Source organism: Fibrisoma montanum (assembly GCF_003583365.1).
In the GTDB taxonomy this organism is placed as follows: Bacteria; Bacteroidota; Bacteroidia; order Cytophagales; family Spirosomataceae; genus Fibrisoma; species Fibrisoma montanum.
This window is the reverse complement of the sequence record NZ_QXED01000010.1, coordinates 173,015-230,685: the sequence shown is the minus strand read 5'-3', so window position 1 is coordinate 230,685 and position 57,671 is coordinate 173,015. Positions and strand designations below refer to the sequence as shown.

Below are 57,671 nucleotides of genomic sequence, written 5' to 3'. Positions count from 1 at the left end.
CATGCTCGACGAAACCATGACCAATGTCCGGCGGATCAGCCGCGACCTGGTGCCGACTACCCTCGAACGGTTCGGATTTCTGGCCGCTCTGGAAGAACTGGCCGAGCGGGCTACCGATAGCGACCTGCAGGTACATCTGGATTGTCCCGAATCGGTGGCGCAACTGACGGCCCCGCTGGAGCTGATGCTGTACCGTATTGCCCAGGAACTGCTCAACAATGCCATTCGTCATGCCCGGGCTCACCATATTACGATTCAGTTGTATTGCCAGGCCGACGAAATCCGGCTGTCGGTTCTGGACGATGGCGTCGGCTTCGATTTCGATGCCATCATGGAAGATAAACAGCGTGGTTTAGGACTGCGCAACATTGAGAGTCGCCTGAGCGTGGTCAACGGCCACGTAACCTTCGACGTGGCACCCGGCCGCGGTTCGCAAATTCACGTACAGATTCCGCTCAGCGACCCTAAACCCGTCGCGTTAATGTCCTGACCAACCGCTCTTCAACCGAACCAATGAGTATGCGTAAAATTAAACTGGCGCTTTGCGACGACCATACCCTGTTTCGGGTTGGGATGTCTACAATTCTTGGCCAGATTCATGATTTTGAACTGATTCTGGAAGCTGCCAACGGGCAGGAACTGATCGATAAAATACCCCGCAAAACCCCGGATGTCGTGCTGCTGGACCTGCAGATGCCGGTTATGGACGGAACGGCCACGGCCGATTACCTGCGTGAACATTATCCACTGATCAAAATCGTCGTTCTGACCATGCACGATGAGGATCGGATGGTGCTGCACCTGCTCGAAAAGGGCGTGAGCGGCTACCTGCTGAAAGACGCCGAAGCCGGCGAAGTTGAGAAAGCCGTGCGCAAGGTCATGGACGAGGGGGTGTACCTCAACGAGTTTGTCTCGAAGGCAATGCTCCGGAAGATGACCAACAAAACAACCGTGGCTAAACCGGCCAACCCGTTTTATAACAGCAAGGTGCTGCTGTCGGAGCGTGAAAAAGAAGTACTGCGGCTGATCTGCGAAGGCCTGTCAACGAACGAAATCAGCGAGCGCGTTTTTCTGAGCCCACGTACCGTAGAGGGCCACCGCCTGCGTATTCTCGAAAAAACCGGTACCAAAAACACCGCCGGCATGGTGGCCTACGCGTTTAAGAATAGTTTAGTGTAAAGAGGGAGAAAAGGAGGAAGGGGAGGAGAGGAGGAAAGGAAAAAATGGATTTTCATTGTGGAATCCTCTTCTCCTTTTCTCCCTCCTCCCCTTCCTCCTTTTTTTTAAAGACTCCCCGTTTTGCCGCCGTCTACCGGGACGTTGATGCCACTGATCGCTGCGGCTGCGGGTGTGCATAGAAACGCGGCTGCCGCGGCTACTTCCTCGGCCGTAGCAAAGCGGCCAATCGGAATCTCACTTTCCATCTGGGCGGCTACTTCGTCTTCGGTTTTGCCCGACGAACTGGCCCGCATGGCCAGTACTGCATCCAGCCGCGCCGTACGGGTGTAGCCGGGCAGTACATTGTTGACCGTAATGCCGAACTTGCCCAGTTCGAGCGACAGCGTTTTGGCCCACTGCGCCACTGCCCCCCGGATGGTGTTTGATACGCCCAGCCCGACGATCGGTTGCTTGACCGACGTGCTGATGATGTTGACAATACGGCCGTAGCCTGCCTGCTTCATCGCCGGAACGACGGCCTGCACCAGCGTCTGGTTGTTCAGCAGGTGGTTGTGAAACGTTTGAATAAACTCTTCAGGTTTGGCGTCAAGCAATGGGCCGCCGGCTGGTCCGCCCGTGTTGTTGATCAGGATATGAACGTCAGGATACTGCTGTACATGCTGCGTAATGGCCTCCTGCACAGCGCCCGGTTCACTGAAGTCAGCAACGAGGTAGCGGTGCGTTTGCCCATGCCGGGTGCTTAGTTCGTTCAGGGTTGCGTTGAGCGCATCTTCATTGCGGGCGATCAGCACTACGTTGGCACCCAGCAGGGCCAGTTCCATAGCCGTTGCCCGACCGATCCCCTGAGTGCTGCCACCCACCAGGGCGGTTTTTCCGGTTAAATCAAGATTCATGCGATTGCTGAAGGATAGCGGTTGATCCGTTTAGGATCAAACCTTTTGTAAAGGACTGGCGTATGTATCTAAAAAGTAGATTACTCATGATTAGGACACGAAACCTCACGCGGGTCGGTTTGTTAGCCGGCCTGATTCTCCTGCTGTCAATGGCTTTTATAAACCCACGTACTGCTTTGGCAGCGACCACGGGGACTGCGCCTGTTGATCACAGTATCTTCGATCAACTGCTTAAAAAGTACGTTGATGAGCGTGGGCAAGTTAACTACAAAGGATTCAGGAAAGACCAGGCTGAGTTTAAAAAATACCTTGAACTGCTTAGCAGGAACCCGCCGGCAGCCTCGTGGAGCAAAAATGAGCAGATGGCCTACTGGATCAATGCCTACAACGCCTTCACAATTCAGTTGATTCTGGATCACTACCCCGTTCAGAGCATCAAGGACATTGGCAGTAAGATTCAGATTCCGTTCGTGACAACGCCCTGGGCCATTAAGTTTATTCCTGTCGGAAAGGAAAAGATCAGCCTCGATAACATTGAGCACGGTACACTCCGCAAGAAGTTTGATGACCCCCGCATTCACTTCGCGCTGGTGTGCGCGTCGAAGTCGTGCCCGCGGTTACGGAACGAAGCATACGTGGCCGAAAAGCTCGACAGTCAGCTTAATGATCAGGGCCGCGACTTCCTGAACAATCCGGCTAAAAACGCCATTTCGCCTAAACAGGCCAGTCTGTCGAAGTACTTCGACTGGTACAAGGGCGACTGGAAAGACAAGGGTAAATCCATTGAAGAGTGGGTCAATCGGTATTCAAACACCAAAATCAATAGCAGTACGAAGATCTCGTTCATGGACTATAACTGGAATCTGAACGAGCAGTAGAAGCAGGTTTAATCAGCTCGTTTGGCAACGGTCGTGACCGTACCGTCAGCCGATAAGCGCCGGATGCAGTCGTTGCCTCCGTCGATGATGTAGATGTTCTGCCGACTGTCGATGGTTAGGGCACAGCGTTGGGGGAAGTTGAACAGGGCGGTCAGCGCTTTCCCGTCTTTATATCCCTCTTTCGACCGGCCACCCATATTGACGTTGTTAGGTTGAATCTCACTGTTACCGGCCAGGGTCGCTACGGTCTCATTGGCTACTTTGATGATGCGGTTCAGGCGGCCGTCGGCGAAGATAACGGCTCCAGTACGGTCGATGAGAATGTCCTGGGGCGCCATTAGCTCCGCTTTGCTGATGGTGCCCTGTACGTAGACGGGGTGAAATTCCCGCTTGCCGCAAAGCCCGGCTACCGTGCTGATGGTTCCATTGGAAGCTATCTTTTTGATGCACCGCCCGCTGCCATCGCTAACGTACAGGCTGCCCTGAGCGTCAACACCCATGCCGGCCAGCCATCTGGTTTTGAGCGCCGGGTTTTCGCGGGTGTTCACCACCGTAGATACCAGGCCGTTCGTACCAATTTTACGGATGAGGTAGAAGTCGCCGAGGTTGTCTTTGTTGGTGTTGTCCCGCTCCGCTACGTAGATGGTCCCCGTAGCGTCGACGTCAATATGCTCAATACCGCGAAACTGAGCAGTTGCCAGGGGGCCATCCTTGCGGGAAGCGGTAAACGGTACCCCGGCGAACATACTTACTTTACCATCCGGCGTCATTTTCCAAATCACTTCATCGTCGGCCATATAGACATTATCCCGGCTATCAATGGCCATGGCGTTGCAACTCGGGTAAGGCGACTTTTTGATGTCCTTTCGAATGTCGTCAGTAACGACGGATAAAGTACCCTGAGGTGATAACCTGAGAATCCGTCCGCGGTACACATGAATGATCAGGTTATCCTGACTGTCGACCACGAACGCCATGGGGGAGGAGGGTAGTTTAGCAACGGGCGGCTGCGCCAGAGCGGCACCCGCTAGTAGGGCGATGAGGGGTAATGTGTTGATAGTCATGTTGGTGGGTATTTGATGTACGAAGGTACAGCGAGGCCGTAATGATAGGTCGGTGAGTTTAGCAAACGGCGTGGGCAATAAACATAATCGGGGCTCCGGCGTTGACAGAGTATAGATACTTTACGATTACTGATTATGCCCAAACGTATCCTGTACTGGTTCCGTAACGACCTGCGTCTGCACGACAACGAAGGCTTTGCCCGTGCCGTTGCCGATGCTGATGAAGTCCTGCCTGTTTTTGTGTTCAATCCCCGGTTGTTTACCGAGCTTCCCAAGCTTGGATTCATGAAAACGGGCATTTACCGGGCCAGTTTCCTGCTCGAAAGCGTTGCCGACCTGCGTCAGTCCATACGGGCGAAAGGAGGTGAACTGCTCATACGGATTGGCGATCCCGCCAGTATTTTGGCCGAACTGGCCGAATCCGCCGATGTGGCGGCTGTGTACGCCAGTAAGGAGGTGACGCAGGAAGAAACCGATGCCGAATCGAATCTAAGCAAGCGGCTGAAACCCCTCAACGTCGATCTTGACCTGTTCTGGGTTGCTACGCTCTACCACGTGCGGGATTTGCCGTTCGAAATTTCAAAGCTACCGAATGTTTTCAGCCAGTTCCGTACGCGGGTGGAGAAATACGGGAAAGTTCGGCCAACAGTACCGGCTCCGGAACGTATTCGCAACGTACCGGATGTTGACGTTGGCGACATGCCGACCCTGGCCACCTTTGGGTTTGCGCCCGAAGTAACCCTGGATAGTCGGGCTGCCGTGGCTTTTAAGGGAGGTGAGACCGTAGCCATCGAACGACTCAGGCGCTACGTCTGGGAGCGCGAGCTGGTCCGCACCTATAAAGAAACCCGCAACGGGATGCTCGGCGAAGACTACTCATCCAAGTTCTCGGCCTGGCTCGCTCACGGCTGTTTGTCGCCCCGGCTGATCTACGAAGAAGTCAGCCGCTACGAGGAAGAACGCGTCAAAAATGAGTCGACGTACTGGCTGATTTTTGAACTGATCTGGCGGGATTTTTTCCGGTTTGTGGCTCTTCGCTACGGCACCCGGCTGTTCAAGCCCAGCGGTATTCAACATGACTTTAATCGCAAATGGCGACGCGACACCGATCTGTTTATCCGGTGGGCCGAAGGAGAAACCGGCATTCCGTTCATTGACGCCAACATGCGGGAGATGAACGCCACCGGCTTTATGTCGAATCGGGGGCGGCAGAATGTCGGCAGCTTTCTGGTGAACGATCTGGGCATCGACTGGACCTGGGGGGCGGCCTACTTCGAAAGCCTGCTCGTCGACTACGATGTGTGCAGCAACTGGGGCAACTGGAACTACGTAGCCGGGGTGGGGAACGACCCGCGCGAGGGCCGGTATTTCAATATCTACTCGCAAGCCACCCGCTACGATGAACAGGGTGATTACGTCAGGCACTGGCTCCCGGAACTCGCCCACGTACCGGGCAGCAAGGTTCATCTGGTGTCGAATCTGACCCGGGCGGAACAGGAGCAGTTCGGGGTGGCGCTGGGCGATACGTATCCGTTACCGATTGTCAATCCAAACAAGTGGCTCAGGCCAGAAAAGAGCCATTGACACCATTTTTTGAAAACAAATCAATAGTTTTATTCAGTTTTGTCTTAGAAACATGCGTGACGGAGCACACACCTTCATGCATAACCTATACAATAAAAACCATGTCACGAACCTTAATTATTGTCGTTGTTATTGCCGTACTGCTGGGTATGTACGGTTGTAGTTCTTACAATGGCTTAGTCGAGAAAGATACGCAGGTCGAAAACGCCTGGGCCAATGTCCAAACACAATATCAGCGCCGGGCCGATCTGATCCCGAACCTCGTCCGGACGGTACAGGGTGTTGCCAACTTCGAAAAAAGTACGTTGACGGCCGTTCAGGAAGCCCGTTCGAAAGCGACCGGTATCAGCCTCTCTGCCGACCAGCTGACGCCCGAGAACCTGCAGCGGTTCCAGCAGGCACAGGATCAACTGGGCGGGTCGCTGTCGCGGTTGCTGGCAGTCGCCGAAAACTATCCGCAGCTCCGGGCCACGCAGAACTTCTCAGAACTGCAGGCGCAGCTGGAGGGTACTGAAAACCGGATTGCCGTAGCACGTAACGATTTCAACGGCGTAGCGACCGGCTACAACCAGTCGGTACGGTCGTTCCCGAACAACATCTTTGCCGGGCTCTTCGGCTTTGAACGGAAGGGGCTGTTTGAAGCCAGTCAGGCTGCCCAGCAGGCACCAACGGTTCAGTTTTAATTGCTAATTGCATGGGGCTTGGGGCGTAGGGTTTGGGGTAATTCCTGAACGCTATGCCCCAGGCTCCACGCCCTTTGCCCCAGCGCCATGCAAGCTAATCCGTTTTCTGCTGAGCAGCAGCAGCGCATTATTGAAGCCATTCGGCAGGCCGAGAAAGCTACATCCGGCGAAATCCGGGTGCATGTTGAGCCGCAATGCCCGAGTCCAGACCCCGTCCAGCGAGCCATCGAGGTCTTTGCCCGGCTGGGTATGCACCAGACCAAAGAACAGAATGGGGTCCTGTTTTATCTGGCCCATGCCGATCGGAAATTCGCCGTCATTGGCGATACCGGCATTAACGCAAAAGTGCCGGCCGACTTCTGGGAAAGCACGAAAGGCATCCTGCGCAGCCACTTCGCAACAGGCGATTATACCGAAGGGCTTTGTCGGGGTATCGAACGGGCGGGCCAGCAGTTGAAGCAGTTTTTTCCATACGCCAGCGACGACACCAACGAACTCGCCGACGACATTTCGTTTGACTAACACTTCCGTGAACGTACCCTTTCTGACAACATATACCGTCCGGACCGTCAGTTTGTGGATGCTGGTATTGCTGCTGGCTTTCACAACCGGACTGCGGGCGCAGAACCTCCCGTCGACGGCCGACTCGGTAATTCCCAACCGACCCAGCCCACCCCGGCTTGTTAACGACTTTGTGGGAATTCTGAGTCCGGGCGACCGGGCGCAACTTGAGCAGAAACTGCGGGCCTATAACGATTCAACCTCTACGCAGATTACCGTTGTGATCGTCCGGTCGACGGAGCCGTACCCGATCGGTGATTTTGCGTTTCAGGTGGGACGCAAATGGGGCGTCGGGCAGCAGGGGAAAAACAACGGACTGGTGATTGCCTGGGCCACGCAGACCCGAAAAGTCTTCATTGCAACGGGCTACGGACTTGAGGGAGCCATCCCCGACGCCATTGCCAAACGCATTATCAGCAACACCATTGTTCCTAATTTTAAGCAGGAACAGTATTACCAGGGGCTGGACCAGGCCACTACCGAGATCATTCGGCGAGCCAGTGGTGAGTATGACGCCGAAGCGTCGGACGAGGATGGCGGTGGGGGTGGCTTCATCGTTTTCGTCATCCTGGCCATCATTATCGTCGCGATCATCTGGGGCCGTCGAAACGGCGGTGGGGGTACCCGCTACCGGGGTGGTGGCTGGGGTGGTCCGGTCTTCTTCCCAACGTCTACCTTCTCCGGCTGGGGATCCTCCGGTGGGGGCGGCTGGAGTGGCGGGGGCGGTGGTGGCGGCTTCGGCGGTTTTGGGGGCGGTAGCTTCGGGGGCGGTGGAGCCGGTGGGGATTATTAAGTAATCGCTACTGAATTCGTCCTTCTACCCGAAACTCGTTCTTGTCGAAATAGGAGAGTTGCTGAAAGCCGGTAAGCTGATAGTGCCGCACCTGCCATTGGTTGCCGCCGGCCGGGCCGCTCTCCAGGAGCAGGCGACGTTCGGAGGTGTAAAGCGGATTGCCGGTACGTAAAACGGCCTCGATTCGGCGCGGTTGCCGCGTGGTGGGGTCAAGCTGTACCCGCAGTGACCGAACGGTCAGTTTTTCTTCCCCTTTTTTCAGCGTGTATTGATACGTCATCGAATCGGGCCGGACGATCTGATAGCTGTTGCGCAGGGCCGGTTTGTTGATATCCGCCTGCGAGAACAGTTCCAGTTCGCGGTTCCAGTTGATGTTACGAGTAGCCTGCTGACTGCGCTCTCCTTTAATCTGAGTAGCTTTGCTGACCAGTGGTTTCTGTTGCGAAAGCAGCGTGATCTGTCGTTGCACAAACCCGGCTACGTCGTAGTACACACTGGGCTGGGTCTGTTGAGCAGGATTGTTGCAGCCGGCCATAAAAACCAGCGCTGAAAAGACGAAGAGGATACGAGTGGAATGCATGGATGAGGTACTGACTACCCTCCCGAAGGAGATCATTACTGAACCACCAACACGAATTTCGGTAAATCAGTTTGGTCTATCGAAATCTGAACCAATTTTGCATCAACAATGCTTATTAATTAGCTAACTATCGAACTTCATATGGAATATGACGTTATCGTCATTGGCTCCGGGCCAGGCGGTTACACCGGCGCAATTCGTTGCGCTCAGTTAGGCTTAAAAACAGCCATTATTGAGAAATACCCTACCCTCGGCGGTACGTGTCTGAACGTAGGCTGCATTCCGTCCAAGGCAATGCTCGACTCATCAGAACATTTCTACAACGCAGCCCACACGTTTGCCGAACATGGCATTCAGCTCGCTGATCTGAAAGTGGATCTTAACCAGATGGTGGTCCGCAAGCAGGGCGTGGTTGATCAGACGACGAAGGGGGTGGCGTTCCTGATGAAGAAAAACAAGATTGACGAAATTCACGGCGTCGGGACGTTCGTTGATCCGCATACGATAAAAATCACCAAAGCCGACGGGGCAGAGCAGACCATTACGGGTAAGAACATCATCATCGCGACGGGCTCAAAACCGTTGTCGTTCCCGTCGATGCCCATCGATAAGAAGCGAATCATTACGTCAACCGAAGCCCTGACGCTGGAACAGGTACCGAAGCACCTGGTCATCATCGGGGCGGGCGTTATTGGGGCCGAACTGGGCTCGGTGTACGCTCGTCTGGGGGCCAAAGTGTCGTTCGTGGAGTTTGCCGATGCCATGATCCCGACTATGGACCGGACCATGGGTAAAGAGCTTCAGAAAGCCATCAAGAAGCTGGGCGCGGATTTCTATTTCAATCACAAAGTGACCAGCGTCGAGAATAAAGGCGACGAGGTGGTGGTGAACATTGACACACCGAAGGGTGAGCAGATGACGTTGACCGGCGATTACTGCCTGGTATCTGTCGGCCGCCGTCCCTACACCGATGGCCTGAACCTCGAAGCCGCCGGACTGAGCACCGACTCGCGTGGCAAGATTGAGGTCGATAACCACCTGCGTACAAAGGTGCCGCATATCTACGCCCTGGGCGACGTGATCCGGGGGGCTATGCTGGCGCACAAAGCCGAAGAGGAAGGTACGTTCATTGCCGAAACGATTGTGGGGCAGAAGCCGCACATCAATTATAAACTGATTCCGAACGTAGTGTACACCTGGCCCGAAGTGGCGGCTGTGGGCTACACGGAAGAAGAACTGAAACAGGAAGGTATTCCGTACAAAACCGGATCGTTCCCGTTCAAGGCCCTGGGGCGTGCACGCGCCAGTATGGATATCGACGGTCTGGTGAAAGTGCTGGCACATAAAGAAACGGACGAGTTGCTGGGCGTGCACATCATCGGACCGCGTGCGGCCGATATGATTGCCGAAGCCGTAGTGGCGATGGAGTTCCGCGCTTCAGCCGAGGACGTATCACGCATGTCGCACGCGCATCCGACGTATACCGAAGCGTTTAAGGAAGCTTGTCTGGCGGCTACCGACAACCGGGCCATCAATATGTAAAAACAAGCCCCACCGGTACCTAACCGGTGGGGCTTGTTTGATAAATACAGTATTGAAGGCTAAAAACTCTTGTCCAGAATTTTTTCAAGTTCCTCAGACGCGTCCGGTAAGGGCGCGTTTCGTTTTGCGATCTTACCGGTTCGGTTAATGACCGTAGCGGAAATCTCCTCGACGGGTCGTAGTTGTTCAATGATATCCGAAAACTGACCTTCTGTTGCCAGCACGTGGTCGCCAGCCAGATTGTACCGGGTGCTGATCTCGGGCCAGAGGGTTTTCTCGGTGTTGGGCATGGGTACGTACACCAGGGCAAACTCGCGGGCACGGTACTGATTGCGCAGCCGCTGGGCGTCGATAGCCGCCTGCCTGCCCGCATCGGTCGTCGGCGAGGTCATCAGCACGTAGATGACTTTTCCCCGATTGGCATTGACCACCTGATTCAACAGGTTGAAGCCATCAGCACCGGCGTTCTGGGTAACGAACACCCCCGGCGAAATTTCCAGGCTCTGCGCCGTTGAACCGGTTTTAGCCAGCGTCCGGACGGCCGACCGGATGCGGGCACTGTCTTTCACCTGGAGCTGATACAGCTCGCTGAGCGACTCCACCAGTTGCGGGTCGTTGAGTTTGGGCCTCATGTAGTTATACAGCAGATCAACGTAATTGAGTGTCAGGCCGGGTAAGGCTTGCGCCAGCCAATACGCAGCTACGTATTCCATGGACGTACTGTCAAACGCCTGCCGCCCTCTTTGCAGCAGCGCTTCGTAGTTGACCAGTCGGGTAAGCGTATCGGCATTGCGACGGAGCAGGGTGTCAAAAAAGCGCAGGTCGGATGCCTTCGCCGAATTTTTGATTTTGTATTCCTCAAGCCGCTCCCGGTCGTTTTCGCTAAGATTACGGCCGTACTGTTCCAGCAACGTAGCCAGCGTGCGGACCGACAGGCCGTTGTTACGTCCGGAAACCGGCGTAGACGCCTGTTGCACAACGTACTCCGAAAAACGGTTGGTAGCCGCAGCCCGGGCCGCTGTCAGCAGCGGATCGCTCAATGGACGGAGGGAGTCTGCCAGGGCTACCGTGCCACCTTCAAAAGCCGCTTTGTCGTATAAAAACGAAACGGCATTGTACCGGCTGGTAGCGGTTACCCACCGGGTCAACAGTGGAAATGGTTTTTCCTTGCCCGCAAACGCCCGGAACGGTGCATTGTACGCATCGAACAGAGCGGTATACGCCCGGGTGTCGCTCATGCCCGTTACCTGCCGGGATAGTTTTCTGGCATCTGGTTTATCAGCGTAACCAGCCTCAAACGCTTTATACCGGGCATACTGCTGGTTTACCTGGGCGTTTGTTCCCGTGAACCGGAAGGGAACGGCCGCCGTGAACAGCGAGTCGGCGTCGAGCGTGATGGTAATGGTCCCGGGGGCGGCCAGAAAAGCCGTTGAAATGCGGCCGTAGTTGAAATAAAGTTCTTCCTGAGAATAAATCAGCGGAACAGACACCCGGAACGTACCGTCGGCATTGAGCGGAGCAGGCCGCACGAGTTCACGACTGGCCTGCAGGATGTTGTTGCGGCTGATTAGTACCTGGGGCGATTCGCGGTAGAGTCGGGCCGTCAGGTGATCGATGCGCCCCGACACGATGACCGAATCAGGCTGGGCAACAGAAGGGGTAACAGCAAAAAGACAGACTGCTGCCAGCGCGAGGCAACAGAACAGAAATAATTTTCTCATGAATTGACAAGATCGGTCCACAAGGTAATAACAAATGAAACCAGAAAACTGCCAATTGATAACAGGTTACTGATTGCGGATGCCGTGGTATTGGTCGATTTCCTGATAATCCGAACGGAGCGGATGCCCAACCCAGTCGGTAGGGAGCAGAATCCGGCGCAGGTCGGGGTGCCCCTCGAAGCGGATGCCAACCAGATCGAAGGCCTCGCGTTCGTGCCAGTCGGCGGTGCGCCAGATCGATGTCACGCTCGGTACACCCGGCAGCGGTTCATCCGGCTGATTCCGGGCAACCGTGACGTAGAGGGCCAGGTTATGCTCGTACGGAATTGACGTGAGGGTATAGATAACGTCCATCGTGCCGGCTGAGGTCCCGTTGTCAATGGCTGTAATGCACGCCAGCAGGTCGAAAAACAACCGATTGTCGTCGCGTAGGAACCGACAGACCTCTACTAATCGATCCGCCGGGACGACCAGATACGGCTGTGGGTTCTGCGTATTCGCCCGAAAGATGGAGCCGAATTGATCTTCGAGCAGAGTTTGAATGTCTGTGAACGTCATGCGTTAGTCAAACGGTTGGTGTCGGGGTTGCTACGAGTGTCGGCTATGCCCAGTAGCCGGCCCTGGTAAGGACAAGCAGAATTAAGCCTTTCTGCGTTCTTCTGCGGGTAGCGACGGCGTTGGTTTGTCACCCGTCAGCGGATGTTCGGCCCGAATTTTTTCCTGTAGTTTCAGAAAGCCGTCGATCAGCGCTTCGGGTCGGGGTGGGCAACCGGGTACGTACACATCAACGGGAATGATCTTGTCGACGCCTTTTACTACATGGTAGCCATGCTGCCAGTACGGCCCACCGCAGTTGGCGCACGAGCCCATCGAGATCACGTAGCGCGGCTCCGACATCTGCTCATACAGCCGCCGGATCCGGTCGGCCATTTTGTAGGTTACCGTTCCCGATACGATCATAATATCCGACTGCCGGGGCGAGGGACGCGGAAAGATACCAAAGCGCTCAAGGTCGTAGTTAGACGCCATGGCACCCATCATCTCGATGGCGCAGCAGGCCAGACCGAACGTCAGCGGCCACAGGGATGAGGACCGCGACCAGTTCAGCAACTCTTCCGAGGTGATAAAAAATACGCTGGCTTCGCCGGATTTATTTGATGGACTGGATGGGTTCATAAGTACTGTGACTACGTAACGAACAAACGTTTCAGGGCTGTGGGTAGTTCAGCTGTTCCTGCCGGAACCGGTACGTATAGGTCAGGAGCTGTCGGCGCAGGGTTTCGGTCGGATCGGCCTGGTCGCGTTTCGGGGGGCGGATAACCCGCCGACCGCCGTTGCTGATGGCGTGACCCAGCAACGCCCCGGTTGCGGCCCCGCCCCCTATGCCCATCGCCAGGTTAAGACCGTAGAGTACCGAGCTGCGAAACGGGCTTTTTCGGGCCGATCGAACCACCACCAGCCCCGTCAGCAAGCCACCCGCAATGGCTCCCTGGAGAGTGAACCGGTGATTATTGGCCCGTTTCAGTACAATCTTTCTGACTAATTCCAGGGGAACGCGGCCGCCCGAGCGCCAATGCCATGAACCATCGGGTGCGCTGCCTATCAGCAAATCCGTTGCATCGACATCATCCAGCACACCCTGAAACCGGTCGCCGTTCTGCATAACCACCCGGACCAGATACACGTCTACGTCCGACGACTGCGCCATCGTCAGGGAGCCTGTCAGCAGCAACAGTAGCGTCGGAAGTGCGGGGCTGATCAAGGCTTTGAGTGACTGTACTTGTCGTTGACCCGCTGGTACAGATCCGCTGGTACGTTCGTATCGACCCGTGGAATTTTGGGCTGCGGTTTTACCCAGTCGAGGTACCCCTTGGCCCAGACGTACGCCAGTCCCAAACCGAGAATACCCACAAACAGGAAGGCTTCGGTCAGTGCAAACCAGCCCCAGGAGCCGTTGGTTTCGTTAATCAGCCGGACCTGGCCAAATACGGTAGCCCATGGAAACAGGAAAACCAGTTCGACATCGAAGAGAACAAACACCAGCGCCACTACGTAGTACCGGATATTGAACTGGATGTTAGCATTGCCGACCGGCTCCTCGCCCGACTCATAGGTACTGTTCTTCTCCTCATTCGGGCGGTTGGGCCGGAGCAATCGCGCCACAAACAGCACAATGCCGATGAACGCAAAGGCGGCCAGAATAAACAGCAGAATGATGCCGAAGTCGGTGAGCATATTCAGTGAATGACTAATGAGCGATGACCAGACACCCCTCTTCTTATTTCTTCTTTTCTTTAGGATACAGGTTGTACACGATACCTACCTGCAGCGTTCGGTTTTTGTAGATCGCTAGTGGCTCGGGCGATACGTTGTTAAGACCGTACACATACCGGACGTGAAGACTGAACTTGTCCAGAAAATCAAGGAAATCGTAGTGAGCCCCCACGGCAATACCCAAATCAGTGCGGTTGCCGGGGCCGTTGGTCTGGCCGGCGTTGAGGGCGTAGCTGAATTCAGGACCTGCCTGCAGCGTAATGCCTTCGGTCGGGATATAGCCGAACAGGACCGGGACGCTGGCGTATATGTACCGGTTCCGGATGGTTTCGCGACGGCCCAGCCGTTCGATCTGGAAACTACCCCCTTTGCTCGAAAAAAGCAGTTCCGGCTGCAGCACAAACCGCTGAATCCGGTAGCGATACATGACGCCCAGATGCGGGTCCAGCGTTCGTTTAGGAACGTACGGACTGATCCCCGAAACGGCCAGTTGCGTCAGCGTTGGCCCCGCTTTAAAACCAAAATGGCCACCTCGGGGATTATTGCTCTGCGCTCGGGTCAGCAGGGGAAAAACAAGGAGAAAACTAAAAAGGAGTAGTCGGTTGCTGCGCATAATCGAATGTCAGAATGGGAATAACCTTCCCATAACGCTTGGTTAGCCGACAAAATTGGTTAAAAAAAGTTAAAGGTAATCGCGTTAATTTAAGCGCGGGTCTACGGGGTAGTTGGCAATGGCTTTGTATTCGCCCCCCATGCGCTTCAGTACGCCCCGCCAGAACTGGTCGGAGGGGGTGTCGAATAGAAAATCGGCATCGGTGCGGGTCACGATCCACGCTTTCTGCTCCAGTTCGTCTTCCAGCTGCCCTTCGCTCCAGCCCGAGTAGCCGACGAAGAACCGGGCGTCGCGATCAGTGAGCGTACCCAGATTGACCGCCCGCTTGATCTCGTCGAAATCGCCACTCCAGTACAGTCCATCCATAATCCGGATCGAGTTATCGATCAGATCGGGCCGGCGATGGATGAAGTGCAGCGTATTCTGCTGAACCGGCCCCCCCACAAACAGCGGGACATCGGCGTACACATCCTCGATGACATCGCTCAGGTGCAGGTTAGTCTGCTGATTCATGACCAGACCGAATGTACCGGCTTCGCTGTGTTCGCACACCAGCACAACACTACGCTCAAAGTTGGAGTCGCCTAAAAAAGGCTCGGCAACTAACAGATTTCCGTTCGTAACAGGGGGCGTATTGGTGTTCATAAGCGTAGCATTGTCGTTTGCCTAAAAACCGGCTGTAGGAAGCCGATGTTATCAAAAAATGCCGGAAATGTGAATTCCGTTCATATAATGTTTCTGAACGGACGAACACGGTGGCTGTATTGTTCTCTGACCCGGCTGGGTTCGTCAGGGTTGGAAAACCAGCACTACCCGGCGGCCCGATACCCGTTCGAGCAGCGGTTGGAGCAGCGGCACTGCGTTCCGACGGGTTTGTTCCAGGATGTTGGAACGCAGCGCCGATTGCCGGATTTGCTGCTCGGCCTGGCGATACGCGTCACTGACCAGCTGCGACTCATCCAGAAATGCAAACCGGGTATCATACACCCGGGACCGATCATGGTTGACCTTCCAGCCGCACAGTTCAGGACGGGGTAAATTCACGATAACGGAGTCGCCCCCGATGCGAATATCATCGGGTTTGATCCTTGTCAGGTCAAGGCAGCCGGTTGCTTCACCTTCGACGATCAGGACCGCGCTCGAATTAGGCCAGAAGGTCTTGAGCTGCTCATGCTCGACAATGTCCCGAAAGGTGTACTTGACCAGTTCGAGCCGCCCCAGTGACGTGATTTCCTTAATAATAACGCTCTGGGCCGCCGAATCAGTACGTCGGAAGCGGCTCAGGTAATCGCTGGTACGGATCTGCTCCCACAGCGCAACCAGACCGACGGCAAAAATGGCCAGCAGAAAAACGCGAAGGAGGGCATTGATGAGTCGGGACATTCGTTTGAGCCAGGTAACGCTGATATAACGAATTTGACCGGCTTTTTTGTCCGAAACGCGGGGTCTTTTTTGGCAGGCCGCCTATAAAGCACAAGCCCCAGGTCAGCACTGACCTGGGGCTTGTTGAAAACTGTATAGTTTAGTACGAGCGCTTATGGTCCGGATCGGCAGCGGGCTGGCGTTCCAGATCGAACAGATCGTTCAGGACGTCGATCAGGGTTTCGGCTTCACCGCGTTTGCAGGCGGCCTTCAGTTGCAGCACCGGGAGTTTGATGATTTTCTGCATAATGCCCCGCGTAATCTTGTCGATCTTTTCCGACTCTTCGGTGGTCAGGTGCTTCATGTGGCGGGCAATTTCGTCCCGGCGAATCTGCTCCAGCGCATTTTTGAGCTTATTGATCGTCGGCGAAACGAGCATTTCCTTCGACCAGTCGCCGAACTCAAGCAGTGACTGCGTAATGATCGCTTCGACCTGCGGAATTGCCGCCAGCCGCTGGTTCAGGGCTTCGTCGGCGCGGTTCCGGATGTGATCGATGTTATAGACCAGCACGCCCGGGATCTGCTCAACGGCCGCATCAACGCTACGTGGCACCGACAGATCAATGAAATATTTGTAAGTCAGTACGTTCAGGTCGTGCAGCAACGCAGGCGTGATAAGCGGCTCGTCGCGCATCACCGACGAAATGATCACGTCGGCTTTCCGGATTTCATCGGTCAGGTTGTCGAAGTTCGCAACCCGGAAACCGTACTCAGCCGCCATACCCTCCGCCTTGGCGTAGGTACGATTGCAGAGCGTAATATTCTTCAGGTTATGATCGGCCAGGTTCTTGCACACGTCCGTGCCAATCTCGCCCAGACCGATAACCAGTACGTTTGGATTCTGGTGGGTACCCACCAGTTCCTCGATCAGCTCAACGGCTGCGTAGGAAACCGAAGCGGCTCCGTCGCGGAACGACGTTTCCTGAGCTACGCGTTTATTGGTAAAGAAGATCGTGTGCATCAGCCGGTGCAGAAACGGCCCGGCCATATCCAGATCCGCCGACCACTGGTAGGCCTGCTTCACCTGGTTCGGAATCTGCATGTCGCCAACCACCTGCGAGTGCAGCCCGACACACACCTCAAATAAGTGCCGAACCGCGTCATCGTGGGCGCTGAACAACTGAAAGTAAGGCAGGTACTGGTCGGTGTCGGTGAGTCCCTTCTCGATCAGCAGCAGCCGGACAATATCGGTGTTCAGGTCCTGGTCAAACGCGTAATAAACTTCCGTACGGTTACAGGTGGAAATAACGAGAAGATCGGACAACCCGAAAAAGTCGCGCAGCCGAAGCATTAATCGCTTGGCTTCCTCTTCGTTCAATGCAATTAGCTCCCGCACGCGGAGAGGTGCCGTCTTGTGGGATAAGCTAATTGATTTAAAAGTGTCTAACATACTTTCAACTGACGCTAAGTTACCTTTAGCCAGCACAAAATTACTGCACAATCGCTGGACGTGAAACGTTCTGTCTAATCGGTTTGGTTATTTAGAAGGTGTATAAATAACAAACCACTTTCTTACTTATGTTCTATTACAAACAGAACACATCAGATGGGCTGTGCGTTCTGAAATGCACCATGAAGTACGTTTTTTCGTTATCAATTGCCTAGTTATTTCGTTATCAACCGTATAGATTGTCAGTTGAAACAAACAAGCCGCCCGATGAAGTGTTCTGAACCGACATTGGGGTGGCCGCGACGAGCTAGTGTGCACAACGTCTTATGCTTAAGTCATTTGATATATACAGCCAGAACAACGTTCTGAAAATCATCGTTGCGCTGAATATGCTGCTGGTCGGAACGGCAACGCTGCTGTACACCAACCGGCTCATTAACCGGCTGGAGGAACGCGAAGAGCGGTACGTCCAGCTACAAGCCAAAGCTATATCCTATCTCGTCGATCCGTCTCATAATAACTCGGGTGACATAACATTCGTTACGAACGAGATCCTAGCAGTTAATCATTCAGTACCTGCCATTTACGTAGATCCCGACGGTAATATTTCCAGCCGGCGGAATGTTGACCTGCCGCCGGGTACATTTGAGGAACAGCAACAATTTTTGCGCCGTGAGATAGCTGAAATGCGAGAAAGCCATGTTCCGATCGTCGTTGAGATTGGCGATGGTCGGCGAGGCCTTGTGTATTACACCAACTCATCGTTGCTGCGGCAACTGAAGTACTTTCCATACGTATTGCTGATTATTCTTGGCGTGCTTGGCGTATTAGCTTATCTGGCGTTCAGCTCGTCGCGGAGAGCGGAGCAGAACCGCGTCTGGGTGGGACTGGCCAAGGAAACGGCGCACCAGCTCGGTACGCCCATGTCGTCGCTGATGGCCTGGGTCGAGTACATGCGCGCGGATCCACAGCAGTACGACGAGAGCATTACCGACGAACTGGAAAAGGACGTCCGGCGGCTGGAAACCATTACGGCCCGTTTCTCCAGCATCGGGTCTATTCCTACCCTGAAGGAAGAAAACCTCAGCGAGGTGGTATTCCAGTTTACGGATTACCTGGCCAAACGTATCTCAACCAAGGTGAACATGACCGTGACCAGTCAGTTGCCGGCCGGACAGACCGCAAAGATCAACAAACTGCTGTTTGAGTGGGTGATTGAGAACATCTGCAAGAATGCCGTCGACGCGATGGGGGGTGTTGGGGCGCTGCGAATCAATATGCTGGCGCTGCCACACCAAGAAATAGGGATCGACATTACCGATACGGGAAAAGGTATCTCAAAAGCGAACATGCAGAAAGTGTTCTCGCCCGGCTTCAGCACGAAGAAGCGGGGCTGGGGACTGGGCCTGACGCTGGCCAAACGGATTGTGGAAGAATACCACAACGGCAAGCTGTTCGTCAAACACTCGGAGGTGGGCAAAGGCACTACGTTCCGAATCGTATTGAAAACCGAACAAACAGCGAAAGCTGTGCAACCACAGCTTTCGACGGTAGAAAAAACGTAGAACGCTTATTGCTCCAGCAGCGGAACGCTGACGGTGTCCGTTTCGATTTCGTTGCTGACATTGAGCGCCCGGTCACGAATCTGAATACGGAATTTGATGGGGTATTTTCTGGAAAATGGGGTGTAGAAATAGATCTGGCGAAATTCCAGTGTACCTTCAATCGGGCCTTTCTGTCCTTCGCGGGTTAGACGCGGAAAAACCAGAAAATTGTTTTCGGTAAGCTGGACTTCCTCTTCCTGCCCTCTGACCACCTTAAACGTACGAATCCGGTAATTGCCCCAGCCGCCATTCCGCAGATAACGATTCTGCGTGGCACTATCAAGCGGAATGTTATCGCCGAGGTCACCGTCACCGTCCTTAAACCCGATGGTCACAATAAGCGAGTCGCGGGGAGCCTGACCGATACCCGTTCCACCCGGAATAAAAAATGGCGGATCAATACCTTTAAACTCAATTTCAGGGGAGTTCGGAAAGTCCGGCTCGTTGAAGCAGGCCGTCAGCGATAAGGCTAACCCAATTATGAAGAGGCCCTGGTGAATTTGTCGCCGTTGCATACTGTTGTATCGGTAACGCAATAAAAAGCTGTTTTACAATTGTCTGATTCTCTGTTTCTCTCCGCCGAAGCAGCTGCCCAGCGGCAAACGCTTCGGACGCGTATTCTGCACACCACCGCGACCGACTTTGATTCGCTGGCTCTGGCCGTGTTTCGATACCAGGCGGCTCATAATCCGGTCTATGCCGCGTATCTGCGCCACCTGCGCGTTCAGCCCGGGCAAGTGACGGCCCTGTCGCGGATACCGTTTATGCCCATCGGCTTTTTCAAGCGCCATACCGTATTGACCGGTTTCGAAACGCCACCCGATACGGCCTTGATCTTCGCCAGCAGTGGCACGACCGGTGCGCAGACCAGTCGGCACTACGTTCCTGATGCGGCTCTGTACGATGCGGTCAGCACCCGCATTTTTGAGCAAACATACGGCCCGCTCACCAACTTTCACTTATTAGCTCTGCTGCCGTCTTACCTTGAACGAAATAACTCGTCGCTGGTGTATATGGTTCAGCAATTTATGGCCAAAACGGGTTCCGGGCAATCGGGATTTTATCTCCATAACGTGGGAGAGTTAACCGAGCGGCTGCACCAGTTACGGACGTCGTCTGATGGGCGTAAGGTGCTGCTGATCGGTGTTACGTTTGCGCTGCTCGACTGGGCCGAATCAACTGCCGCCGTTTCGTTGCCGACCGATGTAGTCGAAAAACTGGTAGTGATGGAAACAGGCGGGATGAAAGGACGCCGACAGGAACTCCTCCGCGAGGAAGTCCATCAGATTTTGACCGGTCGGCTGGGCGTTCCGGCTGTCCACTCAGAATACGGTATGACCGAACTGTTGTCGCAGGCCTATTCGAAAGGGGAGGGGGTTTTTGAGCCGAGTGCTACGTTGCGGGTGCTGCTACGCGACATCAATGATCCGTTCCATCTGTTTGAGCCTGGTCAGGCCGCACGACAAACCCAGACGGGCGGCATCAACGTCATCGATCTGGCCAACCTGGATTCCTGCTCGTTCATCGAAACCCAGGACCTGGGCCAGTACGTCGGCACGGAAGGCACCTTCCGCGTGATCGGCCGCTTCGACAACTCCGATATCAGGGGATGTAATTTGCTGGTGGTATAAATGAGGGGAGGAAAGGGAGGAGGGGGAAGGAAGGGGTAAAGGGAGGAAAGGAGTAAAGGAGGAGGGGAGGAAGGGATAGCATACGTAACAATCCTTTCCACCCCCTTCTTCCTTTCCTCCCCTTCCTCCCTTTCCTCCTTTCTCCCCCTATTAAGCATACAACTTCACATCATCGACCGTGATGACGTCGCCACACATGATTACCAGGCGTTCGACGACGTTGCGTAGCTCGCGGACGTTACCCGTCCAGGGCAGCGATTGCAGGTAAGCCATACCGGCGGAGTCAATGTCTTTGGCCGGGGAGCCATATTCGTTCGCGATGTCCTGCAGGAATTTGTCGGCCAGCAGCGGAATGTCGGAGCGACGCTCAGCCAACGCCGGCACGTGAATGGGAATAACACTCAGGCGGTGGAACAGGTCTTCGCGGAAGTTGCCGTTGACAATCTCCTGGCGCAGGTCTTTGTTCGTAGCCGCAATCACCCGGACGTTGACCTTAATTTCCTTGTCGCCCCCAACCCGCGTGATTTTACTTTCCTGCAAGGCCCGCAGCACCTTGGCCTGAGCCGACAGGCTCATGTCGCCGATCTCGTCGAGGAACAGCGTACCGCCGTCGGCCTGTTCGAATTTGCCCACCCGCCGGGCATGGGCACCCGTGAATGCCCCTTTCTCGTGACCAAACAGTTCGCTTTCGATCAGCTCGCCGGGAATGGCCGCGCAGTTTACTTCGATCAGGGGCATGGTGGCCCGGTTGCCTTTTTCGTGAATCTGCTTGGCAACCATCTCCTTACCGGAGCCGTTCGGGCCGGTGATCAGTACGCGGGCTTCGGTAGCGGCCACCCGGTTGATGGTTTCCTTAACCTTGCGAATCGGCTCAGAATCACCAACAATCTCGTTGAGCTTGTAGATACGCCGTTTGAGGGTCTTGGTTTCCTGCACCAGTTTCGACCGCTCGATGGCGTTGCGGACCGTAACGAGCAGGCGGTTCAGATCGGGCGGCTTGGTGATGAAGTCAAAAGCACCGCGTTTGGTGGCTTCGACGGCGTTCTCTACGTTGCCGAAAGCTGAGATCATCACAAACTGGGTTCCTTTTTCGGCCTGACTGGATTTGAGCAGCAGTTCGAGGCCGTCCATTTTGGGCATTTTGATGTCGCAGAGCGCAACATCGTAGCTGGACTTAAGAATCATGTCCAGGCCTTCTTCGCCATCTTTAGCTTCGTCGACTTCGTAGCCTTCATACTCTAAAATGTCGCGGAGGGCAGCCCGGATACTCTTCTCGTCGTCAACGATTATTAGTTTGGCCATAGATACAAACGGTGGCGCGGTTATGGGTTCTGAAGATTGCAGTGGAAAGTAAAGAGAAAGGTTTTCTCGACACAAGCACAATCTACATTTTTTGTTCGCAACAGAACCTGGATGATACCATGCATTACATTCTTAAATAAGAGGCTGGTCCGGCCGGAACAAGGTGGTTCGGCACCTCATATATACGGACCGGATGACCATCAGGATTGCCAAAACAGTACAAAAATGTTTAGAAATCCGAATTAGCCGCTTACAAAATCCGAGTTAGTTGAGCCTTTTTTGACATAACTGACTACTATACACTCACGACGTACAAAGGAGGACCGGTAGAGAATAAGTGCTCGTTTTAAAATATAGATCATTGACTGTCAGGGGTATTTCTAAATTATTTTATAAAATATTCGCTAAAAGATTTAACAATCTTGATGTGATTTTACAGTAAATTTTAAGTAGGTTTGATTTCTGGTAAAAAAAACAGATAAAATTGCCTTATTTGATTAATTCTTCATGTTCCAAACCCATGATGCAACACTACTTTATTTCAAAACAAGGCCGTGTACTGACCCTGTTGCTCTGGGCAGTGCTGGCATTGTCGGCAACGAGCTACGCTCAGGACCGGCGCGTGACCGGACGCGTTGTGTCGAGTGCCGATCAGCAGGCGATTCCGGGTGTTAACATCCTGCTTAAAAACACCCAAACCGGTACCACTACCGATGCCTCCGGTAACTTTACCCTGAATGTCCCGGCGAATGCAACCCTAATCTTCAGCGCCATTGGTTTCGTTGGGCAGGAGGTGGAAGTGGGTAACCGGGCCACGCTTACCGTAACCTTACAACAATCTGAACAAGCCCTGAGCGAAGTCGTCGTGACGGCCCTGGGTATCAAGAAAGAAGCCAAAACCCTGGGGTATGCCACGGCTACGGTCAATCCCGAACAGATTACGACCAACCGGACGGTGAACTTCGTTAATGCCCTGCAGGGGAAAATTGCCGGGGTAAACATCTCCAGTCTGGGTACGGGAGCCGCCGGTACCAGTAAAATCCGGATTCGGGGGCAGTCGTCGTTCTCGGGGCAGAACAACCCGCTCATTGTCGTCAATGGCGTACCCATCGACAACACGAACTTTGGCCAGAACAACGGGAACACGGGGGGCGACAATTCCATTGGTAACCGCGACCGGAACTACTCCGACGGGGGCGATGGTCTGTCGTCGATCAACCCCGACGATATTGAGCAGATGACCGTTCTGAAAGGCGGTACGGCCGCGGCCCTGTACGGATCACGCGCGAAGGACGGTGCTATCCTGATTACGACGCGGACCCGGGCCGCCGGGCAGGGGATCGGGGTGATCTACAATACAAACTTCACGACCGATCAGCCGCTGGATTTCACCGATTTTCAGTATGAATACGGGCAGGGCGAGTACGGCGTTCGGCCTACCGCTCCTAACCCGACTTCGGGCGTGTGGAGTTTTGGTGAGCGGTTCGCCGGACAGACGCAGGTGCTCTTTGGCGGGGTAACGGTGCCGTACCAGCCCGTTTATGACCGGATTCGTAAATTCTACCGGACCGGGTCAACCTGGACCAACTCCGTATCGGTTTCGTCGGGTGGGGAGAAGGGCGGTTTTAATCTGTCGGTGTCCAATACCGATAACAAAGGCATTACCCGCAACAACACCTACAACCGGAAAACGATCAACCTCGGTTTCAGCTACAACCTGTCGCCAAAACTGAGCGTGACGGGGTCTATGAACTACTCGAACGAGTACAACAAAAACCCGCCCCAGATTGCGCAGCAGGACAACAGTACGCCCACGGTAATTTATACCCTGGCAAACTCTATGCCGCTCGACCTGCTGGAAGCCAATCAGATCAACCCCGCTACCGGCAACGAGTTCGTGTACTCGCGGTTCATGAACCGTACCAATCCTTACTTTGTCCTGAACAACAAGTTCGAAAACATCCGCCGGGACCGCCTGTTCGGCAACCTGACGGCGCGGTATAATTTCACGGATTGGCTGTACCTGCAAGGCCGCGTTGGTCAGGACTTCTGGTCGCGGGATCAGGACTATAACTTCCCGACTGGTCAGGCGTCGCTGGCAGCAGCTCCGGCCGGTTTCGTCAACGGGGCTTACGTTCAGGAGGCTCGTCGGTTCCGTGAGATCAACGCTGACTTCCTGATTGGTGCCAACCGCCAGTTCGGTAAGTTCGGGGTTAACATCAACGCCGGCGGTAACCAACTATATCGGCGGAGCGACCTGAACAGCGTGCAAGTGACGGACTTCATCGTGCGGGATCTGTACGTCCCCCAGAACGGCCGGGTGAAAGATCCTACTTTTGGCCTGAGCGAACGGAAGGTGAACTCCCTGTATGCAGCCGCCGAATTTTCGTACAACGACTACCTGTACATCAACGCCACGGCCCGTAACGACTGGTTCTCAACCCTGGCACCGGGCAACCGCAGCATCCTATACCCTTCAGTCACGGGTAGCTTCGTGTTTTCGCAGGCGTTCAACACCCTGCCGGCCTGGGTAAACTTTGGTAAGCTTCGCGCGGCTTATGCTGAGGTAGGTAGCGACGGCGACGTAGCTCCGTATTCGAACAACCTGTTCTACGCCGTAGCGGCCAACCTGTTCCCGAACCCCGCCGGGCAGGGACAACCCGTTGGTTTCATTACGTCGAACACCGTGCCGAGTGCTACACTGAAACCGAGCCGTACGGCCGAAGCAGAAGTAGGTCTGGAGTTGAAGCTGTTTAATAACCGGTTCGGCGTTGACCTGACGTATTACAACAAGATTACGAGCGACCAGATCGTAGCAGCCCAGTCGTCGGACGCATCGGGTTACACCAATACGTTGATTAACAGCGGTCAGAGCCGTAACCGGGGTGTTGAATTGTTGTTAAGCTTTGCCCCCGTCCGGACCAAAGATTTCTCCTGGGACGTAACGTTCAACGGTTCATATAACGAAACCAAGCTGCTGAAGCTCCTGACCGACGACGACGGATCGCCGGAGAAGGATTATAACAAAGACGGTCAGCCGGAGCAGATCATCGTTGGTAACGGCATATTCATCGGCGACCTTCGCCAGGTGGTGGGTCAGCCGCTGGGTCAGCTATACAGCTTCGGATACGCACGCGATGCCCAGGGCCGGATTATTCACGGCAACGACGGCTTGCCTAACCGTACGGCAACGCCGATTTCATTCGGATCGGCCCTGCCGAAATACGTTGGTGGTATTACCAACAGCTTCAACTACCGCGGTATCAGCTTGTCGTTCCTGATTGACTTCAAACTGGGGGGTAAGATGCTGTCGGGCACGAACCTGAACCTGTTCCGCCACGGTCTTCAGAAGGAAACGCTGGTTGGCCGGGGCGATCCGGACAACCGCATGGTGGGCGTTGGCGTGAACGAGCGAGGTGAACCAAATGCTGTTCGTGCTACCGTACAGGACTACTATTCGGTAGGTCGTTCGAAAAGCCTGGGTGAGCAGGTGGTGTATGATGCCGGTTTCTGGAAGCTGCGTCAGGTTACGCTTGGCTACGACTTTACCAAGTTCCTGCCTAAATCCCTGTTCATTAAGGGCGTGCGGCTGAACGCTGTGGCAAACAACGTAGCCATCCTGAAAAAGTGGGTGCCCAATATCGATCCTGAGTCATTCGGCTTTAGCTCCGACAACCTGGTTGGTCTGGAGTCGACGGGTTTGCCGACCACGCGCAGCATTGGATTCAACCTGAACGTACGATTCTAAAAAAAACCTGTTGGCAAACAACCGCCTACAGGTAGTCAAACGAACCATAGTTTATGAAAAAAATACTGTTAACACTATCGACGGCCGCGCTGCTTCTCAGCGCGAGTAGCTGCGAAAACGGGTTTGATGAGCTAAACGTTAACCCAACGGCTGCTACGGCGCTAAACCCGGTGTTTACGTTTAACAATTCCCTGATCAACACTACGTTCCCGGGGTCGACGCTGGTCTTTGAGCATCCGATTGTCCAGCAGATGTTTTCGCCTAACTCGGGCGTACTGGCCGGCGGAAACTTTAACATCGATAACCGCGGACCAACCGGACCAAATGCGGGTCTCTGGCAGCGGTACTACCGGGACGTTGTGCGTTACCTGATCGATGTACAGAACCAGACCAAAGCCGATCCGAACCGGTCGAACCTGTACAACATGTCCCGAATCTGGCGGTCGTATGTATCGATGGTATTGACGGATTCGTACGGTGATGTGCCGTATTCGGAGGCTGGTCTTGGCTTTATCGGCGCGAATATTTCGCCCAAATACGATACGCAGGAAAGTATCTACAACGACATCCTGAAGGAACTCACCGAAGCCACGGCCGCGCTGGATGACAAGAAGGCGACCGAAGCCGGTGAAGTACTCTATGGTGGCAACATCATCAAGTGGCGACGCCTGGGGTATTCCCTGATGCTGCGGGCCGGTATGCGTCTGGTGAAGGTCAATCCGACCCTGGCTCAGTCGACGGTCCAAAAAGCCGTGGCGGGTGGATTGATGCAGAACAATGCCGACAACGCGGTTATCAAGAACAACGCGAACTATACCAATCCGGTAGGGGCTACCCTCAACTCGACGGAAGCCGCGAACTATTACCTGACGGCTAATTTTGTCGACTACCTGAAAACGACAAAAGACCCTCGGCTTGGGTCCATTGCCGTGCGCTACGTAGGAGCCAAGAGTGGTCCGGAGCAAACGACGGCTCGTGCCAACCGCGACCAGGCGGTGCAGATCGGCATGCCACTCGGCTTCGACAACGGTACGATTCCGGCGCAGGCTACCCGGGATGGGCTGGCGAGTTTCTACGATTATACGCAGTTGGACCGTACGCGGATGGGCAGCCAGTTTGCGCCTACGTTCTTCGTTACGTATGCCCAGACGCAGTTGCTGCTGGCCGAAGCGGCTCAGCGGGGCTGGACAACCGGTAGCCCGGCTGATTTCTACAATGCCGGTGTAACGGCGCACATGCAGCAACTGGGTGATTATGACGCCACATCATTGGTGCCGGCAGCCGCGATTACGGCTTACCTACAGGCCAATCCCTACGTTGCCGCCCGAGGGCTGGAGTTGATCAACACGCAGTACTGGATAGCATCGTTCCTCAACGGTCCGGAGGTGTTCGCCAACTTCCGCCGGAGCGGGTTCCCAGCCCTGAGGCCAAATCCGTATCCGGGCAAGGAGATCAAAGGCGATTTCATTCGTCGGTTGTCGTACCCGGACCTCGAAATTTCGGTAAACCTGGCTAAAGTGACTGAAGCTATTCAACGCCAAGGGCCGGATAACCTGGATACCCGCGTCTGGTGGGATAAACAATAGTCATACCTTTTAATCATGCGCGAGTGAAAAGCAGGTTCATATAATTTGAGCCTGCTTTTTTGCTTTTGCGTTACAACGGTTTGGGCGCAGATTGTATCTTGTTACCAAAGAACAGCGGAACTCATTAAAGGGCGTATGGCCAGGAATTTTTTTCGATGGATAGGGCAACCGGCGGGCGTCTGGTTGTGGGTACTGGGCGGTGTGTGGCTGGTGCAGGGGTGCACCTCACCGGAGCCGGACCCGGGGCCTGATTTCAAGCCGGAACCGGTGTATCCAAAGGGTCGATCTACGAATACCTACGATGCCAGGCTGGCTGTTCACTGGGCCAATATGGCCCTGCGCATTACCGCCGGAACGCCCGGCAACTCGCCGACCTACGCGTCGCGGGAATTTGGTTATCTGGGACTGGCCATGTACGAAACCACCGTCTATGGCATCGCCGACCGGCAGTCGCTGGTGGGGCAGCTGAAAGGCATCAAGCAGTTTCCGATGCCCAAAACGGATAGCGTCTACAACTGGCCGCTGGCCCTGAATGCGGCCCAGGCGGTTCTGCTTAAAAACCTGTACGAACACACGTCGGCGTTCCACAAAACCAGCATTGATTCGCTCGACATGGCGATGCGCACGGCGTATGGCGATACGCTTAAGGACAAAGCGGTTGTGGCCCGGTCCATTGCGTTCGGGCAGGCCGTAGGAGCGGCCATTTATGAGTGGTCGAAAACCGACGGGGGGCATCAGGGTTACAAAGACCCTTTTCCAATTGGGTATGTTCTGCCCACGACGCCCGGCTCATGGAGCCCACCTTTCGATGGGCAGGTGGCAATCCGGCGGGCGCTTCATCCGTACTGGGGCCGCAACCGAACCTTTGCCCCCGCAAATGGTAGCCTGGAAATGCCAACGCCGGCACCCTATTCAACCAGCCCTGGTTCCGAGTATTATAAACTATACAAAGCCGTTTACGACAAAAACCTTCGGCTGACGCAAACGGAGAAAGAAATTGCCATGTGGTGGGGCGACGATCCAAGTCAGACCTTTACGCCCCCGGGCCACTCGTACAACCTGGCTACGATCACGATACGAACTGCCGGGGCGAACCTGGCCAAAGCGGTTGAAACCTACGCCCGCGTGGGTATGGCCGTGGCCGATGCGTTCATCAACTGCTGGAAGTGTAAGTACACGTATCACAACGAGCGGCCGTCTTCGTTCATCCGGGCCAATGTGGACAAAACGTGGTCGCCATTCTGGCCGGAGCCCCCTTTCCCGGCGTTTTCGTCCGGTCATGCTACGCAGGCATCGGCAACCGCCACGGTGCTGACAGACCTTTACGGCGAAAACTTCGGGCTGGTCGACAATTCACACGTGGGCCGACCGAAGGATTTTGGTCGGAATGTGGAATATAAAGCCCGTACGTTTGCGTCGTTGTGGGAAACGGCCGAAGAATGTGCCTACTCGCGGTTCCTGGGCGGAATCCACACCCAGCAGGACAACGATACGGGCCTGAAGGAAGGTAAGGTCATCGGCGGCAACATCAACGCCCTCCAATGGAAAAAATAGCAAACGCCCGGCTGCGCAGCCGGGCGTTTGACGTATCAGTTTATTGATCTGCGTCAGCGGGTTCGCCGTCACCCACCGGCCCTGCTCCCGTATCCGACGTACCGCCGAGGGTATTGCTGTCAATATCGGCGTTGTCTTCTTCGTCGGGCAGCGGTTCCATGCCGGCCATCTGTTCGGTGGTCATACCACCGTTGAATGTCCCTTCGCCTTCGACCCGACCGCCACCGCTATCGGGGTCGCCGTCCATCATCCGTCTGTTCATGGTATTCGTTCTGGTTTTGTTTCTACTGTAACGAGACACCCGGCGCATTGTTCGCGCCCCACGAGCAAACGGAATTGCGCTCAGATGGCGGTTTCGGTTGGGTCCTGCGGGGGCTGGCCGGTTTGTTCGGGCTGAGCCCCCCGCCACTCGCGACCGTAGCGACCCCCGCCACACCGGTTGCGCCACTGCTGCCGGAGCTGTTCGCGTTCTTCGGGCGTCATGGTCTGCCAGCGTTCGGCCATTTTCTGCTTCCAGGCATACCCGCGGGGGCCGTGCCCCCTTCGCCAACCGGGCCCGTAGCCATACCCCCGAAAGCCACCGAACAGCAGGCGGCTCAAGACCAGCAAGCCAAGGGCCTGCCCAAAATTGATAGCCGACACACCCAGGATACTGGGGAGCAGCGCGTTCCAGAGGGCCATGACGGCCAGACCGGCCAGGCCGACAAAGAGTATCGCAAAGCCGAGAAACCGTAAGCCCCGGCGAATCCAGAATCGTTTCATTGCTTAGTAAATCGTTTGATAAGTACTGGTTTTGCCCGAATTCGGATAGTGAATCGACTGGCTTGTGTTCTGTTTTTCCGGTCGGGGTTCCATCCGGTGCTGTTCGTGGCGCCAGTGGTTATGCTGGCCGCGATAGCCATAGCCACCCCGTCCGAAGCCAAATCCGAATAACAACCGGGCCAGGAAGAACAGCCCCAATGCCTGAACAAAGCGCAGCCGGGGGCCATTGAACAACGAGGGCACCAGCCAGTTCCAAAGCCGCATCACTACGTACGTAGCGAGTAAAAACACCGCAATACCCAGCGCGGCCAATCCAATTCCTTTTAAAATCCACATGGGTTCGTTGGTTTAAAGAGTGAAAGAATGAAAGAGTGAATGAGCGAAAGAATGAATTATTAGTGCTATCCTGAAAGCGACATTCGGTCATACTGCTGGTTAAAATTCACTCTTTCGCTCATTCACTCATTAAATAAGTCATCGTACAGATCGCGTAGTCGTTCGCGAAGGTGCAGCACGGCGTATCGTTTTCGCGACAGCAGGGTGTTCACGGGAACGTTCCACTCAGCGGCCATCTCCTTGAAACTTTGCCCCTCCAGTTCGTGCCTGACAAATACGTCGCGCTGATCGGCGGGCAGTTCGGCAAGGGCCTCCGTGAGCGCTTCGTAAAGCGTTTCGCGAAAAAACTCGCTTTCGGGACCTGTATCGTCGGCAGCGGCCAGCCACTGACCCAGCATCGGCACCTCGCCGTCGTCGTCCGGGGCGAAGTCGGGCGCGTTGAGCGAAACAGTCTGCATCCCGTTGGGCCGGGCTTTTCGGTACCAGTCGCTAATTTTATTACGGGCCACGGCAAACAGCCATGACGCCACGCGCTCAATGGGTTTGGCGAGCTGGTACGCTTCGGTCAGCTCCACGAATACGTCCTGCAGTACGTCTTCGGCTTCGTCCGGGTCGGGCAGCCGCCGGCGAATGAACGCCAGCAGCCGTGACCGTTCGCGCCGGACCGTTTCGCCTAAAGCGGCATTCGGCGGTTCAGGAGCGGGGTTTTCGGCCGTGGAGCTGCTGAGTGTTAAGTTGATACGTAGTGCGTTCACGATTCTGCTTGCTATACAGCAGGGTAGTCGGAAGCAAAAGGAAAATATTGTAAAGAAGGTGTCGGCGGGTTGAATAAAAGGGATAAATGGAGCCGGAAAGGGGAGAGCGGTCGGGATGGAGGACGTATTTCATCGTCGGGAAAAAAGACGTATATTGCAAACCGTTTACGTAGCCGAATGTGGTGATCTTTTAACTGATTACTTACTTTTTAGTCAGCTCAGATTGCTCCAATTGTTTATGACACTCAACGTTAATATCACTTCCTGTGAACAGGAGCCCATCCACATATTGGGTCATGTTCAGTCCCACGGGTATCTGGTTGCCATCAAACCGGAGACATACACCATTGTTCACGCCAGCGCCAACGTGGCCGATCTGGTTGGACAATCCGTCAGCGAACTATTGGGGCAGTCGCTCGACACGCTGCTAGCCAAAACGGACCTGCCCGTCAATAACCTGAAGGAACTGCTGAACGTTGGTCGACGCAGTGGCTCCTGGGATACCATCAACCCGCACCAGGTCAGAATTGGTGGCCGGCTCCTCAATCTGATTATTCACGAACACGACGACCTGCTGCTGCTGGAGTGGGAACCGGCCGGCGATACGTCGAACATGTCGTACAACCAGCGGCTGATTGCCGAAGCGCTGAACGAGGTCCAGTCCAGCCGCCAGCTTACCGATCTGCTCCAGAACACCGCCCGGCGAGTCAAGGAGATTATTGGCTTCGACCGGGTCATGGTTTACCGCTTCGGTTCAGACTGGCACGGGCAGGTTATTGCCGAAGAGAAGGAACCGCATCTGGAACCGTTTCTGGGGCTGCATTACCCGGCATCCGATATTCCACGGCAGGCCCGCGAACTGTACAAGATCAACCTCGTGCGGCTTATAGCCGACGCCGGCAGTACGCCGTCGGCCATCCTGTCCAGCCCGGAGTTGGCAGAAAATCGGCCGCTGGACCTGACCCATTCGACCTTGCGGGCCGTTTCGCCGGTGCATATCGAGTACCTCAAAAACATGGGCGTTCAGGCGTCGATGAGCATTTCGCTGCTGTATCGCGGTGAGCTCTGGGGCCTGATGTCGTGCCATCATTATTCGCCCCGGTTCGTCGATTTCTCGGCCCGGCAGTCGGCCCGGTTCGTCAGCCAGCTACTATCGGCGGCACTTGAGTTTCGGCGCGATGCCGAAGATCAGCACTTGCTTCAGCAAAGCCGCGAGTCCGGTCAGCAATTGCACGAGCAGTTGCTGGCGGACGACGACGTAGTGCGGGCGCTGACCAAGCGGCAGATAACAGCGCTCGACCTGAATTCGGCCACGGGCCTGGTGCTGCTGTTCAACAACCAGCAGTATCACCTGGGACAAACACCCGACGAAGCGGCCATCCGGGAGCTGACAACCTGGCTGAAAACGGCCAACCCGAATACGTTCATGGAAACCAACCAGTTGCCGGTGCTGTATCCGCCCGCCGAAGCGTATGCGGGCGTGGGAGCCGGGCTGCTGGCCATCGAGCTATCGCGGGAGCTGAACGAATACCTGCTCTGGTTCAAACCGGAGCGGATTCGGCAGGTGACCTGGGCCGGTAATCCTGAAAAACCCGTTTCGGTAACCGACAACGGCGACCTGCGGCTAAGTCCGCGCAAGAGTTTTGCGGCCTGGACCGAACAGGTGCGCAATACGACCGAACCCTGGACCGAAGTAGAGGTGTCGGCGGCCGTGAAACTCCGGGAAGATATTCTGCAGATTGTGACCAAGCAGGCCAATGAGATCCGGCTGCTCAACCAGCGGCTGCAGGCGGCTTACGAGGAACTGGACGCGTTCAGCTACACCGTATCGCACGACCTGAGAACGCCCCTGTCGTCGATCCGGTGCTACGCCGAAATCCTGCTCGAAGAATACGGCCAGGACTTCAATCCCGACGCCCGGGCGCTGTTTCAGAAGATCATGGATTCGACCGATAAGATGCGGTCGCTGATCCGGCACATCCTCTACTACTCCCGCATGGGTCGGACGGAGATTAACACCGAGCCGATCGATATGCGGAAGCTGCTCGAAAGCATTCGGGAAGAGGTGCTGATTTCCGAAAAAGACCGGGCGCTGAAAATTGACCTGGCCGATACGCCGTCGTTCAACGCCGACCCGACCATGGTTACGCAGCTGTTCACTAACCTGGTGGCAAATGCAGCCAAATACACGCGACCACGGCCCGAGGGGCACGTTCGGGTCAGTGGGCAGCAGAAAGGCGGTGAGGTGGTGTATCAGGTAGCCGACAACGGCATCGGCTTCGATATGAAGGAAGCCGGTAAAATGTTTGATCTGTTCAAGCGGCTGGAAAACGCCCGGACAATTAAAGGGTCTGGCGTAGGGCTGGCCATTGTGAAGCGTATTGTTAGCCGACACCGGGGTAAAATCTGGTACCACAGTGAGCCAAACCGGGGGGCTACCTTCTTTATTTCGTTTCCGATTGATCCGGTTGATTGAGTATGGTTGATATTTTATACGTTGAAGATAACGCGGACGATGCGGATATCTTCGGTCGTTTGTTGCGGAAGCTTGAGGAGCCGATTACCTATTCAATCCTAAATAGTGGCTCCGAAGCCATTGATTACCTACAACAGACACTAACGCTCCCCAGGCTGGTCCTGCTGGATTTAAACCTGATCGGCGTGAGCGGGTTCGACGTGCTGGAAACCATCCGCACCAATGACCGCACCCGCCGGTTGCCGGTTGTGGCGTTTAGTACGTCGGATAACCCCAGCGACATCCGGATGGCGTATGAATCGGGTATCAACGCCTATCTGGTGAAGCCCGGCACCTATCAGGCTACGGGGCTGCTTATTCAGCGGCTGTGCCGATTCTGGCTGAACGACAATACGCAACCCAACGAACTATGAAAACGCTTCTGGAACGACTACGCGACGAAACCCGGCCTCAGCACGAGCAGACCGAACAACTTCTGTATACGGACGAACTCCGTGGCGGAACGCTGTCGGCGAAGCAGTACGTGCACCTGTTGCTCACGCACCTGGCTTTTCATCAGGCATTGGAAGACGCTATCAGCGGCCAGCCCGATTTTTTTAAGGCGTATGCGCCGGAGAAGCGTCGGAAAACGCCCTGGCTGCTGGCCGATCTGACGGCACTCGGTGTCCCGGTGCCGGCGGCTGCGCTCGTTTTCGCCGATTGGTCGCCCGGAGAGCTGCTGGGAGCGGCCTACGTTGGTGAAGGGTCAATGCTGGGTGGGAAAACCGTCTGGCACTATCTCCAGCAAAGTCCGGCCTTGCAGCCCTTGCTGGCAGAGGCTCGTTTCTACCGGGGCTATGGTGCTGACACTGGCCTGAACTGGCGGGCATTCGGCCAATTTGCGATGCAACAGGGAACTGGTCAGGAAGACCGTGTCGTTGCGGCTGCCGGGCGGGCGTTCACTACGTACCAGCACCTGTTTCGGCAAGGGCAACCGGTGGCCAACCGCTACGTTCTGTCGTGATGAGCCGGTAGAAAGACTTTGAACGTAGAGCCTGCGTTAGGGCGGCTGCTTACGTCGATGGTGCCGCCGTGGCTTTCGGCTACGCGCTGGCAGATAGCCAGTCCAATACCCGTTCCGCTGTAGGCCGTTGTATCGTGCAGCCGCTGAAACGGGTGAAAAATCCGGTCCTTGTATTTCTCGTCAAAGCCCAGGCCATTGTCGGTGACGCTGATGAGCCAGAACGATGATGCGGGCTGATTCTGCAGATCGGCCGGCAGTTCGTCGGGTTCAGCCGGACGGGCATCAAACTGGATTACTGGCGGCTGGTCGATTTTTTTGAATTTAAGCGAGTTGGCGATCAGGTTCTGAAATAGCTGCCGTAACCGCGACGGACTACCCAGTATGACAGGCAGGTTCGGTACCTGAACGGAGGCTTTGGTTTCGGAAATGGCGATTTCCAGATCACTCAGTACGTCGCGGACTACCTCGGTCAGCGCCACCGGCTGGAACGGGTCGCGTTGGGAGGCCAGCTGCGAATACGCCAGCAAATCCCTGATGAGCATCTGCATCCGTTTGGCCGAGCGCTGAATTCGCCGAATCATGTCGCGTTCGCCATCGGCCAGGTTGTCTTCAAACTGGTTTCGGAGGATGTCGCCAAAGGTTTGAATCTTCCGCAGCGGCTCCTGTAGATCATGGCTGGCTACCTGCGCAAACTGCCGCAGGTTTTCATTGCTCTGGCGCAGTTCGGACACCATCCGATGCTGGAGTTCGTTCTGTTCTTTCAGCCGCAGTTCGTTCCGCTTCCGTTCGGTGATTTCCAGCCCCGTTACGATACAGCCGTCGTTCAGTTTGGTAATTGAGGTATCGTACCAGACCTGCTGTTTAGGATAGTAGATCTCCAGGCGGAAAGGTTCGCCGGTGTTCACTACCTCGACGCAGTGGGGGAACTGGCCCAACTCCCGCGATTGGGGGTAAATGCCCAGGAGAGTGTTTCCGATCGTTTCCTTGTCCATGTGGTTCCTTACCTCCCGAACGGCATTGGCATTGGCGTAGCGAACGTAAAAATCCTGAATGGTGCCGGTTTCGTCCCGAATAGCTTCATAGACGAAGATGTTTCCCAGGGAGGCATTCAGTACGTTGGTGATCCACTGAAGCTGACCGTCTGACGCCGGCTCAGGAACGTCCTGGATCGTAATGAGTACCCCGTCGGCAAACGGGGAAATCCGCAAACCGGCAGGAGATAAAATCGAAGTACTCAGCGGATAGCTGACCGTTTGGCCGGTTTGAGCTACGTCCACGCAGCGGGCAACCAGGGGTTGCCAGCGTGGCGCGTTGTCAGGATTGCCGGCCAGCATCTGTTCGCCGGGAGCCAGCCGGAACGCAGCCGGTATCAGCTCCTGAAACAGGGCATTGGCATAGGTTAATCGGAAGTCGGTAATTGAACCGCTATGGCGAACGGCTTCGTAGCAGGCTACCCCGTCCGGTAATTGATCGAGAATGGCAGTAGACTCGGCAGGCAATCTGAATTTAGTGGTTACTAGTGACATTACCGCACTGGCGAAACGAAGCTAAATGTAATGAATATTCATCGATACATTGTTCAGGCCCACCGATGATTCTGCCCAGTAATCGTATTTAATTAGCAACAGGCTAACCTATTGTTTCTGAAAAACTACGTCCGCAAAATACGCTTTGCAGTCGGTGAACCAGTCGGTCAACACAAACCCGGTGTCGGTTGCGAGCTGTTCAATCTGGGCACGGGTAAATTTGCGCGAGATTTCGGTGTGAATAACTTCGCCGTAGGCAAACGGCACCGTTATGTTCAACGCCCGAATCTGGACCTGCTGCGCTTTCTCACTAACCAGATAACTGCGGGCTTCGCCCGATTCGGGGTCGTAGGTTTCGTAGTGACCAAACGCCGACAGGTCAAAATTCGCGTCCAGTTCGCGGTTGATGCGCCGGAGCAGATTCAGGTTGAAGGCCCGGGTCAGACCCTGGCGGTCGTTGTAAGCCGCGTGGATCACCGCCGGATGTTTCTGCAGATCAACGCCGGTCAGAACCAGGTCGCCGGGCAACAGCCGACTGCTGATGTTCTGGTAAAAAGTGACGGTCTCAGTCCGGGTGAAGTTGCCGATGTTGGAACCCAGAAACAGCACGACCCGCCGGGTGGGTGTCTGGTGCCGGTGGGTTTCGCCGGAGAGTCGTTCGAGGGCCGTAAAATAGTCGCTGTGCTGCGGCCGTACGGTCATCGAAGGCCACTGCCGGCGGAGCGTGCCGACCAGACCTTCCAGCGCATCCTCCGAAATATCGACCGGTACGTAGCGAAACGCCACCTGGTTTTCCCAGAGGTGCTCAAGCAGCAGCTTCGTTTTCAGACCGTCGCCCGCACCCAGTTCGATCAGATCAACTTCGTAGCCGCCGGCTGCAAAGAGGGTAACCAAATCCGATTTGTGCGTATCCAGAATCTCATATTCCGACCGGGTCAGGTAGTACTCGGGCGCATGCATGATTTCCTGAAAGATGCGGCTCCCCTCGGCATCGTAAAAAAAACGGGATGACAGCCGCTTGGGAGTTTGAGTCAAGCCCGCCCGCACTTCATCGGCCAGCGGGTTGGGGCCCGGGGTCTGGGGCGACGGGTGTTCAGCTGATGCCTTATTGTCAGACCCCGAACCCTGTGCCTTTAGTTCTTCGTCAATCGTATTCCCGTGAACTGCCATTGTTTGTCAGGTTGAAAGAAATTGCGGTACGTCGGCCGGGCATGGCCGTCGGGTGTGGCAACGGATGCGCCCCGGAGCACCATCTGCCCACTCATAAATTTACCGTTGTATTCACCGACGGCCCCTTCGGCGGTGGTAAAACCGGGGTAGGGCAGGTAAGCCGAGTTGGTCCATTCCCAGCGTTGGCCCCAGCGAAACGATTCGTTCCGGACGGCCGCCGTTTCCCATTCAAATTCGGTGGGTAGCCGTTCCCCCCGCCAGCGGGCAAATGCGTCGGCTTCGTAATAGCTGACGTGACAAACCGGCGCATCCGGCTCAACCGGGTTCAGCCCATCGAAGGTATACACGTACCAGTGGCCATCGACGCGGTGCCAGTACAGGGGAGCCTGTACGTGCTGGGCATTGACCCAAGCCCAGCCGTCGGACAGCCAGTAGCGAAAGTTCTGGTAGCCACCAGCCTCAATGAAGGCCATGTACTCGGCGTTGGTAATCAGTGCCCCTGCCAGTATGGTTTGGTTCAGGTAGACGTTGTGGACGCCCAGTTCATTATCAAAGCAGAAGCCATTGCCCTGGTACCCGATGGTATGGACGCCCTCGGGAACCATCGCGGCTTCACCGGTTGCCTGGCTCGCATCGTCCGGGACCGGTATCTCAATGGCCGGAAACAGAGGATTATGCCCCAGAATGTACTTGATGTCGGTTATCAGCAGTTCCTGATGCTGTTGCTCATGATGGAGCCCCAGATCGAGGAGCGGAGCGAGGGCTGGATCAGCTTCGTTCAGAAACCGGCTCATGTGGGCATCGACATGCGCCCGATAACGATAGATATCGGCAACGGTCGGGCGGCTGAGGTTTCCGCGGCTGGTACGTAGCACGCGCCGGCCCACACTTTCATAGTAACTATTGAAGACAAAGCTGAAATCTTCGTGAAACACCTGATAGCCAGGAAGGTGAGGGACGAGCACAAAAGTCTCCCAGAACCAGGTTGTATGACCGAGGTGCCACTTGGGCGGGCTCACATCCGCAGTCGGCTGGACTACATAATCTTCCGTTTCGAGGTGGCGGCAAATGGCTTCGGTATGAGCCCTGACTCGTTGGTAACGATCAACGAGCGAATCAGTAGCCGATGGGTTAAGCACAAGCATAATGAATGACGAGCGTGGTATTCTTTCTATAAAACCATTGAAACGGGTATTTGGGTTTTAAAATATTTGCCCCCATTCATCACATTTATTTTGTAATTAATCTATCCTATAGCCAAATTTGAAATTTGTAGACGAGTTTGTTTGTTTCGCCGTCGGTTTTGGTGAATCCTTACCAAATTTTCTACTGAGTTGGATTTTTACAATATAACCTATTCTATTGATGAAGAGACGAGATTTTATGCAGTTGTCGGGCATGGGAATTGGCGCGCTGATGGGCGCATCGGTTCCGGTGCTGGGCAACGCCGTTCCGCTGGAGTATCTGCTGGAACCCCGGGCCGATGCTGCTACGAAGAAAAAGCTGGCTGATGTAGCCCTCAACGCGGCCAAAAGTAAAGGCGCATCGTATACCGATGTTCGGATTGGGCGCTACCTGCAACAGTTTTTGTTCACGCGCGAAAACAAAGTGCAGAACATTGTTAACGCCGAGTCGTATGGGGTGGGTATTCGGGTGCTGGCCAACGGAACCTGGGGATTCTCGGCCACCAGCGACGTAACGCCCGAAGGCATTGCCCGGGCCGCCGAAACCGCCGTCGCTATTGCCAAGGCCAACGCTAAAATCCAGAAAGAGCCCGTTACGCTGGCTCCGCAGAAGGGCGTAGGTGACGTGACCTGGAAAACACCGATTAAGAAAAATGCCTTCGAGATTCCGGTGCAGGAAAAAATCGACCTGCTGATGAAAGTCAACGGCGAGGCCATGAAAAACGGCGCGGCTTTCGTTACGTCCAATCTCTTCTTTGTCAACGAACAAAAATATTTTGCCTCAACCGACGGGTCGTACATCGATCAGGATGTGCACCGCATCTGGCCGACCTTTACCGTTACGGCCGTTGACCGGCAGGCGGGTGGGTTCAAAACCCGCGACGCCCTCAGCTCTCCCATGGGCATGGGCTACGAATACCTCGATGGCGCAGCGGCTGAAAAAATTCCCGGACCCAACGGGCTGGTAGGCTACCGCAATTCCTACGATATGGTCGAAGATGCGATTCTGGCCGCTAAACAGGCCAAGGAAAAGCTGACCGCCAAATCCGTGCAGCCGGGCAAATACGACCTGGTGCTGGACCCCAACCACCTCGGCCTGACCATCCACGAGTCGGTCGGACACCCCACGGAACTGGACCGCGTGCTGGGCTACGAAGCCAACTACGCCGGTACGTCCTTCGCGACGCTGGACAAGTGGAAAACCAAGAACTTCAACTACGGCAGCAAGCTGGTCAACATCGTGGCCGATAAAACCCAGCCGTACACCCTCGGTACGGTCGGCTACGACGACGAAGGCGTACCGTGTAAGGAGTGGAATCTGATCAAGGACGGTGTCCTCGTGAACTACCAGGCCATCCGCGACCAGGCCAGCATCATCGGCGAGAAAGAATCGCACGGCTGCTGCTACGCCGATAACTGGAGTTCAGTACAGTTTCAGCGGATGCCGAACGTATCGCTGCGGCCCGGTACGGAAAAGCGGAGCGTTGCCGACATGATCAAAGGCGTCGATAAAGGCATCTATATCATCGGGCGTGGCTCGTATTCCATTGATCAGCAGCGCTATAACTTCCAGTTTGGCGGGCAGTTGTTCTACGAAATCAAGAACGGTGAAATTGCCGGAATGCTCGACGACGTAGCGTATCAGGCCAACACCCAGGAATTCTGGAACTCCTGCGCCCAGCTCTGCGACAAAGACGACTACCGCACCTTCGGGTCGTTCTTCGACGGAAAAGGCCAGCCCTCGCAGGTTAGTGCCGTGTCGCACGGTTGCCCCACGACGCGCTTCAACGGTGTCAATGTGATCAATACGGGACGGAAGATATAGCACAGTTCGTAGGGTGTGGTTTGAAGTCTGCGGTTGAGAGCCGCAACTCAGCCACGAACTACGAACCACAAACTACAAATCGAATAATGGCAATCTTAAGTAAAGAAGAGGCTAAGAAGATAATCGATAAAGTACTATCGTTCTCGAAGGCCGATGAGATGAGCGTGAACCTCGGCGGTGGCCGGACGGGCAACATTCGGTACGCCCGTAACTCAGTCTCGACCAGTGGCGAGTCCAATAACCTGTCGCTGGGCATAACGGCCGTGTTCGGCAAGCGCTCCGGTACGGCAACCATCAACGAGTTCGACGACGCATCGCTGGAAAAAACGGTACGTCGGGCCGAGGAGATCGCACGACTGGCGCCCGAAAATCCGGAATTCGTACCGGCGCTGGGCCCTCAGCAGTACGTTGATACCAAATCGTACGTAGAAAGCACCGCAAAAATTGACCCGGCCTACCGGGCCCAGGCGGCCTTCGACAGCATTGATCTGTGTAACAAAAAGAACCTGACGGCCGCGGGCTACCTCGAAGACAGCGCCGGTTTCTCAGCCATTGGCAACAGCAAAGGGCTGTTCGGGTACAATCCAGCCACGTCCGTCGATTTCTCGATCACGGTCCGGACGGCCGATGGTACCGGGTCCGGCTACGCGATCCGGGATGTCAACGACGTATCGAAACTGAGCACGAAATCCGCCACCGACATAGCCGTGCAGAAGGCACTGGCGTCGACGTCGGCCAGGGCGCTGGAGCCGGGTAAATACACCGTCATTCTCGAACCGGCCGCTTCGGTCGATCTCATGCAGAACATGATGCGTAGCATCGACGCCCGCAGCGCCGATGAGGGCCGGTCGTTCCTGAGCAAAAAAGGGGGTGGTATCCGGCTGGGCGAAAAGCTCTACGACGAACGGGTGACGATCTACTCTGACCCTACCAGCGCCGACATTCCGGGTTCGCCGTACTCGGGCGACGGTCGGCCGCAGGAAAAAATTGTCTGGGTCGACAAGGGCGTTGTCAAAAACATGACGTATTCGCGGTTCTGGGCCGAGAAAAAAGGGGTAAAAGCCGTGCCGCCCCCGTCGGGTTTCATCATGGAAGGCGGTACACAATCGCTGGCTGATCTGATCAAAAGCACCGAGAAAGGGATTCTGGTGACGCGGTTCTGGTACATCCGTTTCGTGGACCCGCAGACGCTGTTATACACCGGCCTGACCCGCGACGGAACGTTCTACATTGAGAATGGCCAGATCAAATTTCCGGTCAAAAATTTTCGTTTCAATGAAAGCCCGGTCATCATGCTCAATAACCTCGAAGCCATGGGCCGGCCGGTACGGGTGAGCGGTAACTTGATTCCCCCGCTGAAGATTCGGGACTTCACGTTCACGAGCCTGTCAGACGCCGTATAACTGTATAATTCTAAAGACCGCACCACCAGGTTAATCTGGTGGTGCATTAATTTTTCAACAAACTTCTTACTTTATGAAACGTATGCTTTTTCTGCTGCTATCGACCGTAGTTCTGTCGGCTTTTGTGCTGATCGACAACCCGCCGGCTGCAGATAATCCTTTCTTCGGGGAGTACGACACGCCGTTCGGGGTGCCGGCCTTTGACAAGATCAAGTCTGAGCATTTTGAGCCGGCTTTCGAGGAAGGAATGAAGCGGCATCAGGCCGAGATCACGGCCATTACCAAGCAAACGGCTGCGCCAACGTTTGCCAACACCATTGAGGCTATGGAAGCCAGTGGTGAACTGCTGAGCCGGGTCAGTACAGTGTTTTTCAACCTGAATAGCGCTAACACCAGCGAGGCTATCCAGAAGATTGCGCAGACCATTGCACCCAAACTGGCAAAGCACAACGACGATATATCCCTCGATCCGGCTTTGTTCCAGCGGGTAAAAGCCGTGTACGACCAGCGGACCAAGCTGAAACTGACCGGTGATCAGCAGCGGCTGCTCGAAAAAATGTACAAAAACTTCGTCCGTAGCGGGGCCGCTCTGTCGCCCGAAAAACAGGAGCGCCTGCGTAAAATCAACGGCGAGCTGTCGGTACTGACGCTGAAGTTTGGTCAGAACGTACTGGCCGAGAACAATGCCTACACCCTCGTCATCGACAAACAGGAGGATTTGAGCGGCCTGCCTGCTTCGGTCGTAGCCGCGGCTGCTGAGGAAGCCAAAAAACGAAACCTGTCGGGCGCCGGAACGTCCGGCAAGTGGGTGTTTACCCTGCAGAATCCGAGCATCATGCCGTTTCTGCAATACGCCGACAACCGGGCGCTGCGGGAGCAGCTTTTCAAGGCGTATCTCGAACGGGGCAACCACAACGACGAGCGCGATAACAAAAAGATCATGGCCGATATGGTGGCGCTGCGGGCCGAAAAAGCACGCTTACTTGGCTACGAGAACCACGCGGCCTACGTACTGGAAGAGAGCATGGCCACCACCCCGGCCAAAGTACGCGAACTGCTGGATCGGCTCTGGACAGCCACCGTGCCCGTAACGAAACAGGAAGCCGCCGAACTGCAGAGCGTAATGGACCGCGCCGGGAAAAACGAAAAGCTGGCCGGCTGGGACTGGCGCTACTACGCCGAGAAACTGCGCAAAGAAAAATATGCCCTCGATGAGCAGGAGCTGCGGCCGTATCTGTCGCTGGACAACGTACGGGAAGGGATCTTCACCCTCTGCAACCGGCTCTACGGCCTGCGGTTCGAAAAACTGACGAACATTCCGACCTACCACGACGAGGTGGTTACGTACGAAGTCAAAGAAGCCGACGGCCGCCACGTGGGCATTCTGTACATGGATTTCTTTCCCCGGGCCAGCAAGCGCGGTGGGGCCTGGATGACCAGCTACCGCCGGCAGGAGGTTAAAAACGGCAAAAAAGTGACGCCAGTTGTCTCGATCGTCTGCAACTTTTCAAAGCCCTCGGGCAATACACCGGCCCTGCTGAATCTGGAAGAAACCAGTACGTTCTTCCACGAGTTCGGGCACGCTTTGCACGGCCTGCTGTCGAACGTCCGGTATGGTAGCCAGTCGGGTACGGCCGTACCCCGCGACTTCGTGGAGCTACCGTCGCAGATCATGGAGAACTGGGCCGAGGAGCCTGAGATGCTGAAGCTCTACGCGAAGCATTACCAGACCGGCGAGGTTATTCCGGACGCACTCATCGAAAAAGTAAAGAAAAGCAGCCTGTTCAACCAGGGTTTTGCCACGACCGAATACCTGGCCGCTTCGCTGCTGGACATGGAGTATCATACCCTGGCACCGGGTCAGGCACCGAAAGACGTACTGGCGTTTGAAAAGCAGTCGATGGACAAAATTGGCCTGATTGATCAGATTCCGCCCCGCTACCGGAGCACGTACTTCCAGCACATCTTCGCGGGAGGGTATTCGGCCGGCTACTATAGCTACATCTGGTCGGCGGTGCTGGATGCCGATGCGTTCGAGGTGTTCAAACAGAAAGGACTTTTCGATCAGAAGTCGGCCTTGTCGTTCCGGAAAAATATACTGGAGAAGGGCGGTACCGACGAGCCGATGAAGCTGTACCAGAATTTCCGCGGTGCCGAACCCGACATCCGGCCGTTGCTCCGGCGGAGGGGGCTGGATAAGACGTTGTAGTTTGTGGTTCGTGGTTTATAGTGTGTGGTTTGTAGTTCGATCGAGCAGCGCAACTACAAACCACACACTATAAACCATGCATGCAACGCCGACACGCCGAATTACATCTTTTATCAAACGAATTACCAACCTAAAACCACAATACGACCCTTGAATCGTCGCGATTTTCTTCAATTAACGGGTATGGGAGCCGGGGCTGTGATGCTGCCCAACCTGTCGGCCTGGGGCCGTCCCGTGGCTCCCGAAGCCTTGCTGGAGCCGGGTATAGACGTAGCCGTCAAGAAGCGCCTGGCGGATGCCGCGCTGAATGCGGCCAAATCGAAAGGTGCTTCCTATGCTGACGTTCGGATTGGCCGATACCTGCGGCAGTTTGTCATTACGCGCGAAGACAAGGTGCAGAATATTGTCAATACCGAGTCGTTCGGCGTAGGGGTACGCGTTATCGCCGACGGATGCTGGGGGTTTGCCGCCGTGGTCGACGCTAAAAACGAGAGCGACACCGCCAAAGCGGCCGAAAATGCCGTGGCCATTGCCAAAGCCAACGCGAAGCTGATGAAAGAGCCGGTGCGACTGGCTCCGCAGAAAGGCTTCGGTGAGGTTAGCTGGCAGACCCCGATCAAAAAAAATGCGTTCGAGGTACCCATTAAAGAAAAGGCCGACCTGCTGCTTACCGTAAACGCAGCTGCCATGAAAAACGGAGCCAACTACGTTAACTCCGTCCTGTTCATGGTGAACGAGCAGAAGTATTTTGCGTCGACGGACGGCTCGTATGTCGACCAGGACGTGCACCGCATCTGGCCGACCTTTACCGTTACGGCCATCGACCCGAAGTCTGGTAAGTTTGAAACCCGCGACTCGCTGAGTGCGCCGATGGGCATGAGTTATGAGTACCTGCAGGCTAACCCCACCGATAAGGTGACCGGCATCACGACCCGCTACAACAAAGGGTACGATATGCTGGAGGACGTAGTGGCTGCGGCTAAACAGGCGAAACAAAAGTTAACGGCCAAATCGGTCGAAGCGGGTAAATATGACCTGATTCTCGACCCGTCGCACCTCTGGCTGACCATTCACGAATCGGTGGGACACCCCCTCGAACTGGACCGGGTGCTGGGCTACGAAGCCAATTTTGCCGGTACGTCTTTCGCAACGCTGGACAAGTGGCAGTCGAAAAACTTCAACTACGGCAGCAACATCGTCAATCTTTTCGCCGACAAAACGCAGGTGGGTTCACTGGGAGCGGTCGGCTGGGACGACGAGGGCGTGAAGACCAAAAAGTGGGATCTGGTCAAAGACGGTACGCTGGTTAACTACCAGGCCATCCGCGATCAGGTACACATCATCGGCGAGGAAGAGTCGCAGGGCTGCTGCTACGCCGACAACTGGGGGTCGGTGCAGTTCCAGCGGATGGCGAACGTATCGCTGGCGGCCGGCAAGCAACCGCTCTCGGTCGACCAACTGATCAAGGACGTCAAGAAAGGTATTTACATCATCGGCGACGGTTCGTTTTCCATCGACCAGCAGCGTTACAACTTTCAGTTTGGCGGGCAGCTGTTCTACGAGATCAAAGACGGTAAGATTGCCGGGATGCTCAAGGACGTGGCGTATCAGTCGAACACGCAGGAATTCTGGAACTCCTGCGCTCAGATCTGCGATGATCGCGACTACCGGTTAGGGGGCTCGTTCTTCGACGGGAAAGGGCAGCCGGGGCAGGTCAGCGCCGTGTCGCACGGCAGCGCCACCACCCGTTTTAACGGCGTGAATGTGATTAATACGGCAAGGAAGATATAATACAGTCACGGTTATGGCCACAAAGTTGAGTAATCTTCAGGTAGAGTTGTTAAAGTTGTATGCCAACGACTTACCTGATCAACAACTTCAGGAAATCAAGATGATGCTGGCTCATTATTTTGCTGAGAAAGCATCTGACGCTATGGATAAAGTCTGGACCGATCAAGGCTTAACGGAACAGGATATGGTGAACTGGACGAATGAACACAACCGTGCTGCGCATCGTCCTTGACACTAATCTTCTCGTCGCCATAATTGGTCGGCTATCACCCTATCGCTGGCTTTTCGATAGCATTATTGCAGGTAAGGTTGCCCTCTGTGTTACAACTGATATTCTTATGGAATACCGTGAGATCATGGAGCAGAAAAATGGCGTTGACGTAGCAGAAAACGTGATCAACTTTATCACGGTAATGCCGACAACCGAACGGATAGAGATCTTCTACGCCTTTGATCTTATTACCGATGATCCTGACGATAACAAATTTATCGATTGTGCCATAGCTGCCGATGCCGACTATCTTGTTTCGAACGATAAGCATTTTGAGGTATTAAAGAAGATTGAATTTCCTAAAGTCAATTGGATCAGGTTAGCTCAATTTGAGGAACGCTACAAGGACCGGTTGGCTAACTAAACGAATTCATACAGTTATGTCCATCATACTCACTGAGGCAGAAGCAAAAACGCTCCTGCAAAAAGTCCTGAGCTATTCAAAGGCGGACGAATGCGAGGTGAACCTGCTCGGCGAAGAGCGGGGCAACCTGCGCTACGCCCGGAACGAAGTATCGACGAGTGGTTCGCTCATCAACCAGAACCTGCAGGTACAGTCAGCGTTTGGTAAAAAGGTGGGCGTAGCGACCATCGACGAGTTCGATGATGCTTCGCTCGAAAAGGTAGTGCGCCGATCGGAAGAACTGGCGCGGCTGGCGCCCGAAAATCCCGAATACGTTGGGATGCTCGGTCCGCAGCAGTACCTGAAAACAAATGGTTTTTTTGAGTCAACGGCTAAAGTGGATCCGGCGGCCCGGGCGGAAGCGGTGGCGAAAAGCCTGCAACTAACCCGCGAGAGCGGGAGCAATGCCAAACTGACGGCGGCCGGCTTTCTGGACGACCGGCGGGGCTACACAGCCATGATGAATTCCAAAGGGCTGTTTGCCTATTACCCCGATACGAACGTCAACTTCTCGCTGACCGTCCGCACCGACGATGGAAAAGGGTCGGGTTACGTAACGCGGGGCTATAGCGATTTTGCCAAACTGGATACGGCCGACGCTACCAGGGTGGCCATTCAGAAGTGCGTGGGCTCAGTTGGGGCGCGGGCGCTGGAGCCCGGAAAATACACGGTCATTCTGGAGCCAACGGCCGGAGCCGTGCTGCTCGAAAACATCTTCTTCAGCATGGATGCCCGGAGCGCCGATGAAGGCCGGTCGTTCCTGAGCAAGCCGGGCGGAAAAACCAAGCTGGGTGAAAAGATAGTGGACGAGCGAGTGACGATCTACTCCGATCCGACAAACCCCGATCTGCCGGCGTCGCCCTGGTCGGGCGACGGTCGGCCGCAGGAAAAAGTAAACTGGATTGACAAGGGTGTTGTCAAAAACCTGGCCTATTCGCGGTTCTGGGCGCAGAAGAAGGGCGTGAAAGCAGTACCGTTTCCCAACAACGTCATTATGGCCGGGGGGACGCAATCGCTGGACGACATGATCAAGAGCACCCAGCGGGGCATCCTCGTAACCAAGCTCTGGTACATCCGTTCCGTCGATCCGCAAACACTGCTCCTGACCGGCCTGACCCGCGACGGAACGTTTTACATCGAGAACGGCCAGATAAAATACCCGGTCAAGAACTTCCGCTTCAACGAAAGTCCGGTCATTATGCTCAACAACCTCGAAGCGCTGGGTAAGCCGGAGCGGGTAGTGAGTACTGAGTCGGATAACAACTACCTCATTCCGCCGATGAAGATTCGCGAGTTTACGTTCACGAGTCTGTCGGATGCGGTATAGTGTTGAAAATGAGCCGGAGTAAGCCCTGCCGCCTGACAATCAACTGTGCGTTCATCGGTTGATTGTCAGGTGACGGAGGAACAAATAATGCCGACTGATTGCTATAGATAGTAGGTCGCTGATGCGACGAAAAAGACAAACTCCATCGTATGATGCTCGAAACCCGCGTAGCCGATCTGTTAGAAGCTCCTGATGCCAAACTGGTCATCGAACGGGCGCAGGCCATTCTCGCTGATGAAGCCCAACGCCGTCGCGAATTTCGGGAGTGGCTGCGCGATGATGTGAAGGCTGAATTCATAAACGGAGAAGTCATTATGCACTCGCCCGTGAAGCGTAGGCATTTGGATGCGACGAAGTACCTGCAAAATCTATTGCTGAACTTTGTAATGCTCCACGATCTAGGTGCAGTCGACTCCGAAAAGGCGCTTATTGGGTTGACTCGTAATGATTACGAGCCGGATATCTGCTTCTGGAATAGCGAAACGGCCGCTTCATTCGACGATGAGCAGATGGAGCATCCAGCGCCAGACTTAATCGTTGAAGTCTTATCAAAGAGCACCGTTGGCCGCGACCGAGGGGTTAAGTTCGAAGACTACGCGGCTCACGGCGTTGGCGAATACTGGATCATCGACCCCGTTCGGAAATCGGTGGAGCAGTATAAACTGGACGAATCAACCATGGCGTTCGCGTCGGAAGCTGTTCTATACGTAGATGACACGCTGGAAGCGGTGACTGTGCCGGGTTTTCGCATTCCGGTACGGGCTATTTTCGACAAAAAAGCAAATATGGAGACATTGCAGGCGCTGATGGCAAAGCCCGCGCAATAACCCACTTATTCAGTCAGTCAAATTGAGACCGTTTATCTTCACCCGCATTCAGTATACCTCCGGCGATTGGGACACCGACCAGCGGATGCCGACCAATCTGCTGCACTCGCTGGTGGAGTATACCACGATTCCGGTCGATCAGAAGGAAAAGGTGGTGCAGTTGAGCAGTAACGAGATTTTCAAGAGTCCGTTCTGCTACCTGAGCGGGCATAAACTGGTGGAGTTTTCGAGTCAGGAGCGGGACCATTTTCAGCGCTACGTTCAGAACGGCGGCTTTGTGTTTGTCGACGACTGCAACCACGACATCGACGGCCTGTTTGCGAAATCGTTTGAGCAGGAAATGGCCCGGACGTTCGGCCCGAAGGCATTGCAGCGCATACCGAATACGCACCCGCTGTATACCTGTTTTTTTAAGTTCGAGGAGGGGCCGCCGACTACGTCGTTTGAACTGAACGGCTGGGGCGACGACCTCGTGCATGACTATCTCAAGGCGATCGTCGTCAACGGGCGGATTGGGGTGCTGTACAGTAATAAAGATTATGGCTGTGAGTGGGATTACGATTTTCGTAACAAACGCTTTCTGGCCGAAGACAATACCAAGTTTGGTGTCAACATCGTGACCTACGCGTTGACAACCGTATGAATACACCTGAAACGCAGAGAGGCATAGCTAAACGCAGAGGTCGCAGAGTAACTTAATAAACTCTGTGTTCGCTGCGCTTATCTCTACACCTCTGCGTCAAACAAACCTGAACTTGATTTGGAAACACAGGAACTGACGCATTACAAAACATTAGTCGCCAAGCTCCCGTTGCTGCGCAGTGAGATCGGGAAGGTAATCGTCGGTCAGCAGGAGGCCGTCAGCGAAATTCTGATCGCCCTGCTGGCCGGTGGGCATTGCCTGCTGGAAGGCGTACCGGGCCTTGCCAAAACGCTCATGGTCAAAACGATGGCCGAAGCCCTCGACATGAGCTTCAAGCGCATTCAGTTTACGCCCGACCTCATGCCCGGCGATATTGTGGGCACCGAAATTCTGGAAGAAGACCACGAAACCGGTAAAAAATTCTTCAAGTTCAACTACGGGCCGATCTTCGCCAACGTTGTCCTGGCCGACGAGATCAACCGGACGCCCCCCAAAACGCAGGCGGCTTTGCTCGAAGCCATGCAGGAATACAAGGTCACGTACGGCGGCTCGGACTACCCACTGCCCCGGCCGTTCCTGATTATCGCGACCCAGAACCCCATCGAACAGGCCGGTACGTATCCGCTGCCCGAAGCCCAGCTCGACCGGTTCCTGCTGTACATCCGGCTCAACTACCCATCGGAACAGGAGGAACTGGACGTACTGAAAAGCACAACCGGCACCAACCGGCCGCAACTGCAGACTGTCCTGACCGATCAGGACATCATCGAACTGCAAAGCCTGACCCGGCAGGTACACATCAGCGACGAACTGATCAGCTACATCAACCGGCTGGTACGGGCAACCCGGCCTGATGGCAGTCCGTCGGCCTTTGTCAAGCAATGGTGTGACTGGGGTGCCGGGCCGAGGGCCGGGCAGGCGCTGGTTCTCTGTGCCAAAGCCCGGGCCGTTCTGAGCGGACGTTTTTCGGTGGTCCCGGAGGATATTCAAACGCTGGCGTATCCTATTCTGCGCCACCGCATGGCCCTGAACTTCCGCGCTGAAGCGGAGGGCGTAACGACCGATCAGGTAATTCAGGAGCTGCTGAAAACAGTCAAATAGCCTGGATGACGTGATGTCGGATTCAGGAACCTGACACGTGGGTTTTGAAACGGACGCCACTCGAAACTAAACGACACTCAGACGGATATGGCACAACTGGCCACGGACCTGATTAAACTTAACAACCTGCAACTGGCCGGGAAACTGGTCAGCGATGAGCTGTTGCTGGGCATTCACCCCAGCAAACGCTCGGGAACGGGGACCGAGTTTGAGCAGTACCGCCACTACCAGCCCGGCGACGATCCGAAACGAATTGACTGGAAGCTGTTTGCCCGGACGGATAAGCACCTGGTGCGGGAGTCGGCGACGGAGAGTAATCTGCAAATCCGGTTTCTGCTGGACTTGTCGGGGTCGATGAATTACGCGGAACAGAATGTGACCCGCCTGAACTACGCCAAAATTCTGCTGGCCTCGCTGGCGTACCTGGGTTATCGGCAGAGTGACCAGATGAGTCTGTATGCCCTTCAGAACGGCACTTTACAGACACTCGTACCTGCAGGAGCGCAGGGCTTTCAAAAGATTTTATACGCGTTGCAGAACGCGCAGGCGGCCGGTCAGTGGCTCAACACCTCACCCAGATTTCCGGAGTTTTATCAGAAGCAGAAAGAACTCGTCGTACTGGTGTCGGATTTTTTGCAGGTTGGCGATGAGTGGTTAAGTCTGATTCGGAGCGTGGCCAGTCCGCGCCGGGAGATCGTCATTTTTCAGGTCCTGGGCGATCAGGAACTGGCGTTTGACCTGAGCGGATTTTACCGGTTTCAGGATTTGGAAACCGGGCGGGAAATTGAGTTGCAGGCCGAAAATGTCCGGCAGACGTTCCGGGAAACGGCCGCGCAGTACTTGCAGAACCTGGACGAAGCCCTGCGGCTACCGCATGTTCAGTTAATTCGCGTCAAGCTCAGTGATCCCATAGCCATGGTATTGCGGGAGTTTTTAGCCAAACGAAACGTCTGATGGAGTTCATTCAACCGGGTTTGCTGTGGGGGGCGCTGGCCGTTGTGATTCCGATTGCGATTCACTTCTGGCATCAGAAAAAAGGGCAGCTTTTGCCCTGGGCGGCCACCCAATGGCTGATTGAGAAAGAACAGCAACAGCACCGGGGGCTCCGGCTTGAAAACCTGTTGCTGTTAGTGGTGCGGTGCTTGCTGCTCATGCTACTCGCGTTTTTGCTGAGCCAGCCGATCTTAAACGGGCTGAATGTATCGAACACGGTGCAGCGCATCCATCTGGTACAACCCGACCAGTTTCTGGTCAATAACTTTCGGTTTGAACTGGAAGACGCGCTGAAAAAAGGCGAACCGGTGTACTGGGTCGGCCAGGAAATCCCCACAATGTCAGCGCTTACATCACTGCCGACGCTGAGCAATGTCAACCCGTTAATCCTGCAAACGGCCATAAACCGCATTCGAACGAACGAAGCCGAACTGCACCTGTACATACTCAACCAGCAGCAGTGGGCGGAGGTACCGGCTATTTACGTGCCCTCCCGGTTTCGGCTTCATGCGGTAGCTGATTCGGCCCGGCGACCGGTGCAGGCTTACCTCGACGGAGGCAATAAAAAGCTCTTCGTAAACGCAGCCAACCAGTTGACCAGCAGTGCCGCGCTGCCGACAGAAGGCCGGTTCAGGCCAACACCGGTACGAACGGGTGGTTTGGCCGTACTGGTCGATTACCGCAATTCCGTTGAACGGCAAACCGTTGTGGCCGCCCTGAAGGCGCTGGCCGATGTGTATGGTCTTGATCTGGCCGTTGAACTTGCACGGAGTGCTGCCAAACCGTTCGATTGGGTGCTGACGGATCAGCTGCCTGCCCGGCCTTCATCCCAGGCGCTGTATGTTGTTTCGGGTGTGCAGCGGGAGCCGGTGTTGCCCAACGTAGTGTATACTACTGAATCGCTGACGCCCCAGACCTCCGAACGCGTAGCCGCCGGACAGCTGCCGGAATGGTTGGGTGAGCAATTTGTCCGGCATTTCGGGCTTCATTCGGTGCAAGTGCCCCTGAGTCGGCAACAACTGGCTGGCTTATTTGTACCGTCGGCCCGGGAAAATACGAAGCATCAGGAACGAGTGCAGCAACTATTAACCGCTCTGTTGGTCGTTCTGATCGGCGTAGAGCGATGGATTGCCTTGAGAAAGAACGCATGAACGAGTTACGAAAAGCCATATCGTCGGTTGTTTACCAACTGTATACCAACGCGCTGCTGGTGTGTCTGCTGCTGGCCGCGTCAGCCTATCTGCTCGTGCTGACGTTCACCCAATCGCCAGTAGGCGCATGGCTGGCTGCGGCTGCGGCTTTTGGCGCGGGTGCTATGGTGAGCAAACCCTACCAAAATCAAAAACCGAAGGCCATTTCGATTATCCACCGGACCGTGGGCGATGTGGAGTACAGTCTGCCGCTACTCGATAAGCCGGAACTGAATATGGCCGAACAACTGCAACTGGAACGCCTGAACGACCGGATTCAGCAGGTGTCGGTACCGACTGTTCTCTTTTCCAGACTGGGTTTGTATAGCCTGGTACTGGTTGCCGCAGTTGGCGTACATTTAACTTACCCATTGCTTAAACCCGGTCAGACGCCCCCACCGACGAGATCGGGGAATCGGGCGGTGCTGCCAAACGATAACCAGCCGACAATCCCCGCGTTTGAGTCAGCGTCGGTTCGGGTGCAGCCGCCTGCTTACACCCGACTGCCCGAACGGCGCTCGACCGATTTGAACGTAACAGCCATCAGCGGGTCACAACTGACGTGGCAGGTGCAGTTGTCGAGCGGCCAGGACATGACGGTACGGCTGGCCAACAGCCGGGGTGAAGAGCGGCCGTTCGGTCAGGTCGCCGATGGGTTTACCTATACAGACCGGGTTGTCAGTTCAGGTCTATATGCCATCAAGGCCTATTGGAAAGATTCGCTGATCTACCAATCCGACTTCTATCGCCTGGAAGCGCAGCCCGATCTGGCGCCAAAAATCGAACCCGCTTCCAAAGAATTGTACCAGTATCATTTCCTGAAAGACCCCAAAACGATCCGCGTAACGGCCAAATTCAGCGACGATTTCCTGGTCAGTCAGGCATTTATTGTCGCTACGGTGGCGCGGGGATCGGGCGAGAACGTCAAGTTTAGGGAAGTGAAGCTACCCCTCGGGCAAGCCAACTTCAAGGAGTCGCGTATCACCAAGAGCATTGACCTGAAAGCGCTCAATTTTGCGCCCGGCGACGAGCTGTACTACTACTGGGCCGCGCTCGATAACCGGCAGCCCGAGCCAAACTTCGCCAAATCGGATACGTATTTCATCGTGTACAAAGACACAACGAAGATGGACGAAGCCGAACTGGCGACGATGGCCGTCAACGTTATGCCGGAGTACTTCCGAAGCCAGCGGCAAATCATCATTGATACGGAAAAGCTGATTGCCAAACGGAATAAGATACCGGCCAAGCCTTTTAACAGTACGTCCAACGAGATTGGCTTCGATCAGAAAGTCCTGCGGCTGCGCTACGGGCAATACCTAGGCGAAGAATTTGAAACGTCCATCGGTGGGCACGGCGGCCCTGAAGGGGGCGGAGATGGCGATCCGCTGGAGGGGTTCATGCACAAGCACGATTCAGGCGAGGGGGAGCACGAGCATGACCACGATCACGACGACAAGCACGAATCGCACGAGGAGCCGCATGATCATGGGCATTCGCATGGGGGCACTCAGAATCCGGCCGACGAGAAAGATCCGATTGCGGCCATGATGGAGCAGTACGTTCACTCGCACGACGACGGCGAAGCAAACACCTTCTACGAGCAATCGACGCGGAGCCTGCTGAAAATGGCGCTTGAGCAGATGTGGCAATCGGAGCTTCATCTGCGGCTGTACGAACCCGAAAAAGCCTTGCCGTACGAGAAAAAGGCGTTGGAGTTTCTGAAAGCCGCTCAGCAGAAAGCGCGGACGTTCGTTAAGAAAACCAGCTTCGATCCGCCCCCCATCAAGGAACAGGAAAAACGCCTGACGGGGGAATTGAAGAACGTGAACCCCCGGTTCAGTCAGCAGCGCACGTACGACCAGCAGCGAGTCGGGCCACTGGCTGCGGAAGTGCTGGGCTATCTGGACCAAACCCATGAACTCAATACCGCCCAACGCCAGGTCGTGCAGCAACTGGGTACTGCCCTTGCGGATCGGGTCATGAACAGCGGTCTGCGCAACTGGTCGGTTCTGAGCAGTTTGCAGAAACTGGCCGGGGGGCGGTCGCTTTCCGAACTGGAAGACGCGCAATTGAAAACCAAGCTGGCTGAGCTGACGGGCGTTGTTGTTCGGACGAACCGTTCGTACACCAGCGAACGCAAACTGGAGCAGGCCTTCTGGAAGCGCCTGAGATGACGTACATGATTGACGTAACTATCAACTGGTCTGATCCTGTTAACTGGTTTATCCTGTCCGGATTAGCTGCTCTCCTGGGCATGCAGGTCTGGCTGGTTTTAAGAAATTCCCAGCTTTCGGCGGGACGAAAACGGGTTCGGCTGGCCCTGAACGGTCTGCTGTGGCTGGTGCTGCTGGGATATGTCGTGCAGCCGGTCTGGCGGGAAAGTGCACGGACTACCCATGCGCTGATCGTTGGGGAGGAGGTGCCTTCGACTTTTAGTCGGCAGGTGCAGGACAGCCTCGGAGTTCGCCGGCGGTTCACGGCCGGTACGTTCAAAGGGGAGTTTGATTCGGTGACGCTGCTGGGGCAACAGTTTCCACCGGAGGTACTTGGCCGGCTGAGCCGGTCGGCAGTACGCTGGCTACCGTATCAGCAACCCGATCAGGTGCAGACGATCCAATGGAAAGGCATTGTGCGTCGGGGTGAAATGCAGCGGGTAACGGGCCGTCTTGTTTCTTCACGAAAGCAGGCGCTCACGGTCCGGTATGGGAATCGAACGCTGGACAGCCTGGCGTTGCGCGAAGGCACCAATACGTTCACGCTGCAATTCCCGGCGTTTGTGCAGGGACGAACGGAGGTCACCCTGCTATTAGGTGACGCGCCACTCGATACAATCCGCTTCTTTGCCCGCCCGCCGGTTCCGCTAACGTACCAGTTTGTGCTGAGCAGTCCTGATTTTGAAAGCCGGACACTGGCCGACTGGCTGGGTAAACAGGGGCACACTGTTCGGGTGACCAGTACCCTTTCGAAAGACATCAGCAGCAGCCTGGCACTTAACGAAGGGAGCCGCAAAACCACTAAACCCGATGTTGTTATCACCGATCCCGGTAATGCGGCCGATCCGCTGGTTCGGCGGGCGGTTGCCGGGGGGCAGTCGGTTCTGTTTATTAACACCACCGATCCCGAAAGCGAAGCCCGACGCATCAATCAGGCGGTGGGCAGTAGCTGGCGGGTCCGGAAGATTTCGACGGAGTCTGCCGTGTCGGTTGGGAATGGCCTGACCGCGCTGCCGTATGCCATCACCAGCACGGTCAATCAGTTTCCGGTGGCCGGCTACCCGGTAGCGGTGCAGCAGGGAGTGGGCAGGATTGGCCTGAGCCTGATTAGTGAAACGTACCCGCTAAAACTCAGTGGCGACAGCGTTGCGTACGACCGGATCTGGACGGCCATTCTGGCCCCTCTGCAACCCCCCGGCCTCAATAACGTAACCGTCGATGCCCCGGTGGTGGCTGGTCTGCCCACGGATTTGCAGGTCAACAACGTACCGGCCCGACCTGCTGCGTTGTCTGTAGGCCGCGATACGGCGACACTGGCCTATTCAGCCATCAATAACCTGTCGGCGGAAACCAGGTATCGGTTCAGTCGGCCGGGCTGGCATACGATTCAGGATTCGGTGGATGTGTATGCCTACGATCCGCAACGCATAGCCACGGTGGCCGGCAACCGGCTGCTGAGTCAGTACGTCCGGGCTCAGACTACCTACCTGGCGGGCCGGGAAGTGGCCGAGGCTGTAACGGATAATTCGGTGCCAAACTGGGTCTGGCTGGTGCTGTTGCTGAGTTGCCTGACCGCGCTCTGGCTTGAACCGAAGCTAGGCTGAGAACCCGTTAGCGCAGCATCTCCGCGACCAGAATGCCCAGGTACGTTCCGATGGCGTTGCCGAGCGTACCGACCAGGACGGCCGGCAGTTGCAGATCCGCCCGGTTCATGCTCCGGGCGAGCGCCAGCGCCGACGTAGCGCCCCCGATATTAGCCTGGGATGCAATACCCAGCACATCCCAGTCCTGCCGAAACAGCGCCCCGACCCCAAACAGCAGAACGGCGTGAATCAGTACCAGCAGCAGAATCATCCCAAAGAGTACTAAGGCCAGTTCACCGTCGCGGAGCAGGGCCGCAACGTCGCAGTAGGCTCCGATCACGGCCAGAAAAACGTAGATGCCGAGCAGACCCAATAGACGGCTGCCACTCAGCTTGTTGACGACGCGGAACTGCGCCAGGGCGAGGGCCAGGGTAGTCAGGACAAGAACGAACGGCAGGGCCGGAAACCAGGCGGCTACCTGTTTTGCGAGGAAGATAGCCGCGAACCCCATTGCCAGCAGCAGGGCCAGATCAGTCGGGCGGATGGTTTCGGCATCGGAGAACAGCGGCTGAGGAGCCGACCCGTCTTTCAATCCGGCCGAGGTGGTTGCCAGCGGGGCCGGAGCCACGGCCGTAGGCTGTTGGCGCGGAAACCGGCGCTGGAGCAGACGCGGCAGGGCCAGGGTCGCCATCATCCAGAGCGTCGTCAGGATGTTGTCGGCGGCCGTAGCGGCAATGAACAGATTGCCGGCTTTTGATACGTTGTAATGCAGGGCAACCGCGTGGAAGTTGATACTGCCGCCAATGTACGTGCCGGTAAACATCCCCGCCAGGGCGTAGTGCAGTTCACCCACGGTCTGCGGAGCCGCGAATACCCATACGCTCGTCAGTACGCCGATAACAACCCCCACCGAGCCCGTCAGGTACATGGTCAGCATGGGCAGGCCTGCCCGGCGAAGGTCTTTCAGGTTGACGCTGAGGAGGAGCAGAAACAGCGAAAATGGAGCAACGTAGCTGAAAATGCCGTCGTATACCGGCGTTTCGGTCGTTGGAATAAGGCGCAGGTTGGCTTCAAGGGCCGTCAGGACAATGATCAGCAGGGCCGTACCGAGGTGCCGGAAGAACCGGCGCTGGCATAGCCATTCGCAGATAACTACGTTCAGGCAAAGAACGAAGAGGATAAATAGGGAATCAGTCAAGAAGGTGGCGGTTTGCAGTGGGTAGATGATTGCCACAATCTACTCATTTTCTGCCGACTGCCAATGGCGTTACCCACCTCTTTCCAGATCAGCTCTGACCAACCGGCTGCCCCAGGCAGAGCTTTCGGCCAATCTGCTCGGCCACGTAGTGTTCCATCTGCCGGATGGTATGGAGCCGGTGCCAGTCCTGATCAACGATGCGAATACCGTAGCGGATTTCCAGCTGTACCAACAGGTCAATCCGGTCCAGGGAGTCCAGACCCAGATCGAGGGTTAAATCGGCTTCGTTGGAGAGCGCATCCTGACGAACTCCCATTTCCCGTAGCATCCGTCGCACAGGGGCATTCATTGGGTCGGTCATGTCAAAATCATTTATCATCGCGCTGCTTACTTAATGGTTACGTATGCGTCCGGATTCGTGCATAGGTACTGAGTTGGTTATTCCGGGCGTCTGTACGTAGTCGTATGCAATAAGCAGGCCAGTCAATGCGTGTGGATTAGCTAAAGGCAGTCAGCGGGTTAGTCGAGGGGTATAACAAATTGATTAACAGAAATGTATTGTAGCCGTAAAAATTTTTAATTGGCCTCATCCGCTTTACTGGCCCTGTTTCGGGTCGGTTTGCTCATAAACCAGCCAACAAATCGGTAATCGGCGATCAATTGCCTTGTCAACGCAGCGGTCAGCCAGCAAAATCTAAGCCAATACAATAGTTATTGACTAGAGTAAATGCGGACGCCCGACCAGATTCGTCAAAACCTGGCCGGGCTGATCGTAGGCCGTGGGGCGTGATTAGGCGGTTACCCCTTATCGGCTTCGACTAGGGCTGGGGTCGCTGGCTCGGCAGGTGATTCAGACGATTGGTCGGCAGCATCAGTC

54 protein-coding genes (2 of these 54 running past the window's edge) are annotated in these 57,671 nt (G+C 55.4%); 30 read left to right on the top strand and 24 right to left on the bottom strand.

The window, feature by feature from the left end; translation table 11 throughout:
* On the top strand, nt 1-490 hold the 3' portion of the coding sequence (locus DYU11_RS27900; protein WP_119671021.1) for a sensor histidine kinase. Its footprint begins 293 nt before the window's first position; the window shows 490 of its 783 coding nt (coding positions 294-783); its start codon lies off the left edge, out of view; the stop codon is at nt 488-490.
* 29 nt (nt 491-519) lie between these two features.
* Nucleotides 520-1,179 (top strand): response regulator transcription factor, encoded by a 660-nt coding sequence (locus DYU11_RS27895; RefSeq protein WP_119671020.1) that lies wholly within the window; start codon nt 520-522, stop codon nt 1,177-1,179.
* Nucleotides 1,180-1,283: 104 nt separating this feature from the next.
* On the opposite strand, the gene DYU11_RS27890 is transcribed toward DYU11_RS27895, so the two are convergent.
* Nucleotides 1,284-2,072 (bottom strand): SDR family oxidoreductase, encoded by a 789-nt coding sequence (locus DYU11_RS27890; RefSeq protein WP_119671019.1) that lies wholly within the window; start codon nt 2,070-2,072, stop codon nt 1,284-1,286.
* An 86-nt stretch (nt 2,073-2,158) separates the two neighbouring features.
* On the opposite strand from DYU11_RS27890, the gene DYU11_RS27885 reads away from it, so the two are divergent.
* Complete coding sequence (locus DYU11_RS27885; RefSeq protein WP_374756006.1) at nt 2,159-2,950, top strand: DUF547 domain-containing protein; 792 nt, start codon at nt 2,159-2,161, stop codon at nt 2,948-2,950.
* A gap of 8 nt (nt 2,951-2,958) precedes the next feature.
* Here DYU11_RS27885 and DYU11_RS27880 read toward each other — a convergent pair whose 3' ends face one another.
* Entirely contained in the window at nt 2,959-4,014 is a 1,056-nt protein-coding gene (locus DYU11_RS27880; RefSeq protein WP_147368056.1) for an NHL repeat-containing protein, read from the bottom strand.
* A gap of 135 nt (nt 4,015-4,149) precedes the next feature.
* Here DYU11_RS27880 and DYU11_RS27875 point away from each other — a divergent pair, with 135 nt between their 5' ends.
* The 4 genes from DYU11_RS27875 to DYU11_RS27860 all read left to right on the top strand — a co-directional run bounded on the left by DYU11_RS27875 (nt 4,150) and on the right by DYU11_RS27860 (nt 7,635).
* On the top strand, nt 4,150-5,598 hold the full coding sequence (locus tag DYU11_RS27875; protein WP_119671016.1) for a DASH family cryptochrome: 1,449 nt from the start codon (nt 4,150-4,152) through the stop codon (nt 5,596-5,598).
* 101 nt (nt 5,599-5,699) lie between these two features.
* Nucleotides 5,700-6,281 (top strand): LemA family protein, encoded by a 582-nt coding sequence (locus DYU11_RS27870; protein WP_119671015.1) that lies wholly within the window; start codon nt 5,700-5,702, stop codon nt 6,279-6,281.
* Between the two features lie 87 nt (nt 6,282-6,368).
* Nucleotides 6,369-6,803, top strand: coding sequence for a TPM domain-containing protein (locus DYU11_RS27865; protein ID WP_119671014.1), 435 nt, complete (start codon nt 6,369-6,371; stop codon nt 6,801-6,803).
* On the top strand, nt 6,796-7,635 hold the full coding sequence (locus DYU11_RS27860) for a TPM domain-containing protein (RefSeq protein WP_119671013.1): 840 nt from the start codon (nt 6,796-6,798) through the stop codon (nt 7,633-7,635). Before DYU11_RS27865 ends, DYU11_RS27860 begins: the two co-directional genes overlap by 8 nt.
* 7 nt (nt 7,636-7,642) lie before the next feature.
* Here DYU11_RS27860 and DYU11_RS27855 read toward each other — a convergent pair whose 3' ends face one another.
* Nucleotides 7,643-8,215, bottom strand: a complete 573-nt coding sequence (locus tag DYU11_RS27855; protein WP_119671012.1) for a hypothetical protein — start codon at nt 8,213-8,215, stop codon at nt 7,643-7,645.
* Nucleotides 8,216-8,356: 141 nt separating this feature from the next.
* On the opposite strand from DYU11_RS27855, the gene lpdA reads away from it, so the two are divergent.
* A complete protein-coding gene (gene lpdA / locus DYU11_RS27850) occupies nt 8,357-9,757 on the top strand; it encodes a dihydrolipoyl dehydrogenase (RefSeq protein ID WP_119671011.1) in 1,401 nt (466 codons plus the stop codon).
* A gap of 59 nt (nt 9,758-9,816) precedes the next feature.
* Here the strand turns inward: lpdA and DYU11_RS27845 are convergent, their stop codons facing one another.
* The 9 genes from DYU11_RS27845 to hemA form a co-directional block, all read right to left on the bottom strand.
* The gene (locus DYU11_RS27845; protein ID WP_119671010.1) at nt 9,817-11,478 is read right to left on the bottom strand and encodes a hypothetical protein; all 1,662 of its coding nucleotides are present in this window, start codon (nt 11,476-11,478) and stop codon (nt 9,817-9,819) included.
* Between the two features lie 66 nt (nt 11,479-11,544).
* Nucleotides 11,545-12,036, bottom strand: coding sequence for an NADH-quinone oxidoreductase subunit C (locus DYU11_RS27840; RefSeq protein ID WP_119671009.1), 492 nt, complete (start codon nt 12,034-12,036; stop codon nt 11,545-11,547).
* An 81-nt stretch (nt 12,037-12,117) separates the two neighbouring features.
* A complete protein-coding gene (locus DYU11_RS27835; protein ID WP_119671008.1) occupies nt 12,118-12,654 on the bottom strand; it encodes an NADH-quinone oxidoreductase subunit B in 537 nt (178 codons plus the stop codon).
* 31 nt (nt 12,655-12,685) lie between these two features.
* Nucleotides 12,686-13,240, bottom strand: a complete 555-nt coding sequence (locus DYU11_RS27830; RefSeq protein WP_119671007.1) for a hypothetical protein — start codon at nt 13,238-13,240, stop codon at nt 12,686-12,688.
* Complete coding sequence (locus DYU11_RS27825; RefSeq protein WP_119671006.1) at nt 13,237-13,713, bottom strand: NADH-quinone oxidoreductase subunit A; 477 nt, start codon at nt 13,711-13,713, stop codon at nt 13,237-13,239. The genes DYU11_RS27830 and DYU11_RS27825 overlap by 4 nt, the downstream gene beginning before the upstream one ends.
* A gap of 43 nt (nt 13,714-13,756) precedes the next feature.
* On the bottom strand, nt 13,757-14,365 hold the full coding sequence (locus tag DYU11_RS27820; RefSeq protein ID WP_119671005.1) for a porin family protein: 609 nt from the start codon (nt 14,363-14,365) through the stop codon (nt 13,757-13,759).
* Between the two features lie 84 nt (nt 14,366-14,449).
* Entirely contained in the window at nt 14,450-15,010 is a 561-nt protein-coding gene (locus DYU11_RS27815; protein WP_119671004.1) for a YqgE/AlgH family protein, read from the bottom strand.
* A 144-nt stretch (nt 15,011-15,154) separates the two neighbouring features.
* The gene (locus tag DYU11_RS27810; protein ID WP_119671003.1) at nt 15,155-15,748 is read right to left on the bottom strand and encodes a DUF4230 domain-containing protein; all 594 of its coding nucleotides are present in this window, start codon (nt 15,746-15,748) and stop codon (nt 15,155-15,157) included.
* 139 nt (nt 15,749-15,887) lie between these two features.
* Nucleotides 15,888-17,177 carry a glutamyl-tRNA reductase gene (gene hemA, locus DYU11_RS27805; RefSeq protein ID WP_119671039.1) on the bottom strand — a complete coding sequence of 430 codons (1,290 nt, stop codon included), beginning with the start codon at nt 17,175-17,177 and terminating at the stop codon, nt 15,888-15,890.
* 326 nt (nt 17,178-17,503) lie between these two features.
* Here hemA and DYU11_RS27800 point away from each other — a divergent pair, with 326 nt between their 5' ends.
* Nucleotides 17,504-18,742, top strand: a complete 1,239-nt coding sequence (locus DYU11_RS27800) for a sensor histidine kinase (protein WP_119671002.1) — start codon at nt 17,504-17,506, stop codon at nt 18,740-18,742.
* A 5-nt stretch (nt 18,743-18,747) separates the two neighbouring features.
* Here the strand turns inward: DYU11_RS27800 and DYU11_RS27795 are convergent, their stop codons facing one another.
* Nucleotides 18,748-19,296: a hypothetical protein gene (locus DYU11_RS27795; RefSeq protein ID WP_119671001.1), complete on the bottom strand. Its 549-nt coding sequence runs from the start codon at nt 19,294-19,296 to the stop codon at nt 18,748-18,750.
* A 39-nt stretch (nt 19,297-19,335) separates the two neighbouring features.
* Between DYU11_RS27795 and DYU11_RS27790 the strand changes: the two genes are divergently transcribed.
* The gene (locus DYU11_RS27790; protein WP_119671000.1) at nt 19,336-20,412 is read left to right on the top strand and encodes an acyl transferase; all 1,077 of its coding nucleotides are present in this window, start codon (nt 19,336-19,338) and stop codon (nt 20,410-20,412) included.
* A gap of 150 nt (nt 20,413-20,562) precedes the next feature.
* On the opposite strand, the gene DYU11_RS27785 is transcribed toward DYU11_RS27790, so the two are convergent.
* The gene (locus DYU11_RS27785) at nt 20,563-21,714 is read right to left on the bottom strand and encodes a sigma-54-dependent transcriptional regulator (RefSeq protein ID WP_119670999.1); all 1,152 of its coding nucleotides are present in this window, start codon (nt 21,712-21,714) and stop codon (nt 20,563-20,565) included.
* 520 nt (nt 21,715-22,234) lie between these two features.
* On the opposite strand from DYU11_RS27785, the gene DYU11_RS27780 reads away from it, so the two are divergent.
* From DYU11_RS27780 to DYU11_RS27770, 3 genes are all read left to right on the top strand, one after another.
* Complete coding sequence (locus DYU11_RS27780) at nt 22,235-25,462, top strand: SusC/RagA family TonB-linked outer membrane protein (protein ID WP_119670998.1); 3,228 nt, start codon at nt 22,235-22,237, stop codon at nt 25,460-25,462.
* Between the two features lie 53 nt (nt 25,463-25,515).
* Nucleotides 25,516-27,048 carry a SusD/RagB family nutrient-binding outer membrane lipoprotein gene (locus DYU11_RS27775; protein ID WP_119670997.1) on the top strand — a complete coding sequence of 511 codons (1,533 nt, stop codon included), beginning with the start codon at nt 25,516-25,518 and terminating at the stop codon, nt 27,046-27,048.
* 135 nt (nt 27,049-27,183) lie between these two features.
* A complete protein-coding gene (locus DYU11_RS27770; RefSeq protein WP_229366084.1) occupies nt 27,184-28,602 on the top strand; it encodes a vanadium-dependent haloperoxidase in 1,419 nt (472 codons plus the stop codon).
* Nucleotides 28,603-28,642: 40 nt separating this feature from the next.
* Here DYU11_RS27770 and DYU11_RS27765 read toward each other — a convergent pair whose 3' ends face one another.
* From DYU11_RS27765 to DYU11_RS27750, 4 genes are all read right to left on the bottom strand, one after another.
* Nucleotides 28,643-28,864 carry a hypothetical protein gene (locus DYU11_RS27765; protein WP_147368054.1) on the bottom strand — a complete coding sequence of 74 codons (222 nt, stop codon included), beginning with the start codon at nt 28,862-28,864 and terminating at the stop codon, nt 28,643-28,645.
* An 80-nt stretch (nt 28,865-28,944) separates the two neighbouring features.
* Complete coding sequence (locus DYU11_RS33530; protein WP_199736808.1) at nt 28,945-29,364, bottom strand: hypothetical protein; 420 nt, start codon at nt 29,362-29,364, stop codon at nt 28,945-28,947.
* A gap of 3 nt (nt 29,365-29,367) precedes the next feature.
* Nucleotides 29,368-29,700 (bottom strand): hypothetical protein, encoded by a 333-nt coding sequence (locus tag DYU11_RS27755; RefSeq protein ID WP_119670995.1) that lies wholly within the window; start codon nt 29,698-29,700, stop codon nt 29,368-29,370.
* A gap of 122 nt (nt 29,701-29,822) precedes the next feature.
* Nucleotides 29,823-30,455, bottom strand: coding sequence for an RNA polymerase sigma factor (locus DYU11_RS27750; RefSeq protein WP_119670994.1), 633 nt, complete (start codon nt 30,453-30,455; stop codon nt 29,823-29,825).
* Between the two features lie 238 nt (nt 30,456-30,693).
* Here DYU11_RS27750 and DYU11_RS27745 point away from each other — a divergent pair, with 238 nt between their 5' ends.
* The 3 genes from DYU11_RS27745 to DYU11_RS27735 are packed head-to-tail and all read left to right on the top strand — an operon-like array spanning nt 30,694 to nt 33,934.
* Nucleotides 30,694-32,931 (top strand): ATP-binding protein, encoded by a 2,238-nt coding sequence (locus DYU11_RS27745; RefSeq protein ID WP_119670993.1) that lies wholly within the window; start codon nt 30,694-30,696, stop codon nt 32,929-32,931.
* Nucleotides 32,932-32,933: 2 nt separating this feature from the next.
* Nucleotides 32,934-33,344 (top strand): response regulator, encoded by a 411-nt coding sequence (locus DYU11_RS27740; protein ID WP_119671037.1) that lies wholly within the window; start codon nt 32,934-32,936, stop codon nt 33,342-33,344.
* A complete protein-coding gene (locus DYU11_RS27735; RefSeq protein ID WP_119670992.1) occupies nt 33,341-33,934 on the top strand; it encodes a biliverdin-producing heme oxygenase in 594 nt (197 codons plus the stop codon). The genes DYU11_RS27740 and DYU11_RS27735 overlap by 4 nt, the downstream gene beginning before the upstream one ends.
* On the opposite strand, the gene DYU11_RS27730 is transcribed toward DYU11_RS27735, so the two are convergent.
* From DYU11_RS27730 to egtB, 3 genes are all read right to left on the bottom strand, one after another.
* Nucleotides 33,919-35,460: a sensor histidine kinase gene (locus DYU11_RS27730; protein ID WP_119670991.1), complete on the bottom strand. Its 1,542-nt coding sequence runs from the start codon at nt 35,458-35,460 to the stop codon at nt 33,919-33,921. The genes DYU11_RS27735 and DYU11_RS27730 overlap by 16 nt on opposite strands.
* A 108-nt stretch (nt 35,461-35,568) precedes the next feature.
* A complete protein-coding gene (gene egtD, locus DYU11_RS27725) occupies nt 35,569-36,630 on the bottom strand; it encodes an L-histidine N(alpha)-methyltransferase (RefSeq protein WP_119670990.1) in 1,062 nt (353 codons plus the stop codon).
* On the bottom strand, nt 36,594-37,775 hold the full coding sequence (gene egtB, locus DYU11_RS27720; protein ID WP_119671036.1) for an ergothioneine biosynthesis protein EgtB: 1,182 nt from the start codon (nt 37,773-37,775) through the stop codon (nt 36,594-36,596). Before egtB ends, egtD begins: the two co-directional genes overlap by 37 nt.
* 220 nt (nt 37,776-37,995) lie before the next feature.
* Between egtB and DYU11_RS27715 the strand changes: the two genes are divergently transcribed.
* The 14 genes from DYU11_RS27715 to DYU11_RS27650 all read left to right on the top strand — a co-directional run bounded on the left by DYU11_RS27715 (nt 37,996) and on the right by DYU11_RS27650 (nt 55,617).
* Nucleotides 37,996-39,639, top strand: coding sequence for a TldD/PmbA family protein (locus DYU11_RS27715; protein WP_119670989.1), 1,644 nt, complete (start codon nt 37,996-37,998; stop codon nt 39,637-39,639).
* Nucleotides 39,640-39,725: 86 nt separating this feature from the next.
* Nucleotides 39,726-41,042 carry a TldD/PmbA family protein gene (locus DYU11_RS27710; protein WP_119670988.1) on the top strand — a complete coding sequence of 439 codons (1,317 nt, stop codon included), beginning with the start codon at nt 39,726-39,728 and terminating at the stop codon, nt 41,040-41,042.
* Nucleotides 41,043-41,115: 73 nt separating this feature from the next.
* Nucleotides 41,116-43,251, top strand: a complete 2,136-nt coding sequence (locus DYU11_RS27705; RefSeq protein WP_119670987.1) for a M3 family metallopeptidase — start codon at nt 41,116-41,118, stop codon at nt 43,249-43,251.
* A 150-nt stretch (nt 43,252-43,401) separates the two neighbouring features.
* Nucleotides 43,402-45,042: a TldD/PmbA family protein gene (locus DYU11_RS27700; RefSeq protein WP_119670986.1), complete on the top strand. Its 1,641-nt coding sequence runs from the start codon at nt 43,402-43,404 to the stop codon at nt 45,040-45,042.
* Nucleotides 45,043-45,055: 13 nt separating this feature from the next.
* Nucleotides 45,056-45,274 (top strand): DUF8507 family protein, encoded by a 219-nt coding sequence (locus DYU11_RS27695; protein ID WP_119670985.1) that lies wholly within the window; start codon nt 45,056-45,058, stop codon nt 45,272-45,274.
* The gene (locus DYU11_RS27690; protein WP_229366083.1) at nt 45,255-45,677 is read left to right on the top strand and encodes a putative toxin-antitoxin system toxin component, PIN family; all 423 of its coding nucleotides are present in this window, start codon (nt 45,255-45,257) and stop codon (nt 45,675-45,677) included. Before DYU11_RS27695 ends, DYU11_RS27690 begins: the two co-directional genes overlap by 20 nt.
* 16 nt (nt 45,678-45,693) lie before the next feature.
* A complete protein-coding gene (locus DYU11_RS27685; RefSeq protein WP_119670984.1) occupies nt 45,694-47,043 on the top strand; it encodes a TldD/PmbA family protein in 1,350 nt (449 codons plus the stop codon).
* Nucleotides 47,044-47,192: 149 nt separating this feature from the next.
* Nucleotides 47,193-47,870 carry a Uma2 family endonuclease gene (locus tag DYU11_RS27680; RefSeq protein WP_310589512.1) on the top strand — a complete coding sequence of 226 codons (678 nt, stop codon included), beginning with the start codon at nt 47,193-47,195 and terminating at the stop codon, nt 47,868-47,870.
* A 22-nt stretch (nt 47,871-47,892) separates the two neighbouring features.
* Nucleotides 47,893-48,513, top strand: coding sequence for a DUF4159 domain-containing protein (locus DYU11_RS27675; RefSeq protein WP_119670983.1), 621 nt, complete (start codon nt 47,893-47,895; stop codon nt 48,511-48,513).
* A gap of 117 nt (nt 48,514-48,630) precedes the next feature.
* Nucleotides 48,631-49,614, top strand: coding sequence for an AAA family ATPase (locus DYU11_RS27670; RefSeq protein ID WP_119670982.1), 984 nt, complete (start codon nt 48,631-48,633; stop codon nt 49,612-49,614).
* 87 nt (nt 49,615-49,701) lie between these two features.
* Complete coding sequence (locus DYU11_RS27665; RefSeq protein WP_119670981.1) at nt 49,702-50,568, top strand: DUF58 domain-containing protein; 867 nt, start codon at nt 49,702-49,704, stop codon at nt 50,566-50,568.
* The gene (locus tag DYU11_RS27660; protein ID WP_119670980.1) at nt 50,568-51,758 is read left to right on the top strand and encodes a BatA domain-containing protein; all 1,191 of its coding nucleotides are present in this window, start codon (nt 50,568-50,570) and stop codon (nt 51,756-51,758) included. The genes DYU11_RS27665 and DYU11_RS27660 overlap by 1 nt, the downstream gene beginning before the upstream one ends.
* Nucleotides 51,755-53,974 carry a hypothetical protein gene (locus tag DYU11_RS27655; protein WP_119671033.1) on the top strand — a complete coding sequence of 740 codons (2,220 nt, stop codon included), beginning with the start codon at nt 51,755-51,757 and terminating at the stop codon, nt 53,972-53,974. Before DYU11_RS27660 ends, DYU11_RS27655 begins: the two co-directional genes overlap by 4 nt.
* A gap of 5 nt (nt 53,975-53,979) precedes the next feature.
* Nucleotides 53,980-55,617: a hypothetical protein gene (locus tag DYU11_RS27650; protein WP_119671032.1), complete on the top strand. Its 1,638-nt coding sequence runs from the start codon at nt 53,980-53,982 to the stop codon at nt 55,615-55,617.
* A 7-nt stretch (nt 55,618-55,624) separates the two neighbouring features.
* Here the strand turns inward: DYU11_RS27650 and DYU11_RS27645 are convergent, their stop codons facing one another.
* From DYU11_RS27645 to DYU11_RS27635, 3 genes are all read right to left on the bottom strand, one after another.
* Nucleotides 55,625-56,794 carry a DUF819 family protein gene (locus DYU11_RS27645; protein ID WP_119670979.1) on the bottom strand — a complete coding sequence of 390 codons (1,170 nt, stop codon included), beginning with the start codon at nt 56,792-56,794 and terminating at the stop codon, nt 55,625-55,627.
* An 88-nt stretch (nt 56,795-56,882) separates the two neighbouring features.
* Entirely contained in the window at nt 56,883-57,143 is a 261-nt protein-coding gene (locus tag DYU11_RS27640) for an acyl carrier protein (RefSeq protein ID WP_158600379.1), read from the bottom strand.
* A gap of 449 nt (nt 57,144-57,592) precedes the next feature.
* On the bottom strand, nt 57,593-57,671 hold the end of the coding sequence (locus DYU11_RS27635; RefSeq protein ID WP_119670977.1) for a TspO-related membrane protein. It continues 794 nt past the right edge of the window; 79 of the gene's 873 nt are visible here — the last part of the coding sequence; its start codon lies off the right edge, out of view; it ends in the stop codon at nt 57,593-57,595.

Coding starts and splice junctions, on each gene's coding strand:
- DYU11_RS27895 (WP_119671020.1), top strand. CDS start 520: ATGCGTAAAATTAAACTGGCGCTTTGCGACGACCATACCCTGTTTCGG.
- DYU11_RS27890 (WP_119671019.1), bottom strand. CDS start 2,072: ATGAATCTTGATTTAACCGGAAAAACCGCCCTGGTGGGTGGCAGCACT.
- DYU11_RS27885 (WP_374756006.1), top strand. CDS start 2,159: ATGATTAGGACACGAAACCTCACGCGGGTCGGTTTGTTAGCCGGCCTG.
- DYU11_RS27880 (WP_147368056.1), bottom strand. CDS start 4,014: ATGACTATCAACACATTACCCCTCATCGCCCTACTAGCGGGTGCCGCT.
- DYU11_RS27875 (WP_119671016.1), top strand. CDS start 4,150: ATGCCCAAACGTATCCTGTACTGGTTCCGTAACGACCTGCGTCTGCAC.
- DYU11_RS27870 (WP_119671015.1), top strand. CDS start 5,700: ATGTCACGAACCTTAATTATTGTCGTTGTTATTGCCGTACTGCTGGGT.
- DYU11_RS27865 (WP_119671014.1), top strand. CDS start 6,369: ATGCAAGCTAATCCGTTTTCTGCTGAGCAGCAGCAGCGCATTATTGAA.
- DYU11_RS27855 (WP_119671012.1), bottom strand. CDS start 8,215: ATGCATTCCACTCGTATCCTCTTCGTCTTTTCAGCGCTGGTTTTTATG.
- lpdA (WP_119671011.1), top strand. CDS start 8,357: ATGGAATATGACGTTATCGTCATTGGCTCCGGGCCAGGCGGTTACACC.
- DYU11_RS27845 (WP_119671010.1), bottom strand. CDS start 11,478: ATGAGAAAATTATTTCTGTTCTGTTGCCTCGCGCTGGCAGCAGTCTGT.
- DYU11_RS27840 (WP_119671009.1), bottom strand. CDS start 12,036: ATGACGTTCACAGACATTCAAACTCTGCTCGAAGATCAATTCGGCTCC.
- DYU11_RS27835 (WP_119671008.1), bottom strand. CDS start 12,654: ATGAACCCATCCAGTCCATCAAATAAATCCGGCGAAGCCAGCGTATTT.
- DYU11_RS27825 (WP_119671006.1), bottom strand. CDS start 13,713: ATGCTCACCGACTTCGGCATCATTCTGCTGTTTATTCTGGCCGCCTTT.
- DYU11_RS27820 (WP_119671005.1), bottom strand. CDS start 14,365: ATGCGCAGCAACCGACTACTCCTTTTTAGTTTTCTCCTTGTTTTTCCC.
- DYU11_RS27815 (WP_119671004.1), bottom strand. CDS start 15,010: ATGAACACCAATACGCCCCCTGTTACGAACGGAAATCTGTTAGTTGCC.
- DYU11_RS27810 (WP_119671003.1), bottom strand. CDS start 15,748: ATGTCCCGACTCATCAATGCCCTCCTTCGCGTTTTTCTGCTGGCCATT.
- hemA (WP_119671039.1), bottom strand. CDS start 17,177: ATGTTAGACACTTTTAAATCAATTAGCTTATCCCACAAGACGGCACCT.
- DYU11_RS27800 (WP_119671002.1), top strand. CDS start 17,504: ATGCTTAAGTCATTTGATATATACAGCCAGAACAACGTTCTGAAAATC.
- DYU11_RS27795 (WP_119671001.1), bottom strand. CDS start 19,296: ATGCAACGGCGACAAATTCACCAGGGCCTCTTCATAATTGGGTTAGCC.
- DYU11_RS27785 (WP_119670999.1), bottom strand. CDS start 21,714: ATGGCCAAACTAATAATCGTTGACGACGAGAAGAGTATCCGGGCTGCC.
- DYU11_RS27780 (WP_119670998.1), top strand. CDS start 22,235: ATGATGCAACACTACTTTATTTCAAAACAAGGCCGTGTACTGACCCTG.
- DYU11_RS27775 (WP_119670997.1), top strand. CDS start 25,516: ATGAAAAAAATACTGTTAACACTATCGACGGCCGCGCTGCTTCTCAGC.
- DYU11_RS27770 (WP_229366084.1), top strand. CDS start 27,184: ATGGCCAGGAATTTTTTTCGATGGATAGGGCAACCGGCGGGCGTCTGG.
- DYU11_RS27765 (WP_147368054.1), bottom strand. CDS start 28,864: ATGAACAGACGGATGATGGACGGCGACCCCGATAGCGGTGGCGGTCGG.
- DYU11_RS33530 (WP_199736808.1), bottom strand. CDS start 29,364: ATGAAACGATTCTGGATTCGCCGGGGCTTACGGTTTCTCGGCTTTGCG.
- DYU11_RS27755 (WP_119670995.1), bottom strand. CDS start 29,700: ATGTGGATTTTAAAAGGAATTGGATTGGCCGCGCTGGGTATTGCGGTG.
- DYU11_RS27745 (WP_119670993.1), top strand. CDS start 30,694: ATGACACTCAACGTTAATATCACTTCCTGTGAACAGGAGCCCATCCAC.
- DYU11_RS27740 (WP_119671037.1), top strand. CDS start 32,934: ATGGTTGATATTTTATACGTTGAAGATAACGCGGACGATGCGGATATC.
- DYU11_RS27735 (WP_119670992.1), top strand. CDS start 33,341: ATGAAAACGCTTCTGGAACGACTACGCGACGAAACCCGGCCTCAGCAC.
- DYU11_RS27730 (WP_119670991.1), bottom strand. CDS start 35,460: ATGTCACTAGTAACCACTAAATTCAGATTGCCTGCCGAGTCTACTGCC.
- egtD (WP_119670990.1), bottom strand. CDS start 36,630: ATGGCAGTTCACGGGAATACGATTGACGAAGAACTAAAGGCACAGGGT.
- egtB (WP_119671036.1), bottom strand. CDS start 37,775: ATGCTTGTGCTTAACCCATCGGCTACTGATTCGCTCGTTGATCGTTAC.
- DYU11_RS27715 (WP_119670989.1), top strand. CDS start 37,996: ATGAAGAGACGAGATTTTATGCAGTTGTCGGGCATGGGAATTGGCGCG.
- DYU11_RS27710 (WP_119670988.1), top strand. CDS start 39,726: ATGGCAATCTTAAGTAAAGAAGAGGCTAAGAAGATAATCGATAAAGTA.
- DYU11_RS27705 (WP_119670987.1), top strand. CDS start 41,116: ATGAAACGTATGCTTTTTCTGCTGCTATCGACCGTAGTTCTGTCGGCT.
- DYU11_RS27695 (WP_119670985.1), top strand. CDS start 45,056: ATGGCCACAAAGTTGAGTAATCTTCAGGTAGAGTTGTTAAAGTTGTAT.
- DYU11_RS27685 (WP_119670984.1), top strand. CDS start 45,694: ATGTCCATCATACTCACTGAGGCAGAAGCAAAAACGCTCCTGCAAAAA.
- DYU11_RS27680 (WP_310589512.1), top strand. CDS start 47,193: ATGATGCTCGAAACCCGCGTAGCCGATCTGTTAGAAGCTCCTGATGCC.
- DYU11_RS27665 (WP_119670981.1), top strand. CDS start 49,702: ATGGCACAACTGGCCACGGACCTGATTAAACTTAACAACCTGCAACTG.
- DYU11_RS27660 (WP_119670980.1), top strand. CDS start 50,568: ATGGAGTTCATTCAACCGGGTTTGCTGTGGGGGGCGCTGGCCGTTGTG.
- DYU11_RS27655 (WP_119671033.1), top strand. CDS start 51,755: ATGAACGAGTTACGAAAAGCCATATCGTCGGTTGTTTACCAACTGTAT.
- DYU11_RS27650 (WP_119671032.1), top strand. CDS start 53,980: ATGATTGACGTAACTATCAACTGGTCTGATCCTGTTAACTGGTTTATC.
- DYU11_RS27640 (WP_158600379.1), bottom strand. CDS start 57,143: ATGAATGCCCCTGTGCGACGGATGCTACGGGAAATGGGAGTTCGTCAG.